The 53,845-nt window shown below is 49.2% G+C and carries 71 protein-coding genes, 1 tRNA gene, 3 pseudogenes and 1 riboswitch (2 of these 76 only partly in view); of the genes and pseudogenes, 24 read left to right on the forward strand and 51 right to left on the reverse strand.

Features of this window, described 5'->3' with window-relative positions; all coding sequences use genetic code 11:
* Nucleotides 1-203, reverse strand: partial view of a DUF5071 domain-containing protein gene (locus tag MKQ70_RS42365; protein ID WP_372490124.1) — the 5' portion only. It extends 67 nt beyond the left edge of the window; the window shows 203 of its 270 coding nt (coding positions 1-203); its start codon is at nucleotides 201-203; its stop codon lies beyond the left edge, outside the window.
* 34 nt (nucleotides 204-237) lie between these two features.
* Nucleotides 238-669, reverse strand: coding sequence for a CPCC family cysteine-rich protein (locus MKQ70_RS18625; RefSeq protein WP_248073321.1), 432 nt, complete (start codon nucleotides 667-669; stop codon nucleotides 238-240).
* A 94-nt stretch (nucleotides 670-763) separates the two neighbouring features.
* Between MKQ70_RS18625 and MKQ70_RS18630 the strand changes: the two genes are divergently transcribed.
* Entirely contained in the window at nucleotides 764-1,237 is a 474-nt protein-coding gene (locus MKQ70_RS18630; protein WP_248073322.1) for a hypothetical protein, read from the forward strand.
* On the forward strand, nucleotides 1,225-1,683 hold the full coding sequence (locus tag MKQ70_RS18635; RefSeq protein ID WP_248073323.1) for a phosphodiester glycosidase family protein: 459 nt from the start codon (nucleotides 1,225-1,227) through the stop codon (nucleotides 1,681-1,683). Before MKQ70_RS18630 ends, MKQ70_RS18635 begins: the two co-directional genes overlap by 13 nt.
* Here MKQ70_RS18635 and MKQ70_RS18640 read toward each other — a convergent pair whose 3' ends face one another.
* The 6 genes from MKQ70_RS18640 to MKQ70_RS18665 all read right to left on the reverse strand — a co-directional run bounded on the left by MKQ70_RS18640 (nucleotide 1,684) and on the right by MKQ70_RS18665 (nucleotide 4,860).
* The gene (locus tag MKQ70_RS18640; RefSeq protein WP_248073324.1) at nucleotides 1,684-2,064 is read right to left on the reverse strand and encodes an SdpI family protein; all 381 of its coding nucleotides are present in this window, start codon (nucleotides 2,062-2,064) and stop codon (nucleotides 1,684-1,686) included. It abuts the gene before it with no gap.
* 81 nt (nucleotides 2,065-2,145) lie between these two features.
* Nucleotides 2,146-2,301 carry a hypothetical protein gene (locus tag MKQ70_RS18645; protein ID WP_248073325.1) on the reverse strand — a complete coding sequence of 52 codons (156 nt, stop codon included), beginning with the start codon at nucleotides 2,299-2,301 and terminating at the stop codon, nucleotides 2,146-2,148.
* Nucleotides 2,302-2,306: 5 nt separating this feature from the next.
* Nucleotides 2,307-2,579: a hypothetical protein gene (locus MKQ70_RS18650; protein WP_248073327.1), complete on the reverse strand. Its 273-nt coding sequence runs from the start codon at nucleotides 2,577-2,579 to the stop codon at nucleotides 2,307-2,309.
* A 109-nt stretch (nucleotides 2,580-2,688) separates the two neighbouring features.
* On the reverse strand, nucleotides 2,689-3,354 hold the full coding sequence (locus tag MKQ70_RS18655) for an AsmA family protein (RefSeq protein ID WP_248073329.1): 666 nt from the start codon (nucleotides 3,352-3,354) through the stop codon (nucleotides 2,689-2,691).
* A gap of 17 nt (nucleotides 3,355-3,371) precedes the next feature.
* The gene (locus tag MKQ70_RS18660) at nucleotides 3,372-4,589 is read right to left on the reverse strand and encodes a hypothetical protein (protein ID WP_248073330.1); all 1,218 of its coding nucleotides are present in this window, start codon (nucleotides 4,587-4,589) and stop codon (nucleotides 3,372-3,374) included.
* Nucleotides 4,540-4,860 (reverse strand): AsmA family protein, encoded by a 321-nt coding sequence (locus MKQ70_RS18665; RefSeq protein WP_248073332.1) that lies wholly within the window; start codon nucleotides 4,858-4,860, stop codon nucleotides 4,540-4,542. The genes MKQ70_RS18660 and MKQ70_RS18665 overlap by 50 nt, the downstream gene beginning before the upstream one ends.
* A 121-nt stretch (nucleotides 4,861-4,981) precedes the next feature.
* Here MKQ70_RS18665 and MKQ70_RS38830 point away from each other — a divergent pair, with 121 nt between their 5' ends.
* From MKQ70_RS38830 to MKQ70_RS18675, 3 genes are read left to right on the forward strand one after another with little or no spacing between them, the layout of a single operon-like run.
* The gene (locus MKQ70_RS38830; RefSeq protein ID WP_282456595.1) at nucleotides 4,982-5,200 is read left to right on the forward strand and encodes a TrmH family RNA methyltransferase; all 219 of its coding nucleotides are present in this window, start codon (nucleotides 4,982-4,984) and stop codon (nucleotides 5,198-5,200) included.
* 2 nt (nucleotides 5,201-5,202) lie between these two features.
* Nucleotides 5,203-5,595, forward strand: coding sequence for a TrmH family RNA methyltransferase (locus tag MKQ70_RS18670; protein WP_282456596.1), 393 nt, complete (start codon nucleotides 5,203-5,205; stop codon nucleotides 5,593-5,595).
* 25 nt (nucleotides 5,596-5,620) lie between these two features.
* Nucleotides 5,621-6,100, forward strand: a complete 480-nt coding sequence (locus tag MKQ70_RS18675; protein WP_248073334.1) for a TlpA family protein disulfide reductase — start codon at nucleotides 5,621-5,623, stop codon at nucleotides 6,098-6,100.
* Here the strand turns inward: MKQ70_RS18675 and MKQ70_RS18680 are convergent.
* Genes MKQ70_RS18680 through MKQ70_RS43280 form a run of 3 tightly spaced genes read right to left on the reverse strand, consistent with a single transcriptional unit; the run spans nucleotide 6,095 to nucleotide 8,785 of the window.
* Nucleotides 6,095-6,670: a Maf family protein gene (locus MKQ70_RS18680; RefSeq protein ID WP_248073336.1), complete on the reverse strand. Its 576-nt coding sequence runs from the start codon at nucleotides 6,668-6,670 to the stop codon at nucleotides 6,095-6,097. The two genes, MKQ70_RS18675 and MKQ70_RS18680, sit on opposite strands and share 6 nt — an antisense overlap.
* The gene (locus tag MKQ70_RS18685; RefSeq protein WP_248073339.1) at nucleotides 6,671-7,612 is read right to left on the reverse strand and encodes a geranylgeranylglycerol-phosphate geranylgeranyltransferase; all 942 of its coding nucleotides are present in this window, start codon (nucleotides 7,610-7,612) and stop codon (nucleotides 6,671-6,673) included. It lies immediately after the preceding gene.
* A gap of 39 nt (nucleotides 7,613-7,651) precedes the next feature.
* Entirely contained in the window at nucleotides 7,652-8,785 is a 1,134-nt protein-coding gene (locus tag MKQ70_RS43280) for a DUF2520 domain-containing protein (RefSeq protein WP_248073342.1), read from the reverse strand.
* A 378-nt stretch (nucleotides 8,786-9,163) separates the two neighbouring features.
* Here MKQ70_RS43280 and MKQ70_RS38835 point away from each other — a divergent pair, with 378 nt between their 5' ends.
* The 4 genes from MKQ70_RS38835 (at nucleotide 9,164) to MKQ70_RS18705 (ending at nucleotide 12,485) form a co-directional block, all read left to right on the forward strand.
* Nucleotides 9,164-9,895: a type IA DNA topoisomerase gene (locus MKQ70_RS38835; protein ID WP_282456597.1), complete on the forward strand. Its 732-nt coding sequence runs from the start codon at nucleotides 9,164-9,166 to the stop codon at nucleotides 9,893-9,895.
* Nucleotides 9,892-10,332: a DNA topoisomerase gene (locus MKQ70_RS38840; protein WP_308199070.1), complete on the forward strand. Its 441-nt coding sequence runs from the start codon at nucleotides 9,892-9,894 to the stop codon at nucleotides 10,330-10,332. The genes MKQ70_RS38835 and MKQ70_RS38840 overlap by 4 nt, the downstream gene beginning before the upstream one ends.
* Before the next feature lie 17 nt (nucleotides 10,333-10,349).
* On the forward strand, nucleotides 10,350-11,519 hold the full coding sequence (locus MKQ70_RS38845; protein ID WP_282456598.1) for a topoisomerase C-terminal repeat-containing protein: 1,170 nt from the start codon (nucleotides 10,350-10,352) through the stop codon (nucleotides 11,517-11,519).
* Between the two features lie 96 nt (nucleotides 11,520-11,615).
* Nucleotides 11,616-12,485: a transglutaminase-like domain-containing protein gene (locus MKQ70_RS18705; RefSeq protein ID WP_248073344.1), complete on the forward strand. Its 870-nt coding sequence runs from the start codon at nucleotides 11,616-11,618 to the stop codon at nucleotides 12,483-12,485.
* An 82-nt stretch (nucleotides 12,486-12,567) separates the two neighbouring features.
* Here the strand turns inward: MKQ70_RS18705 and MKQ70_RS18710 are convergent, their stop codons facing one another.
* From MKQ70_RS18710 to prmA, 3 genes are all read right to left on the reverse strand, one after another.
* Nucleotides 12,568-13,371, reverse strand: coding sequence for a M48 family metallopeptidase (locus MKQ70_RS18710; protein WP_248073346.1), 804 nt, complete (start codon nucleotides 13,369-13,371; stop codon nucleotides 12,568-12,570).
* A 132-nt stretch (nucleotides 13,372-13,503) separates the two neighbouring features.
* Nucleotides 13,504-14,163, reverse strand: a complete 660-nt coding sequence (gene plsY, locus MKQ70_RS18715; protein WP_248073348.1) for a glycerol-3-phosphate 1-O-acyltransferase PlsY — start codon at nucleotides 14,161-14,163, stop codon at nucleotides 13,504-13,506.
* A 118-nt stretch (nucleotides 14,164-14,281) separates the two neighbouring features.
* Nucleotides 14,282-15,106, reverse strand: a complete 825-nt coding sequence (gene prmA / locus MKQ70_RS18720) for a 50S ribosomal protein L11 methyltransferase (RefSeq protein WP_248073350.1) — start codon at nucleotides 15,104-15,106, stop codon at nucleotides 14,282-14,284.
* Between the two features lie 181 nt (nucleotides 15,107-15,287).
* Here prmA and MKQ70_RS18725 point away from each other — a divergent pair, with 181 nt between their 5' ends.
* Nucleotides 15,288-15,857, forward strand: a complete 570-nt coding sequence (locus MKQ70_RS18725) for a hypothetical protein (protein ID WP_248073351.1) — start codon at nucleotides 15,288-15,290, stop codon at nucleotides 15,855-15,857.
* 26 nt (nucleotides 15,858-15,883) lie between these two features.
* Complete coding sequence (locus MKQ70_RS18730; RefSeq protein ID WP_248073353.1) at nucleotides 15,884-16,387, forward strand: YfbM family protein; 504 nt, start codon at nucleotides 15,884-15,886, stop codon at nucleotides 16,385-16,387.
* Nucleotides 16,388-16,567: 180 nt separating this feature from the next.
* Here the strand turns inward: MKQ70_RS18730 and MKQ70_RS18735 are convergent, their stop codons facing one another.
* From MKQ70_RS18735 to MKQ70_RS38855, 5 genes are all read right to left on the reverse strand, one after another.
* Nucleotides 16,568-17,062 (reverse strand): S1 RNA-binding domain-containing protein, encoded by a 495-nt coding sequence (locus MKQ70_RS18735; RefSeq protein WP_248073356.1) that lies wholly within the window; start codon nucleotides 17,060-17,062, stop codon nucleotides 16,568-16,570.
* 59 nt (nucleotides 17,063-17,121) lie between these two features.
* Complete coding sequence (locus tag MKQ70_RS18740; protein WP_248073358.1) at nucleotides 17,122-18,930, reverse strand: polyribonucleotide nucleotidyltransferase; 1,809 nt, start codon at nucleotides 18,928-18,930, stop codon at nucleotides 17,122-17,124.
* A gap of 86 nt (nucleotides 18,931-19,016) precedes the next feature.
* Complete coding sequence (locus MKQ70_RS43285) at nucleotides 19,017-19,151, reverse strand: 30S ribosomal protein S15 (protein ID WP_443657945.1); 135 nt, start codon at nucleotides 19,149-19,151, stop codon at nucleotides 19,017-19,019.
* Nucleotides 19,152-19,437: 286 nt separating this feature from the next.
* Entirely contained in the window at nucleotides 19,438-19,833 is a 396-nt protein-coding gene (locus MKQ70_RS38850) for a cell division ATP-binding protein FtsE (RefSeq protein ID WP_308199072.1), read from the reverse strand.
* 11 nt (nucleotides 19,834-19,844) lie between these two features.
* Entirely contained in the window at nucleotides 19,845-20,132 is a 288-nt protein-coding gene (locus tag MKQ70_RS38855) for an ATP-binding cassette domain-containing protein (protein ID WP_282456599.1), read from the reverse strand.
* Between the two features lie 158 nt (nucleotides 20,133-20,290).
* Here MKQ70_RS38855 and MKQ70_RS18760 point away from each other — a divergent pair, with 158 nt between their 5' ends.
* From MKQ70_RS18760 to MKQ70_RS42390, 5 genes are read left to right on the forward strand one after another with little or no spacing between them, the layout of a single operon-like run.
* On the forward strand, nucleotides 20,291-20,653 hold the full coding sequence (locus MKQ70_RS18760; RefSeq protein ID WP_248073364.1) for a BlaI/MecI/CopY family transcriptional regulator: 363 nt from the start codon (nucleotides 20,291-20,293) through the stop codon (nucleotides 20,651-20,653).
* Nucleotides 20,654-20,659: 6 nt separating this feature from the next.
* Nucleotides 20,660-21,043 (forward strand): hypothetical protein, encoded by a 384-nt coding sequence (locus MKQ70_RS18765; RefSeq protein WP_248073366.1) that lies wholly within the window; start codon nucleotides 20,660-20,662, stop codon nucleotides 21,041-21,043.
* Nucleotides 21,016-21,381 (forward strand): M56 family metallopeptidase, encoded by a 366-nt coding sequence (locus MKQ70_RS18770; protein ID WP_248073367.1) that lies wholly within the window; start codon nucleotides 21,016-21,018, stop codon nucleotides 21,379-21,381. The genes MKQ70_RS18765 and MKQ70_RS18770 overlap by 28 nt, the downstream gene beginning before the upstream one ends.
* Entirely contained in the window at nucleotides 21,351-22,604 is a 1,254-nt protein-coding gene (locus tag MKQ70_RS18775) for a TonB family protein (RefSeq protein WP_248073368.1), read from the forward strand. Before MKQ70_RS18770 ends, MKQ70_RS18775 begins: the two co-directional genes overlap by 31 nt.
* Nucleotides 22,553-22,696 (forward strand): energy transducer TonB, encoded by a 144-nt coding sequence (locus MKQ70_RS42390; protein ID WP_372490126.1) that lies wholly within the window; start codon nucleotides 22,553-22,555, stop codon nucleotides 22,694-22,696. The genes MKQ70_RS18775 and MKQ70_RS42390 overlap by 52 nt, the downstream gene beginning before the upstream one ends.
* Before the next feature lie 325 nt (nucleotides 22,697-23,021).
* Here MKQ70_RS42390 and MKQ70_RS18780 read toward each other — a convergent pair whose 3' ends face one another.
* Nucleotides 23,022-23,204, reverse strand: coding sequence for an AIR synthase-related protein (locus MKQ70_RS18780; RefSeq protein WP_308199074.1), 183 nt, complete (start codon nucleotides 23,202-23,204; stop codon nucleotides 23,022-23,024).
* A 255-nt stretch (nucleotides 23,205-23,459) separates the two neighbouring features.
* Nucleotides 23,460-24,197 (reverse strand): AIR synthase related protein, encoded by a 738-nt coding sequence (locus MKQ70_RS18785; RefSeq protein ID WP_248073369.1) that lies wholly within the window; start codon nucleotides 24,195-24,197, stop codon nucleotides 23,460-23,462.
* A 121-nt stretch (nucleotides 24,198-24,318) separates the two neighbouring features.
* Here MKQ70_RS18785 and MKQ70_RS18790 point away from each other — a divergent pair, with 121 nt between their 5' ends.
* Nucleotides 24,319-24,801 (forward strand): adenylyltransferase/cytidyltransferase family protein, encoded by a 483-nt coding sequence (locus MKQ70_RS18790; RefSeq protein WP_248073370.1) that lies wholly within the window; start codon nucleotides 24,319-24,321, stop codon nucleotides 24,799-24,801.
* A complete protein-coding gene (locus MKQ70_RS18795) occupies nucleotides 24,738-25,253 on the forward strand; it encodes a riboflavin kinase (RefSeq protein ID WP_248073371.1) in 516 nt (171 codons plus the stop codon). The genes MKQ70_RS18790 and MKQ70_RS18795 overlap by 64 nt, the downstream gene beginning before the upstream one ends.
* Here the strand turns inward: MKQ70_RS18795 and holA are convergent.
* The gene (holA, locus tag MKQ70_RS18800; RefSeq protein WP_248073372.1) at nucleotides 25,237-26,211 is read right to left on the reverse strand and encodes a DNA polymerase III subunit delta; all 975 of its coding nucleotides are present in this window, start codon (nucleotides 26,209-26,211) and stop codon (nucleotides 25,237-25,239) included. The two genes, MKQ70_RS18795 and holA, sit on opposite strands and share 17 nt — an antisense overlap.
* Before the next feature lie 29 nt (nucleotides 26,212-26,240).
* The gene (locus tag MKQ70_RS18805; RefSeq protein WP_248081473.1) at nucleotides 26,241-26,879 is read right to left on the reverse strand and encodes a ribonuclease H-like domain-containing protein; all 639 of its coding nucleotides are present in this window, start codon (nucleotides 26,877-26,879) and stop codon (nucleotides 26,241-26,243) included.
* 185 nt (nucleotides 26,880-27,064) lie between these two features.
* Between MKQ70_RS18805 and MKQ70_RS18810 the strand changes: the two genes are divergently transcribed.
* A complete protein-coding gene (locus tag MKQ70_RS18810; protein ID WP_248073375.1) occupies nucleotides 27,065-28,033 on the forward strand; it encodes a DUF8428 domain-containing protein in 969 nt (322 codons plus the stop codon).
* 356 nt (nucleotides 28,034-28,389) lie between these two features.
* A complete protein-coding gene (locus MKQ70_RS18815; RefSeq protein ID WP_248073377.1) occupies nucleotides 28,390-28,782 on the forward strand; it encodes a response regulator in 393 nt (130 codons plus the stop codon).
* Between the two features lie 66 nt (nucleotides 28,783-28,848).
* On the opposite strand, the gene MKQ70_RS43290 is transcribed toward MKQ70_RS18815, so the two are convergent.
* The 15 genes and pseudogenes from MKQ70_RS43290 to MKQ70_RS18890 form a co-directional block, all read right to left on the reverse strand.
* Nucleotides 28,849-28,980 (reverse strand): hypothetical protein, encoded by a 132-nt coding sequence (locus MKQ70_RS43290; RefSeq protein ID WP_282456600.1) that lies wholly within the window; start codon nucleotides 28,978-28,980, stop codon nucleotides 28,849-28,851.
* Entirely contained in the window at nucleotides 28,926-30,488 is a 1,563-nt protein-coding gene (locus tag MKQ70_RS18820) for an ATP-binding cassette domain-containing protein (protein ID WP_248073380.1), read from the reverse strand. Before MKQ70_RS18820 ends, MKQ70_RS43290 begins: the two co-directional genes overlap by 55 nt.
* Before the next feature lie 118 nt (nucleotides 30,489-30,606).
* Entirely contained in the window at nucleotides 30,607-31,428 is an 822-nt protein-coding gene (locus tag MKQ70_RS18825; protein WP_248073383.1) for a mechanosensitive ion channel family protein, read from the reverse strand.
* Between the two features lie 156 nt (nucleotides 31,429-31,584).
* A complete protein-coding gene (locus tag MKQ70_RS18830; protein ID WP_248073386.1) occupies nucleotides 31,585-32,385 on the reverse strand; it encodes a prolyl oligopeptidase family serine peptidase in 801 nt (266 codons plus the stop codon).
* Nucleotides 32,321-33,792 (reverse strand): annotated as a pseudogene (locus MKQ70_RS18835) (S9 family peptidase). The gene MKQ70_RS18830 and the pseudogene MKQ70_RS18835 overlap by 65 nt, the downstream one beginning before the upstream one ends.
* A gap of 49 nt (nucleotides 33,793-33,841) precedes the next feature.
* A complete protein-coding gene (locus MKQ70_RS18845; RefSeq protein WP_248073393.1) occupies nucleotides 33,842-34,591 on the reverse strand; it encodes a succinate dehydrogenase/fumarate reductase iron-sulfur subunit in 750 nt (249 codons plus the stop codon).
* Nucleotides 34,592-34,658: 67 nt separating this feature from the next.
* A pseudogene (locus tag MKQ70_RS42395) lies at nucleotides 34,659-35,044 on the reverse strand (hypothetical protein).
* Between the two features lie 264 nt (nucleotides 35,045-35,308).
* Nucleotides 35,309-35,641 (reverse strand): annotated as a pseudogene (locus MKQ70_RS42400) (FAD-binding protein); the annotation flags it as partial.
* Nucleotides 35,593-36,441: an FAD-binding protein gene (locus tag MKQ70_RS18860; RefSeq protein WP_308199076.1), complete on the reverse strand. Its 849-nt coding sequence runs from the start codon at nucleotides 36,439-36,441 to the stop codon at nucleotides 35,593-35,595. The pseudogene MKQ70_RS42400 and the gene MKQ70_RS18860, both read right to left, overlap by 49 nt.
* A complete protein-coding gene (locus MKQ70_RS18865) occupies nucleotides 36,434-36,631 on the reverse strand; it encodes a hypothetical protein (RefSeq protein ID WP_248073398.1) in 198 nt (65 codons plus the stop codon). Before MKQ70_RS18865 ends, MKQ70_RS18860 begins: the two co-directional genes overlap by 8 nt.
* An 18-nt stretch (nucleotides 36,632-36,649) precedes the next feature.
* Complete coding sequence (locus MKQ70_RS18870; RefSeq protein WP_248073399.1) at nucleotides 36,650-37,336, reverse strand: succinate dehydrogenase cytochrome b subunit; 687 nt, start codon at nucleotides 37,334-37,336, stop codon at nucleotides 36,650-36,652.
* A gap of 180 nt (nucleotides 37,337-37,516) precedes the next feature.
* On the reverse strand, nucleotides 37,517-38,080 hold the full coding sequence (locus MKQ70_RS18875; RefSeq protein ID WP_248073400.1) for a hypothetical protein: 564 nt from the start codon (nucleotides 38,078-38,080) through the stop codon (nucleotides 37,517-37,519).
* 162 nt (nucleotides 38,081-38,242) lie between these two features.
* Nucleotides 38,243-39,055 carry an N-acetylmuramic acid 6-phosphate etherase gene (murQ, locus tag MKQ70_RS18880; protein WP_248073402.1) on the reverse strand — a complete coding sequence of 271 codons (813 nt, stop codon included), beginning with the start codon at nucleotides 39,053-39,055 and terminating at the stop codon, nucleotides 38,243-38,245.
* A gap of 81 nt (nucleotides 39,056-39,136) precedes the next feature.
* Nucleotides 39,137-39,670, reverse strand: coding sequence for a hypothetical protein (locus MKQ70_RS18885; protein ID WP_248073404.1), 534 nt, complete (start codon nucleotides 39,668-39,670; stop codon nucleotides 39,137-39,139).
* A complete protein-coding gene (locus MKQ70_RS18890) occupies nucleotides 39,649-39,990 on the reverse strand; it encodes a hypothetical protein (protein ID WP_248073406.1) in 342 nt (113 codons plus the stop codon). The genes MKQ70_RS18885 and MKQ70_RS18890 overlap by 22 nt, the downstream gene beginning before the upstream one ends.
* A 157-nt stretch (nucleotides 39,991-40,147) precedes the next feature.
* On the opposite strand from MKQ70_RS18890, the gene MKQ70_RS18895 reads away from it, so the two are divergent.
* Nucleotides 40,148-41,425 carry a S41 family peptidase gene (locus MKQ70_RS18895; protein ID WP_248073408.1) on the forward strand — a complete coding sequence of 426 codons (1,278 nt, stop codon included), beginning with the start codon at nucleotides 40,148-40,150 and terminating at the stop codon, nucleotides 41,423-41,425.
* 5 nt (nucleotides 41,426-41,430) lie between these two features.
* Complete coding sequence (locus MKQ70_RS18900) at nucleotides 41,431-41,730, forward strand: DUF8443 domain-containing protein (RefSeq protein WP_248073411.1); 300 nt, start codon at nucleotides 41,431-41,433, stop codon at nucleotides 41,728-41,730.
* A 77-nt stretch (nucleotides 41,731-41,807) separates the two neighbouring features.
* On the opposite strand, the gene MKQ70_RS18905 is transcribed toward MKQ70_RS18900, so the two are convergent.
* The 7 genes from MKQ70_RS18905 to MKQ70_RS18935 all read right to left on the reverse strand — a co-directional run bounded on the left by MKQ70_RS18905 (nucleotide 41,808) and on the right by MKQ70_RS18935 (nucleotide 46,061).
* Complete coding sequence (locus MKQ70_RS18905) at nucleotides 41,808-42,068, reverse strand: hypothetical protein (RefSeq protein WP_248073414.1); 261 nt, start codon at nucleotides 42,066-42,068, stop codon at nucleotides 41,808-41,810.
* A gap of 799 nt (nucleotides 42,069-42,867) precedes the next feature.
* Nucleotides 42,868-43,395 carry a GTP-binding protein gene (locus MKQ70_RS18910; RefSeq protein WP_248073417.1) on the reverse strand — a complete coding sequence of 176 codons (528 nt, stop codon included), beginning with the start codon at nucleotides 43,393-43,395 and terminating at the stop codon, nucleotides 42,868-42,870.
* Nucleotides 43,319-44,185, reverse strand: coding sequence for a ribosome biogenesis GTPase Der (gene der / locus MKQ70_RS18915; protein ID WP_248073420.1), 867 nt, complete (start codon nucleotides 44,183-44,185; stop codon nucleotides 43,319-43,321). Before der ends, MKQ70_RS18910 begins: the two co-directional genes overlap by 77 nt.
* A gap of 31 nt (nucleotides 44,186-44,216) precedes the next feature.
* Complete coding sequence (locus tag MKQ70_RS18920; protein WP_248073423.1) at nucleotides 44,217-44,465, reverse strand: KH domain-containing protein; 249 nt, start codon at nucleotides 44,463-44,465, stop codon at nucleotides 44,217-44,219.
* Nucleotides 44,462-45,091 carry a GTPase Era gene (gene era / locus MKQ70_RS18925; protein WP_248073426.1) on the reverse strand — a complete coding sequence of 210 codons (630 nt, stop codon included), beginning with the start codon at nucleotides 45,089-45,091 and terminating at the stop codon, nucleotides 44,462-44,464. Before era ends, MKQ70_RS18920 begins: the two co-directional genes overlap by 4 nt.
* A 122-nt stretch (nucleotides 45,092-45,213) precedes the next feature.
* Nucleotides 45,214-45,285: transfer RNA gene (locus tag MKQ70_RS18930), tRNA-Met, on the reverse strand.
* Between the two features lie 380 nt (nucleotides 45,286-45,665).
* Nucleotides 45,666-46,061: a single-stranded DNA-binding protein gene (locus MKQ70_RS18935; protein WP_248073428.1), complete on the reverse strand. Its 396-nt coding sequence runs from the start codon at nucleotides 46,059-46,061 to the stop codon at nucleotides 45,666-45,668.
* Between the two features lie 181 nt (nucleotides 46,062-46,242).
* Nucleotides 46,243-46,335: riboswitch (TPP riboswitch) on the forward strand.
* Between the two features lie 120 nt (nucleotides 46,336-46,455).
* On the opposite strand from MKQ70_RS18935, the gene MKQ70_RS18940 reads away from it, so the two are divergent.
* Both MKQ70_RS18940 and MKQ70_RS18945 read left to right on the forward strand, forming a co-directional pair.
* A complete protein-coding gene (locus tag MKQ70_RS18940; protein ID WP_248073429.1) occupies nucleotides 46,456-47,529 on the forward strand; it encodes a TonB-dependent receptor in 1,074 nt (357 codons plus the stop codon).
* A complete protein-coding gene (locus tag MKQ70_RS18945; RefSeq protein ID WP_248081481.1) occupies nucleotides 47,424-48,833 on the forward strand; it encodes a TonB-dependent receptor in 1,410 nt (469 codons plus the stop codon). The genes MKQ70_RS18940 and MKQ70_RS18945 overlap by 106 nt, the downstream gene beginning before the upstream one ends.
* Nucleotides 48,834-48,873: 40 nt before the next feature.
* On the opposite strand, the gene MKQ70_RS18950 is transcribed toward MKQ70_RS18945, so the two are convergent.
* The 6 genes from MKQ70_RS18950 to MKQ70_RS18975 form a co-directional block, all read right to left on the reverse strand.
* Nucleotides 48,874-49,782 (reverse strand): M60 family metallopeptidase, encoded by a 909-nt coding sequence (locus MKQ70_RS18950; protein WP_248073430.1) that lies wholly within the window; start codon nucleotides 49,780-49,782, stop codon nucleotides 48,874-48,876.
* Entirely contained in the window at nucleotides 49,779-50,360 is a 582-nt protein-coding gene (locus tag MKQ70_RS18955; protein ID WP_248073431.1) for a M60 family peptidase N-terminal accessory domain-containing protein, read from the reverse strand. The genes MKQ70_RS18950 and MKQ70_RS18955 overlap by 4 nt, the downstream gene beginning before the upstream one ends.
* Before the next feature lie 118 nt (nucleotides 50,361-50,478).
* The gene (argH, locus tag MKQ70_RS18960; protein WP_248073433.1) at nucleotides 50,479-51,738 is read right to left on the reverse strand and encodes an argininosuccinate lyase; all 1,260 of its coding nucleotides are present in this window, start codon (nucleotides 51,736-51,738) and stop codon (nucleotides 50,479-50,481) included.
* 93 nt (nucleotides 51,739-51,831) lie between these two features.
* Nucleotides 51,832-52,899, reverse strand: a complete 1,068-nt coding sequence (locus tag MKQ70_RS18965; protein WP_248073436.1) for a M20 family metallo-hydrolase — start codon at nucleotides 52,897-52,899, stop codon at nucleotides 51,832-51,834.
* Between the two features lie 2 nt (nucleotides 52,900-52,901).
* Nucleotides 52,902-53,693, reverse strand: a complete 792-nt coding sequence (gene argB, locus MKQ70_RS18970; RefSeq protein ID WP_248073438.1) for an acetylglutamate kinase — start codon at nucleotides 53,691-53,693, stop codon at nucleotides 52,902-52,904.
* Between the two features lie 5 nt (nucleotides 53,694-53,698).
* Nucleotides 53,699-53,845, reverse strand: the 3' end of a protein-coding gene (locus MKQ70_RS18975; RefSeq protein WP_248073441.1) for a Rossmann-fold NAD(P)-binding domain-containing protein. 234 nt of this gene lie beyond the right edge of the window; 147 of the gene's 381 nt are visible here — the last part of the coding sequence; its start codon lies off the right edge, out of view; its stop codon occupies nucleotides 53,699-53,701.

Here is a 53,845-nt window from a genome sequence, read left to right on the forward strand (position 1 = left end):
GTGAGTTCATTAGCGTATTCGCCCAACTTGTTGGCTACGTCGCTGAAGATAGGCCAGTTAGTATCCTGCAACCATTCCAGCAACTCAGCGGCACAGGGCCGAATCTCTTCCCAGCTGGCCTGTTGCAGTAAACGGCCAGCCTCATCGTCACATTTGTCACGCGGAACAAAACGAGGTAAGTGTTCATTTATCTTTTTGAATATTGCTCCGGCTCCTCCGTCACATTCACCTTATACTTCAAATCAAACACCCCCACTCTTTAAAATTCCTCATCCCCTCCTCCAACGTCATCGCATTTTCCTCGGAAAAGCGCTCCGGTAAACAATCGCCATCATCTTCCCAAAAACATACGGGGCAGATTTCGAGTTGTAAACGGTGTGCTATCGTACGATAACCGCAGCAACAGCAGGGCTCGTACAACGATGGTTCACCATCGATCTCAATCTCCTGTTGCTGGAGCGCAGACAGTTTCTTTTCTATGTAGTCGTTGCGCACGGGCAACAGTTGCGCACGCAGGTAGTTTATGGCGTCTCTTTCTTCGGACAGGGTTGCTTCGTCCGCCAGTCCGATTGTTCTGGCAATGGCTTTTCTTTCCACGGCGGACAGTTGCGTAAGCCGGTGCGCGGCCAGCAACTCCTCCGCTTCTTCCCTCGTAATACGCTTTTTCATCTATGTTTGGTGTGTATATATTTCGTGGTGAAAATTAGTTATTAAATTTTACAAGCGGAAAAAATTGCTGCCGTCACCGCGCTAATTTAGCGCCATGAACAAAGCGTCCATCCTCGTCATCGCGCTATTTAATATCGCTATCACCGCCAGTGCACAACTCCGCTGGAAGCCATCCGACCGGCATAATGCCGGCCTCCCGTCCACCATACGTGTTTACGAGACCACCGATTCGCTGGACGGCAAAGCCTTCCGCGCTTTTTATCTCGAAGCCGATCTGTACGATCCCAAACTCGATGTGTATACCCGCGTGGGTAACGGCAAACGTTATACGCCCTCACAGTATGCCGAACAGGAGGGCGCGCTGGCAGTCGTAAACACCACGTTCTTCTCCTTTGCCGATAACAGCAACCTGAACATCGTCATGCACAAAGGAAAGGTATTGGCGAACAACCCAAAAGGTCATTATCTGAAGCGCTCCGCTACCGACAGCGTAATGGTATACCCCACCCGCGGGGCTTTTGGAATCGATAAACGTGGAAACGCAGATGTAGCTGGGTGTATAACGTAGGCAAAAAGCAACGCGCCTATGCATACGATTTGCCCAATACTGAGAACAAAGAACCCGGCAAACGAGGCGCCCACCGCTGGAGAATGCAGGAGGCCGTGGGTGGCGGACCGGTATTGTTGAAAGACGGAAAGCCCTTCATCACCAGTAAAGAGGAAGACCGCGCCGGCGGACTGGAAGCTATGCATCCTCGTACCGCTATCGGCTACACGAAAAGTGGAAAGCTCATCATCCTGGTGGTGGAAGGTAGAAACAAAGGTATCGCAGAAGGCGCCAACTTCCCGCAGATGGCGAAGATCTTCGCCGACCTTGGTTGCGTGGAAGCCCTGAACCTCGACGGCGGCGGTTCTTCCTGCCTGTGGGTGAATAATATGAACACCATTAAAACATCCGACAAAGAAGGGCAACGCCCCGTTCCGGCGGTGCTCGTCATCAAACAAAAACAATAATTACTTCCTCTCCCGCCGATGGCCTTCCTCATCAAAGGTTTCGTGCAGGTACCATTCCGTATAACCCGCCATCAGCAAAGCGCTGATAATTACCGGGCCAATCGTAAGGTATAAAAACAGGTCGGTTTGTTTTTTAAAGATGTAACCCATCATTAAACCGATAAGCAGGAGCGCTATGCCCGCACGCCGGGAAAACCAGGCGGCATATTGATTGGCGCTGTCCCACATTTCCTTGTTCTGGGTAGATAAAAACGTACGATACCCGTACCACGCTTTGGTGCTTTTGGGCGGAAACCGGCGAATGAGCAAACCCATTAACAGGAATAACAAACCGGCCAGGAGACTGGCATTGAACCAGGGGCTGTACACAAGTTTTTCCATCGTGGATAGCGTTTAAACAGAAATGTGTCCCTTGCAGCGCATGGCACAAGGGACATTCCGGCTATCTTAATTTACGTAGAATTATTGGTTTTTGGTGGTATCCGTTGTAGTACCCTTCTTTTTCACCAGGTTGTTTAACGCACCTTTCAGGGAATTACCGGCTGCTTTACCGGCGTTCTGTAAGTTGGAAGTAGAATCCTTTTTACCCAGCAGCTGGTTCTTTACTTCGTCCTTCAACGCAGTTACTGCCTGGTTTTTACGGAGTTAAGACTGTCTTTTACGACTGCTTTCGCAGAATCCACTTTAGCCTGCACCAGCGCCGTCGCCTGGTTTTTCAGGTTGGCCGCCACACCGGAAACAGATTCCCGCAGGTCGGTTTTCAGGGATGGTTTCATGATACTGCCTCCCATTGCCACCTGCAGGTGTACACTGTCGCTCAGCTTCACCGGGATGCCTTTATTGTTCGCCTGCGACACCATGTTATCGATCAGCGAAGTACCTTTTGAACCGATCACGCTGCGGGCAAGGCAATCTGCAAGGTATAATCGAGGCTCTGGTCAAATCCGTGCGAACCGCCCACCAGCATATTCATATTGCCCAGTTTTACGCGGAAAGGATTAACCGTTACACGGCCGTTCTGGAACGCGATGTAGTTTTTATATCTTTCACTGAAATGTCCTGCAAGGCAGCTATATTCAACTGGTTGGCCAGTTGATCGAGCGGCGCAAACTTCTTCAGTACACCCCGGATCAGCAACAGGTTGCCTTCACCGTTCAGGGTGTTCAGAACGGGCGACATATCCTGTCCCAGTTTACCATTCACCGAGAGTTGCGAACTGATTTTACCGCCGAGGAACTGCGCGATCGGCATCAGTTTTTGTACGGTGTTAAACGCCGGGAAGGTTTGCTGAATATCCAGCTCCTTTACGTTATATGTGAGGGCAATATCCGGATTCTTTTTACTGGTTTTGGTAGAATAACTGCCGCTGATGTCCATGCTGCCCTGCAGTGCGTTACCCTTGATATGATCAAGCTGCACGGTCTGATCGGCGATGTTAAGCGTACCGCTCAGGTTCGTCAGGTCCAGTTTATCGTAATGCACTTTATCAGCTTTGGCAGCGATCTTAAAATCAAGGTTGCCCGGTACAATAAAAGGCTCAGAAGCGGCATGCACTGTATCCGCCGCAGCCGGTTTCGCAGCAGTTGTTTCGCCGGTAGCCATCCATTTATCAAGGTTGATGTAGTCCGCTGACAAATTGAGGTGCCCGTTCAGCGGATCGTTTTTCAGCACATAGGCCAGCGCATTGTTTACTTCGCCGGTTGCATTGAAGTTGGTTCCCGGTACTGACCCGCAAACTGTTTTACGTTCAGGTTTTTAGGGGTGAACTGCGCCTGCAGCTCGTTTACTTTTACACCATCCGGGTAGTCTTTGCTGCTGTACAACATATTTTTGAGGATGATGGCGCCCTGTGCATCAAACTTATCGTACTGCGATTTTTCAATGGCGGAAAGGAAACCTTTCGCGGCAATGTCTGCATCCAGCAAACCTGCCAGTTTGGTACCCGGTTCGAGTTTATAGAACTGGTTCACCGTGGCCAGGTCCAGTTTCGCTTTGGCAGCGGCATCAACATATAAATCAGATACGGGTGTTTTTACGAGCAAACGCAGATCCACCGGCGCGCTGTCCATTTCGAGATGCGCCTGCGGCATGTTGATCACGGTATGATCGGGCACACCGTCCGGGTTGGTCACGTCTACCACCAGCTGAATATTTTTGATCGGCTTAGGCAGATCGGGGTATTGTACAAAACCATTTTTAACAGACAGGTTGATGCCGAACCCGGGCATCATCGTAGGTGTGTACTCCCCTTTCACATAACCGGAGAAAGATGTGCTGCCACTGGTTTTGATCTTCTCCAGGTCTGCCGTAAAAATGCTGGGCACCAGCGAAAGAATATCTTTAAAATCAGTAGAGGGCGCCTTAAACCGGATATCCATGCCGTAGGTAGAATCTGTCAGCAGCCGGAAAAATCCTTCCGTCGCCAGTTTCAGATTATTGATGGCTATTTTATCTGTCTTAAAAGTATAAGTACTGGTTTTGTTATCGATATTAATATCCGCATCCATCGACGCTTTTACGTTGTGGAGGTAAGGAATGAGGCCAGACAGAAAGCTGATGCCGCCGATGCTGGTCTGGGTTTTCAGTGTAAATACATCCTGTGTGAAATCACCTTTACCGGAGTGATCGAGGTCGTCGATCTGCAGGGTCATGCTGCCCGGGCGGTCGGTATAAGTAATGAACGCATCTTCGATGGCATACTGCTGGAGGCTCAGCGCGAATTCGCCTGCGCTGGTATCCACTTTTTCGGGAGTGGCGGCGGTCGTGGTGTCAGGTTTCATGATGTCCCAGTTCACGGCGCCATCGGCATTCACAATAGCATGTATGCGCGGGTTTTTCACCAGCACGCTGTATACTTTAATATTGCCGCCTTTGATCGCGCTCATCAGGTCCATCGCAGCTTCCACTGTTTACAGCCACCAGCGTATCGCCCTCGAACGGGGCAACACCTGTTACGGAAAATTCCTTTAACGCCACGGCCAGGCGGGGAAAACGGCGGATCAGACTAATGTCCACGTCTTTGAAATCCACCTTTGCATTCAGTTGCTTATTCAGCTCCTCCTTCACCTTTGCCATAATTTTCCCTTTAAAGAAGTAGGGGATGGCGATGAGCAGGGCGATTAAAACGACGAATGTTATCCCTGTCCACTTAAATATCTTTTTAAGTTTCAGCTTCATAGGTATGCCTGATTTTTCAAATAATGCATGAAGATATAACTTTTCCCTGTAACGTGAAATCGGCCTGCGTATTGCAGAAAGCCGGATTTCGTACTTTTGCAGCGGAACAGTTAAACTATACATGACACCAGAACGCAACGAACGATTACTAACGGCTTTAAAACAACGACAAACCGACCTGACGGTGGTACTGGAAAATGTGGAAGACCCGCATAATATTTCAGCGGTGATGCGTACCGCCGATTCGGTGGGCATCCGGGATATTTATGTGCTCACCACCCGGATTCCCCGCCACAAGAATTACGGGCACCGCAGTTCGTCCAGCGCAAAAAATGGTTGACCATGCATGAATTTGACAATACGGAGGAGTGTGTAGCAGCCCTGCGCAAAAAGTACGACCGCATCCTCACCACCCACCTGAGTTCCGACGCCATCAGTTTATATGACATTGATTTTAAAGGTTCCATCGCCCTGGTGTTTGGCAGCGAACGTTTTGGGGTAAGCGAGGAAATGCGCAAGCTGGCAGACGGGAACTTTATTATTCCGCAGCTGGGCGTCATCCGCTCGCTCAACATTTCGGTGGCCTGCGCCGTTAGCATATATGAAGCCATGCGCCAGAAGCAGCTGGCCGGTCATTATAGGGAAAGCCGCATGCCCAGGGAGCAATATGACACTTTGTGGCAGGAATGGGGTTTCAAAGCAGAAGATATGAAGGAAGAAGAAATGGACAAGTGAACTGTCACCATTAAAAGCGCACGAAATGAGAAAAATCTGTCTGATAGCCGCATTGTTATTGAGCACGGACCTGGCATTTGGCCAGAAGTCCATTCCCAGTCTAAAGATAGCCGACCTGGAAAAACTGGTGCAGTCGGGCGACAGCGCCTACGTAGTGAACCTGTGGGCCACCTGGTGCGCGCCGTGTGTGCAGGAGTTGCCGCACTTTGAAAAACAGGCGCGGGTGCTGAAAGACAAGCCCGTGAAGTTTATATTCGTCAGCACGGATATGAGCGACGCCTATCCCCGCGACATCGCCACTTTCGCCAAACGCCGCAAGATCCGCTCGTCGGTAGTATGGCTGAATGAGCCCAACGCCAATAGCTTCGCCACCCGCATAGATCCGCGGTGGAAAGGCAGCATCCCCTGCACGATTTTCATCAACCCGAAAAAGAATTACAGGAAGTTTGTAGAAGGTCAAATGAGTGCGGAAGCACTGAAAAGAGAAGTGGATGCCCTGTTATAAAGGCAACCGCTCCAATTCCTCCACCACGTTGCTGATCGGGAGTCCCATTACATTATAGAAACAACCGTTGATTTTATCGATGCCCACTGCGCCTATCCATTCCTGGATTGCATATGCGCCCGCTTTATCGTACGGTTTGTAGGTATCTACATAAAACTCTATCTGCGAGCGCAGCAGCGGCTTAAAATGTACTTCGGTAATCTTGTAAAACTCTTTACTGCCGTGCGGATGTTTAATCACCACGCCGGTAATCACCTCATGCGTTTGCCCTTCGAGAGAAGTCAGGATGCTGATGGCGTCGTCGCGGTCCTTCGGTTTGCCGATCACATCACGATTGAGCACCACTACGGTATCCGCGGCAATGATAATATCATCTTCCTTACACAGGTCCTTCACCGCTTCGGCCTTTTTACGGGCAATGTGCACGGGAATGGAGGAAATGGGCAATGTGGGAGGGTACGTTTCCGCGGTTTCCACCACTTTTACTTCGAACGGTATACCGGCCTGCTCCAGTAACTGCTTGCGTCGCGGCGACTGGGAAGCCAGGATGACAGGCTTTCCTGAATACATTTACAATAACAATTTAAAGAAGATCATCGATAAGATGCCCGTCAGCATCAATACTTTCACCAGTGAGCTTACCCGGTGGTAATGCTCCGGCAGATGCGCCTTTTGCAGCAGCCGCAGGATATAAAATCCCGGCGCCTGCACAAATAACAACAGGTAAGCAATCGCCCAGAACCAGCCGGCAAAGCCGACTCTTATTTCTACTAAGATGATCAGGCCCTGCAGTGCAATGAGCAGCGCGTAACAGAGACGTTTGGCCGGCTCCACGCCCCAAACGATGGGAATGGTGCGGCAACCGTCCTTCGCATCCCCGATCATGTCCTCGAGGTCCTTCACGATTTCGCGCACCATCGAAATAAGGAACGCGAACAGCGCGTACACGCCAATAATCTGTATCAGCTTGCGGCCCGCAGGCGACATGATCGCCTCAAAGCTCTCATAAATCTGCCTTTCGTAAAAACCAACTACTACTACAGACAAGGCAGTGAGGAAGGAAATCACGATATTGCCGATCAGCACCTGGCGTTTAAACGAGGTAGAGTAAAACCAGAGCAACAGCGACGATAATACCTGCACAAAACCCAGGTAAATCTGCCCGATGTTCCAGGCCAGGATAAACCCCATCGACACGCCCGCCATGTTTAACAGCGTATGCCAGGCCATGGCCCAGCGGCGGTTGATAATCTTATCCACCACCATTTTATCTGGTTTATTAACAATATCTATATTGATATCGAAATAGTCGTTGATGATGTACCCCGCGGCGGCCACGATGACGGTGCTGAGTACCAGTACAATAAAATACGGCAATGGCAGGGAGGGTTCGCTGCCATTGTAACGTAGCACCGGCGTCACTACGCAGTACTGCAGCAAAAACTGCGTCAGCGCAATGTAAATGAGGTTCGGATACCTGATGAGTCGAAAGAATGCTGCCGTGAGCTTCATTATTATTTTTTACGGGTTGCAGCAAATGTAAGGGAAAATCTATTTGGACGCGATGGAGTCGTCGATGATCCAGTGACCGTTTAGTTTCAGTACTTTTTCGATCACATCGCGTACGCAGCCCTGGCCACCGCCCAAAGGCGAAATGTAGCGTGAAATGCTTTTTATTTCCGGGCAGGCGTCGGCGGGACAGGCAGCGAGACCCACGACTTTCATGGGTTTGTAGTCGGGAATGTCGTCGCCCATGAACATCATCTCGTCCCAGCGCAGGTCGTGCAGCAGGGCATATTCTTCCAGTTGTTCCTTTTTATCGTATACACCGGTGTAAATGTCTTTTATGCCGAGCCCTTGCAGCCTGCTCACCACGCTCTCCGATTTGCCACCGGAAATAATCACCACGCGGTAGCCCATTTTTACGGCCAGTTGCAATGCATATCCGTCCTTGATATTCATTTTGCGCGAAAGCTCGCCGCCGGGCAGCAATTGCACCGTGCCGTCGGTAAGTACCCCGTCAACGTCAAACACAAATGTTCTGACGGGTTTAAAAAGTTCCAGTACGTTCATTTCCTTGTCTGTGCTAAAGCGGCAAAGATAGTTTATAAATACTCTCGGACAGCACCGGATATATCTTTGCCATAGCGGGATAATTGGCCAGCTGCGCGAGGTGTAAAGCCATGGTTGCCTTGTCGTTCCGCAGCGCCGGGCCGGTTTGCGCCTGCTCGGGGGCATGCGCTCGAGGCGGGCGAAAGTTTCCTGTATAATGGGCTGCAACAGTTGAAAATCAAGTTGTTCCTTTTCGCAATACGACTTCGCGAGCGCAATCAGGTGATTGGTAAAGTTGTTGGCGAATACCGCGGAAAGGTGCATACGGAGGCGCTGCTCCGAGTTCATGACGGTCAGGTTTCCCGAAATACCCTGGGCCAGCGACTGCAGGCGGCGCAGCACATCGTCGGCCGAGGCTTCTATTAATAATGGTATCACCGGGTAACTTTTGTTCTCCTTGCGGATGGATTGCAGGGGGTAAATAACCCCGGTGGCGGTAGATATCTTGCTGATAGCCGATAAAGGCACTGCGCCCGCGGTGTGTGCCACGATGCGGCGGCCAAGACGGAGCTGGTCGTTCAATTCCGGGATCACGGCGTCGCTCACCGCCAGCAGGTACACATCGGCCTCCATGTAAATCTCCGTCAGGTCGTTGGTGTAATTGGCGCCGAGCTGCCCCGCCAGCTCGGCGGCATGTTCTTTTACGGCTGATTACCTGCTTAATGGAATGACCGTGCAACTTTAAAAGCGTACCAAAACAGTGGGCCACATTCCCCGAACCGATAATAACTATATCCATCTCGTGTGTATTTTAAAATATTATATGCGGCCGCCCGGCTGCGGGGGCGGGCCATGGAGCGGGCTTAACCACACATACGCGTCCAATTTACAACGGATTGCGATTCCTCCCCTATTTTTTATATCAACCTACTTTTTTATATACTTGCAAAATCCGGAGTTGTATCTTTTAACGAGATTTTCCGTATTTATATATTATAAAGCTGGCGTTTCATGGCAAAAAATCTGGTAATAGTAGAGTCCCCGGCCAAGGCTAAGACTATCGAAAAGATACTGGGAAAAGATTTTGAAGTTACTTCCTGCTTCGGTCACATCCGTGACCCGGAGAAGGATGATATGGGAATTGATATCAAAAATAACTTCAAACCGAAGTACATCATCCCCGAGGAGAAGGAAAAAGTGGTAAAGGACCTCAAAAAGATGGCCAAAGAAGCCGACGAGGTTTGGTTAGCAACGGATGAGGACCGTGAGGGGGAGGCTATCTCCCGGCACCTGGCCGAGGTGCTCGGACTGGACCCTATCACGACCAAACGTATTGTGTTCCATGAAATTACCAAGCCGGCCATCGAAAAAGCGGTGAACCAGCCCCGCCTTCTCGATATGAACCTCGTCAACGCGCAGCAGGCCCGCCGTATTCTGGACAGGATCGTGGGTTTTGAGCTCTCTCCCGTTTTATGGAGAAAAATGAGCATGCGCAACTCTCTTTCTGCCGGTCGCGTACAATCCGTTGCGGTTCGCCTGATCGTGGAGCGCGAGCGCGAAATCAACCAGTTCTCCGCCACCAGCGCTTTCAAACTCGAAGCTTTCTTTACTGCGAAAGATATTTCCGGGAAGTCCGTAACGTTTAAAGCCGACGGCCCCTCCCGCTTTAAAACTGCGGAGGATGCAGAGACCTTTCTACAGAGCTGCGTTGGCGCCGCCTACTCGGTAAAAGACATCCGGTGAAGCCTGGCAAAAAGTCGCCTGCCGCACCGTTTACCACTTCTACCCTGCAACAGGAAGCCAGCCGCAAGCTGGGCTACAGCGTGTCTAAAACGATGTTGCTCGCCCAGAAGCTATACGAAAGCGGTAAAATATCATATATGAGAACGGACTCGGTAAACCTGTCCGACACCGCCATGGCCGATATCAGCAAAGAAATTACCGGCCAGTACGGCGAAAAGTACCTGCAGACCCGCAAATACAAAAACAAAAACGAGAGCGCGCAGGAAGCGCACGAAGCAATTCGTCCCACCTACATGGAAAACCATACCGTGGACGATAGCGACACCCGCCGCCTGTACGAGTTGATCTGGAAGCGTACCATTGCCAGCCAGATGAGCGACGCCGAACTGGAAAAACCATCGCCAAAATCGACATCAGCACCAATCATGAGGAGCTGACTGCCAGCGGTGAGGTATTGAAGTTCGACGGCTTCCTCAAAGTGTACCGCGAAGACCGCGATGACGAAGACCTGCATGAGGAGGAAGAACAGGAAGGCGTACTGCCTCCCCTGGCCGTTAAACAACCGCTCGACCTCCGCGAAATGAAGGCCACCGAAAGGTTTACCCGCCCTTCTCCACGCTACACGGAGGCCAGCCTCGTAAAGAAACTCGAGGAACTCGGCATCGGCCGCCCGTCTACCTACGCGCCCACTATCACTACGATACAGAAGCGCGCCTACGTGGAAAAACGGGACAAAGAAGGAGTTAAACGAGAGTTTCGTATCTTAATATTGAAATCGGACAAGATCGAGAAAACGGCCGATACCGAAAACACCGGCGCCGAAAAGGCAAAACTGTTCCCCACCGATCTTGGCATGATAGTTACAGACTTTCTGAACCAGTACTTCGATTCTGTGATGGACTATGGCTTCACTGCAAAAATTGAAGGGGAGTTTGACGAAATCGCCAACGGTAACAAAGTCTGGAACAAAATGCTCAACGAGTTTTACAATCCTTTCCATAAGGATGTAGAAAACACGCTCGAAAAAGCAGAAAGAGTAAAAGGCGAACGGCAGCTGGGCACCGACGCCGCCACCGGTAAACCTATCGTAGCGCGTATGGGCCGCTTTGGTCCCATGATCCAGATCGGCAGCGTGGAAGATGAAGAGAAGCCACGCTTTGCAAAGCTCAAAAACACCCAGAGTATCGAAACCATTACGATGGACGAGGCAATGGAACTGTTTAAGCTGCCGCGCAACCCGGGCTTATTCGAAGGTGAAGAAGTAGTGGTGAACATTGGCCGCTTTGGCCCGTACGCCTCCCACGCCAAACAGTTCTATTCCCTTAAAAAAGAAATGGACCCATATACGGTGGAACTCGAAGAAGTAGCACCGCTGATCGTGGAAAAACGCACGGCTAAGTCTGAACGTACCATTAAAGTATTCGAAAAAGAAAAGATACAGATTCTGAAAGGTCCCTACGGCCCGTATATTAAACAGGGCCTCCGGAACTTCAAGATCCCTAAAGAAAGAATAGATGCCGCCGCGGATATTACCGTGGAAGAAGCCAAAGCCATTATTGAAGACGTGAAGGCGAATCCACCTAAGAAAAAAGCCGCAGCAGGCCGCAAGAAGAAATCGGAATAGTTGATAGTTGAAGTTGTTCATGGCTGTTATAAACGCAACAGGACCGGCCCTTCACCTGCCAACAGTTTATAGTAAACCATCATCAACGACGAACGCATGCGTGAAACCAAAGAAATAAACGCCCTGTTCCACCTCCCGGACGATCCCGATCAGGAGGTGTACGATACAGTGGCCAACAAGATACTGCTGTTCGGAAAGGAAATCATACCCAACCTGGAACACCTTTGGGAAACTACGCTCGACGAAGGTATACAGGAAAGGATCGAAATGCTCATCCACCGCGTTCACTATATGGACCTCCAGGATGCGCTGACCGACTGGGCCGGCAACGATAAGCCGGATCTCATGAAAGGCGCCATCCTCACCGCCCGCTATCAATTCCCGGACCTGAGCCCTGCGCCCATCATCTCGGAAATAGAACGCATCAAACGAAACATCTGGCTCGAACTGAATAACTACCTTACCCCGCTGGAACAGATCAATGTGCTGAACAGCATGATCTATAATTACTTCGGACTTAAAGGCGAGGAAATTTCCTACCAGCGAAAGAACCAGTTCTTCATGAACCAGGTGATCGAAAGTAAAAAGGGAAACCCGATCACCAACGGCATCATCTACCAGGCCCTTTGCGCCATGCTGGACCTGCCTGTGTACGCGGTAAACATTCCACGGCAGTTCATTCTCGCGTACTACGACACCTTCTACGACTTTTCCAGCCCGGAAAATGATGATTTCCGCATCCTGTTCTTCATCGATCCCATACAGGGGCAGATTTATACACAGCAGGACGTGGAAACGTACTTCCGCCGGGTAGCCGTGCATCCGCTGCCGTCCTATTACCGGCCGCAGTCGAACAAACGGATCATCCAGTTCCTGCTGGAGGAGCTGGGTAAGTGTTTTCTGCACGAAAAAGACGATTACAAGCACAGCGAACTCACGAACCTATCTTTGATCGTAGCGCCTTAAAAACAACCTTAAAATCATAAAAAGGGGAACATGTTATGAACATGTTCCCCTTTTTCGGCAGATTTAAATGCCCGGACAAAAATTAGCTCTGTGGCTTATAATATTTCATTGCCTGAGGCAGCAGGCGCTTAATTTCGGAAATACGTCTTTCGTCGCTCGGGTGCGTACTCAGGATCTCGGGTGGTTTGCTGCCACCAGAAGCTGCCGCCATACGCTCCCAGAAACCCACGGCTTCGTTGGGGTTGTAACCAGCCAGCGCCATAAACACCAGGCCCAAACCATCTGCTTCCAGCTCGTTCTGGCGGGAGTAAGCGTTCAGTCCCAGGGGACCGCCAATGTTGAAAGCCTGTAAGAAGATATTCTGCGCCTGTGCGTTTTTGCTCAACGCTACAGAACCTGCCACCTGAATACCTTGCGCCACCATACTCTGGCTCATACGCTCGTTACCATGGCGCGCAATGGCGTGCGCAATTTCGTGGCCCATTACACAAGCCAGCGCGGTTTCATTTTTAGTTACCGGTAACAGGCCGGTGTACACAACAACTTTACCTCCGGGCATACACCAGGCATTCACCTGGTTGTCCTGCACCAGGTTAAATTCCCACTGGTAGCCCGCTAATTCGTTACCATGCCCTTGTTGGGTAAGATAAGTCGTTACTGCGGCAGCAATACGCTTACCAACACGCTGCACCATCTCCGCATCTTTGCTGGCAGAGGCAGCCACGGTTTTGTTCGTTGAAAGGAATGATTTGTACTCGGTAAGCGCCATGCTCTGCATAGTAGCTTCCGGGATGAGGTTCAACTGCTTTCTGCCGGTAATCGGCACACGGGCACATGCTGCTAAAAGACTTGCTCCAGCTATGAATACAAGCGATGCTTTTTTCATTGATGTTAGTTTATAGATCATAAGGTGCGCAAAAATAAATTAATCCAACACAGGTATGTTGGATTAACTCAATTTCTTTTAAAAGAGACGCACAATTTATGCCAAACCCTTTTACCCGTATGTAGTAATGCTTTATTCTTCGTCGCGGCGGCGGCGGAGACCTCTGCGGTTTTTAAAGAGGGGAACTTTGCTCTCGGTACCTGTAAGCAGGCGGGCAATATTTTTCTGGTGTGTTAATACCACCATCAGCGCTACGGCAATAGCGAATATGCGGTAGTACAGTTCTTCTTCCTTAAAGATGAAGAGGATCAATACGGGGAACGCAATGCTCGCAATGATAGAGCTCAGTGATACATATCTTGTTAAAAAGAGGATCAACAGAAATACACCTACGCAGCTCAGCGCCACCCAGGGTTGAATGGCCAGCACCATGCCAAACAGGGTAGCGATGCCTTTACCGCCACGGAAACCGGCCCATATCGGGAACACGTGTCCTAATACCGCAGCGAGGCCCAGGCCAATTTGCAGGTTCACGAGTTGTGTAAGATTATCAGGTTGCTGGTAGTATGGAATTAAGAGGGAAAGTTTAATGGCGAGGATACCTTTCAACATGTCCACCACCATTACGAAGGTACCGGCTTTAGGACCCAGTACGCGGAATGTGTTGGTAGCGCCGGCATTACCGCTCCCGTGCTCACGGATGTCGATACCGAAAACCCCTTTACTAACCCACACGGCAGTAGCGATGGAGCCTATCAGGTAGGCGCATATTAAAAGCAATAATTCTGTCATCAACAATAAGTTAGAGTGCTAAGATAGTAAATTAGTTGTTAAAAAGAAGCGAAAAGTTAAGATTTTTTTAATATAATCAATAATCAATCAGATCATTAGATATACTATTTAATCTACATTAGTTATTCTTCGCCTTAAATTGCATCGCTAACCAGTTCTCTTTCTGCGCTTTACGCTCAAAGCTGAAACCGTTAGCCACTGCTGCGTCTGTTATAACAGGTTCGTCTTCAGTTAATATGCCGCTCAATATTAAAAGCCCGTCTGTTTGTAATAACCTGCGCATATCTTTCATGAAGCGCAGTAAGATGTTGCGGTTAATGTTCGCCAGTACAATATCGTACGGCCCCGTTACCCCCTCCGGGCTGTCTGCCTGCCACACCTTCACCCTGGTACTGCCATTGGTTGCTACGTTCTCTATAGCGTTATTCACTGCCCACTCGTCGTTGTCTATCCCGTCTGCCCGCTCCGCCCCCAAACGCTCTGCCAGTATGGCCGGGATGCCGGTACCGGTGCCGAAGTCAAATACGGTTTTACCTGTAAACGAAATATCCCGCATCAGCCGGATCATGGAAAACGTGGTGGCGTGGTGCCCGGTGCCAAACGACATCTTCGGCGTAATCACGATCTCATGTTGCACTTGTTGCCCCATGGGCGCGTGAAAATCGGCGCGGATGCCGCAGAAGTCGTCGACCAGTACCGGTTCGAAATTACTTTCCCATACGGCGTTCCAGTTCGTATTGGCAATAGTCTCTTTGGTGTAGTTCAGTGTGTGTTGGGCCAGAACGGCCTGTAATGCCTGCTCATCAAATTTATCCACCGGAATATAAGCCACTAATTGCTCGTGCGTTTCCTCGAACCCTTCGTATGATGCATCTGCCAATTGTGCTATCAGTATGTCTTTCAGCTCCTCCGGCAATGATATGGTTATTGCGATATGCGACATGATAGGTGCAAAGATAACAAATTATGCATGCAAGTCAAGTATGCGAACTTCCATTATATGTTGATAGACTTATAATGAGTTCTTTATCAATAGTAAATTAACCTTAAAAATACTCGCCCCGAAAACACAAACATATAAATACATATTATTATATTTGAGTTCCTAAATTAACCGATATCCTATGAAAAAGCTCATGAGCCTCTGCCTGGGTGTGCTCTGCTTTTCCGCGGCGCACGCACAGCGGGAAATAAAGGTAGAACCGCAGGAAACCGCCGATACACTCACCTACACCACCCGCACCTTTGTGCTTACCATCCAGAAGTCTGACGTGGACGATTATCTGAAAACGCTGGACACCGTTCTAAAAGAAAAGAAATATGACCACGGTGTTTACCGCAACATCCAGTTTTCGCCATTAAAGCCGCAGGACGTACGCACACATTATAATCTCGTCAACAAGTTCTGGAACACTTCACGCAGCAATATGCTCGCATACGACGTGGCCCGCTTTACGTTGTTCTGGGCAGAAGATGAGGGCATATTAATGCCTTACCTCGACGAAATAATTCCCGACCTGCTGCAATATGGTCGTATTAAGGTGACCGAAAAAGGCAAGCTGCCCGCACAGAAGTACCAGATATTTTATGAAGATATTGACGGCAAAACGTTCCGCATTTATAAGTCGACTACCGGTAAAGTGATCTGGAAAGAAAGTGAATTTTTTATGGAGCAGTTTTCCGCCAAACGCTAAGACAATTTTTTACTAAACATTCTCCAATGGGCATGATCATTAACCTGCTGCAGGTGGGCGCCGGCGAGCTTGACGCTATCCTCAAAAATCCGGGTCTGCTGGAACTGCGGCTTAGCGAAAAGGAAGCCGATTACAACGGCCATGTGGACCTCGATAAAGCCTGGGACGGGCTGCTTTACCTGCTTACGGGTTATGGCATCATGGATATTGAAAAGGCGGAACAGCAACTGGCGCAGGCACTGTTCAGCGGGCAGATCATCGACGAAAAACAAGATCTGGGACTGGGCCCTGCCCACTATCTCACGCCAACGCAGGTACGGGATGTATATTCACGCCTGGAGCGAATCACGGCCGATGAACTGCGGAAGCGTTTTGACCCGGGACAAATGAGCACACTTAAAATTTATCCGCGCATGTGGGAAGATGGTGAAGAGGCATTTGATTACCTGAGCAACAATTTCGAAGTAATGAAAGCATTTTATAAAAGCGCCGCGGAGAAACGCAATGGCATGATCACCTATTTAAACTAGTTGCCATGACGATGGCAATGCCGGCGACGGCTGGCTAATCTACGTACTATTTGCCATAGTATAATTTAGATTAAGAGAGGGGCTGGCTTTTGCCGGTCCTTCTTTTTTATTCCGGGGCAGGCCAATGAAAAAGGGCAGGCTGTTAAGGCCTGCCCTTTCGGTATTGTTGGTAAGTTATGACTATTCCTGGTCGTCGAATTTCATCGGCTGACCTTCCTGTCCACCCTGACCTTCCTGACCATTGCGGGGGCCACGGTCGCCACCGCGATCGCCACGATCATTGAAGCCACGGTCGCCACCGCGATCACCAAAGCCGCGACGGTCACCACCCCTGCCGCGGTCACCACCACGGTCGCCACGATCACGACGGTCGCCACGATCGCCGCGGTCACCACGGTCTTCGCGCTCTTCGCGTTCTACATAGCCTTCAGGTTTTGGCATCAGTACTTTGCGGCTCAGTTTGAACTTGCCGGTTTTAGGATCGGTGCCGGTGAGTTTCACCTTCACTTTTTCGCCTTCAGACAGTACACCTTCCATTGTTTCCAGGCGTTTCCAGGAAACTTCGGAAATGTGCAGCAGGCCTTGTTTACCAGGCAGGAACTCTACGAACGCGCCATAAGGCATGATTGACTTAACGGTAGATTCGTATACTTCGCCTACTTCCGGAACAGACACGATGCCTTTGATCCAGGCGAGTGCTTTGTCCAGGTTTTCTTTCTGTGTAGAGAAGATGCTTACTTCGCCTTTTTCACCAACTTCTTCGATGTTGATCGTAGTACTGGTTTCGCGCTGGATCTCCGGATCACTTTACCACCGGGTCCGATTACGGCGCCGATGAATTCGCGATCGATGATCAGTTTTTCCATACGCGGAGCCTGTGGTTTAGGCTCAGGACGGTAAGCTGGTTGTGCTTCGTACATGGCGTCCAGGATATGCAGACGACCAGCGCGGGCTTGTTCCAGCGCTTTACGCATTACATCCATGCTCAGGCCATCTACTTTAATATCCATCTGGATACCGCAGATACCATCGCGGGTACCGGTTACTTTAAAGTCCATGTCACCGAGGTGGTCTTCATCACCCAGGATGTCTGTCAGTACCGCCCAGGCACCGTCGGAAGAACGGGAGATAAGGCCCATTGCCACACCGGAGATGTGTTTAGGTAAAGGCACACCCGCATCCATCAGCGCCAGTGAACCGGCACAAACGGTAGCCATGGAAGAAGAACCATTCGACTCAAGGATATCGGAAACTACCCTTACGGTGTAAGCGTAATCCGCACCCGGCATCATGATTCTCAGGGAACGCATGGCCAGGTTACCGTGACCCACCTCGCGACGGCCGGGGCCGCGCATTGGTTTTACTTCACCGGTAGAGAACGGAGGGAAGTTATAGTGCAGAATGAATTTAACATAGTTAGACACTGCAGCGCTTTCGATCAGCAGTTCGTCTTCCGGCGTACCCAGGGTAACAGTAGTCAGTGACTGTGTTTCACCACGGGTAAACAGGGCCGAACCGTGCGGAGAAGGCAGGTAATCAGTTTCCATGGCCAAAGGACGTACCTGGTCGAGGCTACGGCCATCGAGACGGGTTTTCTGGTCCAGGATCATGTTACGGATCACTTCTTTTTCCACATCGTGCAGGTATTTACCTACCAGCGGCTTGTCTTCGTCCGGCAGTTCTTCACCGAGGAATTCGGTGAGTTCTTTACCGATAGCGGAGAAAGCATCGCTGCGATCGTGTTTGCTGAGGGCGGATTTTGCTACGTTCAGGATTTTCTCTGAAGCAAATGCTACGATTTTAGCTTTCAGTTCCTCGTTAGCGTATGGTTTGGTGTATTCGCGTTTGGTGCCGGCATTCACCAGGTCACGCAGTTCTTCCTGCGCTTTCACCTGTACGCGGATAGCAGCGTGAGCAGCTTCAATAGCGGCGATCATATCGTCTTCGCTACATTCCTTGCTTTCGCCTTCCACCATCATGATGTTCTTTTCAGTGGCGCCCACGATAAAGTCCATGTCTGCACGGGCGAGGTCGGTACGGTTGGGGTTGATCACGTACTTACCATCGATGCGGGCAACGCGTACTTCGGAAATAATTTCCTGGATGGGCACATCAGATACTGCGAGCGCGGCAGATGCAGCAAGGCAGGCCAGTGCATCAGGAACCACTTCATTGTCAGAAGAAATCAGGGTTACCAGTACCTGCACTTCGCAGAGATAATCGTCGGGGAACAAAGGGCGCAATGCGCGATCGATCAAACGAGATATCAGTACTTCATAATCGGAGAGGCGGCCTTCGCGTTTGAAGAATGAGCCAGGAATACGGCCCGCGGAGGCGAATTTCTCATTATAATCCACCGTTAATGGGAAGAAGGATTGGCCGGGTTTGGGCTCCTTGGAAGCCACCACAGTAGCCAGCAGAACAGCATTCCCCAGGCGAACCGTTACCGCACCATCGGCCTGACGGGCCAGTTTGCCCGTTTCAATGGTCACAATACGACCATCACCTATATCAAATTTAACCGAAGTAGGTGTGAGATTCATAAATGATGAGAGTTAAAAGGTACACATACAAAAAAACTATTCCCAACTATTAATAAGTTGGGAATAGTACTATAATAAGATCCAGATTACTTTCTGATACCTAACTTCTCGATCAGGGCACGATAGCCGCCGAGGTTGGTTTTAGACAGGTAAGAGAGCAAACGCTTTCTCTGACCTACCATTTTCATCAGGCCGCGGTGTGTGGAGAAATCTTTTTTTATTTTGCTTCAGGTGAGCAGAAATGCTAGTGATACGCTCTGTCAGCAGCGCGATCTGTGCTTCTACAGAACCGGTATTTTTTCGCTACCACCGAACTCTTTAAAAATGTTAGCTTTCTTTTCTACAGTTAAGTAAGACATCTTGTAATAAATAATAATTTAATTAGTCGCTATTTTTCCGGTGCAAAGGTAAGAAGATATAATTCAAGTTCCAAATTTATGAAACCCACTCATTATTAACAACTTACAAGAAACAGCGAACCAGCGTTTTAGTTATATGAGTATTTGTTTATGCAAAGTTAACAGCAGCGTTATCCACCACCTGCCCGTTTTCTGTACGCAGCACCCTGGAAGGGAATTTCTGCAATACGATATAGTCATGCGTAGCCATTACCAGCGCCGTACCATCTTCGCGGCAGATGCGGAACAACAGCTGCATAATACCGTCCGATGTTTCGGGGTCCAGGTTACCGGTAGGCTCATCCGCCAGTATCAGTTTGGGAGAGTTAAGCAAGGCACGCGCAATATCCACACGCTGCTGCTCACCGCCCGACAACTCATAAGGCATTTTAAAACCCTTGGTCTTAAGCCCTACTTTATCCAACACATCATTGATCTTCTCCTCCATCTGCTTCTGGTCCTGCCAACCCGTTGCCTTGAGCGCAAACTTCAGGTTATCGTGCACGTTACGGTCCGTCAGCAGCTGGAAGTCCGGAACACCACGCCCAGGTTGCGGCGCAGGTAAGGAACCTTCTTCCAGTCCATCTTCTTCAGATCAAATCCCACTACCTGCCCCATGCCCTCGCGGAGCGCCAGATCGCCATACAGGGTTTTTAACAGGCTGCTTTTGCCCGTACCGGTTTTACCGATCAGGTACACAAACTCGCCCCTGTTGATGGTGATGTTCACGTCGGAAAGGATCAGGGAGTTACCCTGATATATATTCGCATTGGTCAGTTGTACTATGGGTTGATCGGCCATCATCTCGTTTGAATATTGGGTTTAGTTCAACAAAAATAACTATTTAAAAAATAAGTATTTGTCTGCCAAGGTATTTTTTACAACTAAAAATTAAGTTTGAAAACTAAAGGCATAGTTCTATATTTGTTATAGATAACCACCTTTCAAAAATAGTGAGCAACATGAAAACATTGACTAAAGCCGAAGAACAGATTATGCACGCGTTATGGAAACTCGGCCCCTCGTTCGTGAAAGACATCATCGACGAGCTGCCGGAACCCAAGCCGCACTATAATACCGTGTCTACCCTGGTAAAGATACTGGTAGATAAAGGTTTTGCCAATTTTAAAGCATACGGCAAGTCGCACCAGTACTTCGCCCTGATATCGAAGGACGAGTACAGCAGCCGGACCATGAAAACGTTTGTGAAGGGATACTTCGAAGGATCATTCACCAACATGGTTTCTTTTTTCGTGAAAGAGAAAGATTTAAGCATCAACGAACTGGAAAGCCTGTTGAAAAAGATCAAGGACACTAAAAACTGATGAGCCATGACACCCTTTATGGTATACTTGATAAAGGTGATCGCCTGTTCCGGCATCCTGTACGGTTATTATTATGTAGCCCTGCGGAATAATAAATTCCACCAGTGGAACCGCTATTACCTGCTATTATCCACGTTGCTCTCGCTGGCCCTGCCGCTGTTGCGTATCCGGCTGCCGTTTATGGAAGAAGAATCCGCGTCTACCGTATATGCCTATACTTCACAACTGGTTATTCTCCGCGAAACGGTATTGCCCACGGCTAAAAAGATGGACCTGTTCGACTGGAGCAGCCTGCTGTACCTGCTGATCCTCGCCTTTTTGCTGATCCGCATTGCCGGAGCTGCTGGAAGATCATGTCTATCGTGCGCAACAATCCCGTGCAGTATGTAAAGCCTTACTGGTTCGTGGTGTCCGAAAAGGTGATGTCGCCCTTCTCCTTCTTCCGCTACATTTTCTGGAACAGGGAAACGCGGCTGGAAAGTCCGGAGGGACAGCAAATCCTGCAACACGAACTCGCGCATCTCACCGAAAAACACAGCATAGACAAGTTATTGCTGGAAGTGATTACGGCCTTTTGCTGGATTAACCCGTTTTTCCACTTGATGAAACGCGAACTGGCGCTGATACATGAATTTATTGCGGACAAAAAGCCTCGGCCAATGGCCAGGTGGCCGCATACGCCCGGACCATACTGCAGATGGCGATGGGTAACGCACAGTTCACGCTGACCAATAATTTTTTCCACCCACCGATCAAAAGAAGAATTATTATGCTTACGCAATCCAAACAACCCAAGTTCAGCTATCTGCGGAGAGTGATGATCCTGCCATTGGGCGCGGTGATTTTTGCGTCCCTTTCGTTTGTGGTAGACAAAAATGATATTGCGGACCTGAAAGCCGCCCTCACCCCCGCACCTAAACCGGTTGCAGTAGCCCAGGTGCAGGAAACGCCCGTACAACCCGCCTTTTCTTCTACCGCTATGAAGAAAGTGGAAGCAGCAAAACCAACGTTCGTTGCAGTAAACGGCGACAAGCTGGAAGGTGTAGTCAGCAGCAAAAGCGGCAAACCGGTGAAGAACGCCACCATTCTTGTTAAAGGCACGCAAAGCGGTACGATCAGCGAATCGAATGGCAGCTTTTCTCTGGACGGCCTGCCCGACAACGCTACGATCGTGGTATCTTCTATCGGGTTCGTTACCCGCGAAATTCCGCTGAAGAAAGGGACTTCGAATATATTGATACAACTGGAACGGGAGACTAAAGAAGTGGGCGAAGTAGTGGTAGTAGGTTACGGCGCCGAAGGCGACTATGCACCTGAAGACGAGCCACAGGAGCCCGCAAAGAAAAAAGAGGTATTTACCTTTGTAGAGCAGCCACCCAAGTACCCGGGCGGTACGCAGGAACTGAACCGCTACATGGCGCGTAACATCCGCTACCCCCACGCTGCCGTAAAGGGCAACATCACCGGTACGGTGTTCGTAACGTTCGTGGTAGACGAGCAGGGCAATATCACCGAAGTAAATACGGTGGGTAAACCCCGCGGCGGCGGACTGGAAGAAGAAGCGATGCGCGTGGTAAAAGGTATGCCGAAGTGGGAACCGGGCAGACAAAACGGCCAGACGGTATCCGTGCAGTTTAACCTGCCGGTGAAGTTCCAGCTCCAGAAAGAAACGAAGCCCAAACAGCAAACGACTACTACAGCGGCGCCTAAACAGGACGCAAATGAAGTATACACATTTGTACAACAACCACCTAAATATCCCGGCGGCGAATCTGAACTGCACAAATACCTGTCAAAAAACATACGTTACCCGCATGATGCTGTTGAAAAAGGCTCATCGGGCACCGTATTCGTGAGTTTCGTGGTGCAAAAGACGGCAGTCTTACCGATATTAATACAATTGGCCCAAAGAAGGGTTATGGCACGGAAGAAGAAGCCATCAGGGTCGTAAGGAGCATGGACAAGTGGAATCCGGGCCAGCAGGGCGGCAAGGATGTGGCGGTAGCATTTAACCTGCCGATCAGGTTTACTTTACAGGATTAGCATATATTCGTACCTTGTATACACAGGCCCCCTGGACTATCCGGGGGCCTTTTATATGGATCCTATAAGGATCCTTGCTGAAAAGGGCGTTTTTCAACTAGCCGAAACCATAGTAAAACCAGGCATCTCCGAAGAATGAGGCCAGTCAAACACAAGCCAGTATAGACCCTTGCCCTTTGCCTGCCCTTTAACTGCCCTTTCCCTGCCCTTTCCCTGGTGGAAAAACGCTGACAGAAAACAGCATGGCGGCTGAAAAGAAAATCAACCATTGGTAAAATGAAAAAAGCCCCGGCAACACGGGGCTCCACTTTATGCAGGGAATTATTTATTCGTAGATGAACTCGCCGAACTCGCTTTTCACCGTTACTTTTTTAGCAGGACTTTCCGTCACCCGGCCAACGATCTGCGCGTCGATATTGAAGCTTTTGGAGATCGCGATAATATCTGCCGCGACGCTTTCCGGTACATACAGCTCCATGCGGTGGCCCATGTTAAACACACGGTACATTTCCCTCCAGCTGGTGCCGGATTGCTCTGGATAAGGCGGAACAGCGGCGGGATCGGGAACAGGTTGTCTTTGATCACATGCAGGTTATCGATGAAGTGTAATACTTTGGTTTGCGCACCACCGCTGCAATGCACCATGCCGTGCACCTGCGGACGGTGAGCTTCCAGTATTTTCTTGATCACCGGCGCATACGTGCGCGTGGGCGACAGCACCAGTTTACCGGCGTGGATATTGCCGAAACCTGGCACGTCTATGTTATCCGTGAGGTTTTGCTGCCGCTGAACACCACTTCGGAAGGGATGCCCGGATCGAAGCTCTCGGGGAACTTCGTCGCGATGGTTTTGTTAAATACATCGTGGCGGGCAGAGGTAAGGCCGTTGGAGCCCAGCCGCCGTTATATTCTTTTTCGTAGCTGGCAATGCCGCTGGAGGAAAGTCCTACTACTACGTCACCAGCCTGAATGGTATGATTGGAAATGATGTCGGCGCGTTTCATGCGGCAGGTCACCGTAGAATCCACGATGATGGTGCGTACGAGGTCGCCCACATCCGCGGTTTCGCCGCCGGTGGAGTAAATACCGATGCCATAGGAACGAAGCTCTTCGAGGATTTCTTCGGTACCGTTAATGATGGCGGCGATCACTTCACCGGGCACGAGGTTTTTATTACGGCCAATGGTAGACGATACCAGGATGTTATCAGTAGCGCCCACGCAAAGGAGGTCGTCGGTGTTCATGATGATGGCGTCCTGCGCAATACCCTTCCATACGCTGATATCACCGGTTTCTTTCCAGTAAATGTAGGCGAGGGAAGATTTAGTGCCTGCGCCATCGGCATGCATGATATTGCACCACTCCGGATCACCGCCGAGAATATCGGGCACGATCTTACAGAATGCTTTCGGGAATAATCCCTTATCGATATTCTTGATGGCGTTGTGCACATCTTCCTTTCCGGCTGACACACCGCGTTTGGCGTAAAGGTTCTGGTCCACTTGTAGATAATTACATTTGACTGCCGCGGCCCCTTTGCCATGACAGGAACTGCAAAAGTAAAAGATTTTAACCTTAAATCGTTTAGATTTGCACGGCATTTGACGTTACGATTAACTATTTATGCAGGTTCACAGAGACTTAGAGCAACTTCCGGAATTCCGTAATGCCGTGATCACCATCGGCACCTTCGACGGCGTACACCTGGGCCACCGCCACATCCTCCGGCAGCTGGAGCAGGCGGCCACGGCCTGTAACGGCGAAAAAGTAATTGTTACGTTCGACCCGCACCCCCGCGAAGTACTCGCACCCGAAAAGGCGCCCGTACACCTGCTGACCACACTCGACGAAAAAGTAAAGCTCCCGGCGTTACAGGGTATAGACCACCTGGTGGTAGTGCCGTTTACAAAGGAATTTTCTCAATTATCAGCTACTGAATACCTCGAAGCGTTCCTCATCAAACGATTTAATCCGCATACAATTATTATTGGATATGATCACCGCTTCGGGCATAACCGCGAGGGGGACTGGCTTTGCTGGAAGTGGAGCAACACAAGTTCGGCTTCGAACTGCTGGAAATTCCGCAGCAGGTGGTGCATGATTTAACGGTAAGCAGCACCAAGATCCGCAATAGCTTATTAGCCGGAGAAGTGTTGCTGGCCAACGAGTTGCTGGGTTATCCCTACTTCTTGAACGGCACCGTGGTGCATGGCGATAAGATGGGGCGGCAGCTGGGCTTTCCTACTGCTAACATTGCATTACATGATACACGGAAACTGGTACCGGCGCAGGGTGTATACGCCGTGCGGGTGGCGCTGGCATCCGGACAATGGAACGGGGCGCTGAACATCGGCTACCGGCCTACGTTTAACGGCAAAGAGCTGCGAATAGAGGTATTTATCACGGATTTTAACGAAGAGATTTACGGGCAGCCGATTACCGTGCAGTTTATCGAATACCTGCGGGCCGATATGAAGTTTGACAACATCGACGACCTGGTAAAACAGATGCACCATGATACGGCCAGGGCACGGGAAATACTTAAGCCCGCGCCATGATGCGGAACAACAGCTCCTTCAGCAACTCCGCATCCTCTACCCCACTGTCACCAATACCAATACTGCGCAGGTTGTACTGCTGCAGTAACAAGATGGCCCTTTCGGTATCGGCCGCGCCATATTTGGTGGCCGCCGCTATATAATCTTTTACAAAGAAAGGATGTACGCCCAGCGCGGAAGCTATTTCCTTCTCCCCTCCTTTAATACCGAATACCAGGTTGATTTTTGCGAAGTAGTTATACAATGCCGGGATGGTCATTTGTATAGGCGATGCCTTGGGATTGGCACCGAAGTACTTTACGATGCGCATAACCTTGGCCATATCTTTCACGCCTACAGCGTTCTGCAGCTCAAACACATTATACTCCTTGCTGATGCCTACATACTTTTCGATATCCGATTCGTCAATTTTCTTTTGGGCAGGCAGGTTTACCAGCAGTTTATCTATTTCATTGGCAATGCGGGAAAGATCGTTGCCAATATGATCTACCAGCAGGATGCATGCCTTTTGGGTGATAGACAGCCCCTTGCCGTGTACGAAGGCTTCTACCCAGGCAGGCAGCTGGTTATCGTACATTTTTTTGGTAGATAACATGACGCCTTTCTCCTTGATCAGTTTGGCCATTTTAGAGCGCCCGTCGATTTTTCCCTGCTTATGCGCCACCACGAAAATGGTGGACTCCAGCGGCTGATCGATATAGGGCTCCAGTTTCAGGAGGTCGCGCATGGCCTGCGCCTCTTTGAGGATCACCACCTGTTTTTCGGCGAACATGGGATAACGGCGGCAGTTGTTGATGACAGTCGCCCAGTCGGTATCCTTACCGTATAATACAGTAAGGTTGAAACCGCGTTCGCCTTCGTCGAGCAAATGATGCTCGGCATAGTTCACCACCTGGTCTATAAAAACTCCTCTTCTCCTTCCAGCCAGTAGAGCGGACGGAATTTCTTCTGTTTCCAATCTTTTATAATATCCTGGTATTCCATGCTTTAATATTTTACGAAGTCTACTTCTTCTTCTTTTAAGATAGGCAGACCTTTAAATTTGAGTATGAGCTGGGCTACGGTGAGCACATCCTTCTGGCAGTAAGCAGCGATGCGGGGCAGGTTTTGTTCCTGCCAGTATACCTGCGCCACCATGCTGCCGTCGATATCATCTTTCGGCGTAGGTATGCCCATAACGGCGGCCAGTAGCTTCAGGGACGTATAATTCCTGAAGTCGCCGAAGCGCCAGATCTGCATCGTATCTATCACCGGCTGCTCCCATGGTTTGAAGTTATTGACCTGTAAGGGAATAGGCAGGTTAAGCCCTTTGATCATGGCGCGGCGGCAAATATAGGGAATATCAAATTCCTTTATATTATGCCCACATAACAGAATTCTTTGATATTTTGCATAAAGTTTATTTATCAATTCTAAGAATTCTGTTAGTACAACTGTTTCATCATCATTAAAAAACGACTTGATACGAAGGTGATAAGATCCATTTTCGATATAGAAAAGGCCGACGGAAATACAAACGATTTTACCGAATTCGGCATAGATTCCTGCCCTGTCAGCAAAGGTTTCAGGCCCATTAACCGAATCTGGCAAAGTTTTTGTAATCTTCTCACTCCAGAGCGCTTTCATCTCTTCCGGGAGGTGATCATAATCGGCCTCCAAAGGCACGGTTTCTATATCAAGCAGTAACAATTGATCGAGGGCGACGTTTTGAAGCACGATAGGAAGCGTTTAAAAATGACCAGTTAAATCTGAGTCACAAAAATCAAGAAAATTTTACCCATATAACAATCAAAAATAAAAACGACAACACTATGGCGGAAAACACCTTTAATACCGGTACGCCTAATCCGACCGGACCTGAAAAACCTAAGAGCAACAGTAAAAACGGCATCATTTATGGCGTATTGATCGCCGCGTTGGTAGGCACATGGGGATACATGTGGTATGCTAACAATAAAAGCCGTGAAGTGCTGGCGCAGAAAGACGTAGCATACGACTCCGTTTCTACTGCCCGCAACGAACTGCAACAGGAATTTGAGGCCACCAATGCGCGCCTCGACGACCTGGTAACAGAAAACAGCCGCATGGACAGCCTGGTGAAAACCAAGGATAAAGAACTGTCTGACATGAAAGCGCGCATCTCCTCCATCCTCTCTAACAAAAACGCTACCCAGGCCGAACTGGCGGAAGCCCGCAGGCTCATCGAACAGCTGAAATCCAGCGTTGAAAACTACAAAGCGACCATTGAAAGACTGGAAGGTGAGAAGATCGTGATCACCGGCGAAAGAGATTATGCACGTAAAGAAAGAGACTCCGTAGGCATCATTAAAGATAGCCTGAACCGTAAGGTGGACCTGGGTTCTGTACTGCATGCCTCCAACATCAAACTCCTGCCTATCAACCTGAAAAAGAACGGCAAGGAAGTAGAAACTTCCAAAGCCAAACGTGCAGATATGATGCGCGTTTCTTTCGACCTGGATGATAACCGCATTGCGCCCAGCGGCACCAAAGAAATTTACGTTGCCATCACTGCCCCCGACGGTTCTCCGCTGGCAGTGGAAGCACTGGGCTCCGGTCGTTTCACGCTGGAAGATGGTACCGAAAAACTGTACACGGTGAAGAAAAGCGTGTCGTACACCACCGGTGAAAAACAGCTGGTATCCATGGACTGGAAACAAAACTCCGACTTCAAAATAGGTGACTACGCGGTAGAAATTTACCACGACGGTTACAAAATCGGTTCCGGTAAAGTGACGCTGAAAAAAGGCGGCATTTTCTAGATAAGAAATTTAATCCGGCAAGCAAAAACAGGCTATTGCATCTTGCGATAGCCTGTTTTATTTCCGCCCGTGTAGTTTTTATCCACAGCCCACATTCCTGAAGGCAGCGACCAATCCCTTATCCCATCTACATTTACCTGCACAACCTTATCATGATGCCCTGTTAATAAAAAGTTATTCGAATAAATTTACATATGAAATAAATAAAAAATGTTAATCTTTGTTCCGGATTCAGGAATTAACCTATGCTACTTTCACTAACCCGGTCATTGGAAAGCGTTTACCGGCCATTAAAATAAGCACGACCTGATACAACAATTTGTTTGCTAAGTGTTCCTGTAAAGTATTTTAACCGTATGAATAATGCGCCTAAGCGTGTGTATGTGATTGATGACGATGAGGTGTTTCACTTTATCGTAAAAAAGATGTTCGGATTGCAAGGCTGGGACGTGGCCATTACTTCTTTTTTATGCGCGGAAGAAGCGATAGAGGAGTTGAATGGTGCGCCGGCAGAGTTACCCAGGCTTATCTTGCTGGATATGAACATGCAACGCATGAATGGATGGGATTTTATTGAGGCTTACCGTGAGCTGCAGCCCGAGCTGCGCGAACAGGTACCGATTATCATGTGCTCGTCCTCTTTGAACATAGCGGATATGGAAAAGGTGCGCAAAACACCGGAACTGAATGCTTACATCACCAAACCGCTGGATCATTCCAAACTAAAGCTGATAGAATCGTACTTATAACGACAAATGAAAAAGGAGCCTTTTACAGCTCCTTTTTCATTTGTTATGCTTGCCTTGTTATTGTCGTTATGCCATTACACCGGTGCCGTACATTTCTTCGCGCAGTGCTTTCACGCGATCGTCGGCCAGGTACTCGTCGAACGTCATGAGCCTGTCGATAATACCTTTCGGTGTAATTTCGATGATGCGGTTGGCCACCGACTGCATGAACGTATGGTCATGCGTGGTGAACAACACAATACCTTTAAAGTTAACCATGCTTTCGTTGAAAGACTGGATGCTTTCCAGGTCCGGTGGTTGGTCGGCTCATCGAGGATTACCACGTTCGGGTCCTGCAGCATCATGCGGGAAGTCATGCAACGCACTTTTTCACCACCGCTCAATACCGTCGTTTTTTTCGCGATATCGTCGCCGCTGAACAGCATTTTACCAAGGAACCCACGCAGGAAAGGCTCGTCCGCATCCGTTACATGCGGAGGAACGTACTGGCGCAGCCAATCCATCAGGTTGTAGTCGCTTTTGAAGAATTCGGAGTTGTCGTTCGGCAGGTACGCTTTGGTAACCGTGGTACCCCATTCGAACTTACCGCCATCTGCCTGGTCTTCGCCATTGATAATTTCGAAGAAGGTAGACAGGATCACATGGTTTTTAGACAGGAAAGCGATCTTATCGCCTTTGTTCACAGAGAACGTAACGTCTTTAAACAATGGGCGGCCATCTACAGATTTCTCCAGCTTCTCTACGTTCAGGATCTGGTTACCTACTTCGCGCAGCTGCTTGAAGATGATACCCGGATATTTACGGTTGGAAGGTTCGATTTCTTCGATTACCAGTTTATCCAAAGCCTTTTTACGGGAAGTAGCCTGTTTACTTTTAGAGGCGTTGGCGCTGAACCGGGCGATGAAGTCCATGAGGTCTTTGCGCTTATCTTCCATCTTCTTGTTTTTGTCAGAAAGCTGACGGGCAATCAACTGGCTGGATTCGTACCAGAAAGTATAGTTACCGGAGAAGATTTTGATTTTAGCGCGGTCCACATCGGCCACGTGCGTACAAACGGCATCCAGGAAGTGACGGTCGTGGGAAACCACGATCACGATATTCTGGTAGTCGGCCAGGAAGTTCTCCAGCCAGCCGATGGTTTCCACGTCCAGGTCATTCGTAGGCTCATCGAGCAGCAGGATGTCCGGGTTACCGAACAGTGCCTGTGCAAGGAGTACACGTACTTTTAACGAACCGGGAACATCTTTCATCAGCACATTGTGCATTTCCTCTTTCACACCCAGGTCGCCCAGCATTACACCGGCATCGCTTTCGGCGGTATAACCGCCCATTTCGCCATACTCGGCCTCCAGTTCACCTGCACGCATACCGTCTTCTTCGGTGAAGTCGGCTTTGGCATATATTTCATCGCGCTCTTTTGCGATTTCCCAGAGTTTTTTATTACCCATGAGCACCGTGTTGAGCAGGGTGATCTCATCAAATTCAAAGTGGTTCTGCTTCAGCACGGACATGCGCTCACCGGGGGTAATTTCCACCGTGCCCTTATTAGGCTCAATTTCACCTGAAAGGATCTTCAGGAAGGTAGATTTACCGGCCCCGTTGGCGCCGATCACGCCGTAACAGTTACCCTTGGTAAAGTTCAGGTTTACTTCGTCGAACAGAACTCTTTTTCCGTATGACAATGATACATTTCTTACGCTGATCATGCTGAAACTGCAAATTTTGAAGCCGCAAAGTTACGGATAGATTAGAAGCTTTCCAATTAGTTGGCGCATCAAATACATTCCTTAAAATAGTAATACCTAATACCAAGACTGATGGTCATTACCAGGCCTGCTGGGGCGCCAGTTTAGTACTAACCGGCGCTTTCATGCCATTGGCCAGCAGCGCCTGTTGTATTTTCTGGTGAATATCGTAATAAACGGGCCAGTAATCTTCCATATCCACGAACGGCCGTACAAATATGTTCATGAAGTCCCCGTCGAAATCGATAATCGATACCTCCGGCGGAGGATCGTTTTTGATGCGTTTATCCTGTTCCAGGGTAGTTTTGATGATGTCCCGCACCCGGGTAAAGTTGTCGTTCGCCGACATTTTAACAACTACATCGATGCGGAGGTGGCCGCTACGGCTGGAGTTGATAATGGTGCCATTAGACACGGCCCCGTTGGGCAGGATCGCCACTTTACCGTCGCCAGTGGTCAGAATGGTGCTGAATATCTGGATTTCCTTCACAATGCCCGTAATGCCCTGTATAGTGACCAGGTCGCCCACTTTAAACGGCTTGAACAGTAATATCAGTACGCCCCCGGCCAGGTTCGCCAGGCTGCCCTGTAAGGCCAGACCAATAGCCAGGCCGGCGGCAGCGATTACCGCGGCGAACGTAGTGGTTTGAAAGCCGAGCATACCGGCCACGGATATGATCAATAAAATCTTTAAACCGATGCTGACCACACTTTTGAGGAAGGTTTGCAGGGAATTATGCGTATCCCTGCGCGTCATCATGCGGGTCATGATACGATCGAGCCAGCGGATGATCAAAAAGCCTAGTACCAATACTATAATTGCCCCTATCAATGTGGGAGCGAATCTGCCTGCCCATGCCAAGAGGTTATTCCAGAAAGTTTCTACGTTGACGAAATTCATATGCCTGATTTGGTTAGCCGCGTAGAAGGGAACAAAGGGCGTGCCGGTGGGAATTACCTGTGAAGGGCGGGCTGAACGGTGGTGATTTCTCCGCAGGCGGGGAACATGAAAGCCACTGTGCGGGACAGTGGCTTCCATTTATTTTTTGTGATGTAACTACTTTTTAATGCCTTCTAAAAACAACAAAAATCCATACTGCAACGCCACGTCCTTCAATGCCTTAAACCTCCCCGAAGCGCCACCATGGCCGGCTTCCATATTAGTATGCATCAACAGCACGTTCTGATCGGTTTTCATTTCGCGCAACTTCGCCACCCACTTCGCCGGCTCAAAATACTGCACCTGCGAATCATGCAAACCAGTCGTCACCAGCATATTCGGATACGCCTTTTTCTCTACGTTATCGTAGGGGGAATAGGACTTCATATATTCGTAGCTGTCCTTATTTTTCGGATTACCCCATTCGTCAAATTCACCTGTCGTAAGCGGGATGCTTTCGTCCAGCATCGTGGTCACTACATCCACGAAAGGCACCGCTGCAATTACACCGCGCCATAAATCCGGGCGCATATTTACCACCGCGCCCATCAGCAACCCGCCGGCACTGCCGCCCATGGCATAGAGATGCTCTTTGCTGGTATATTTGTTTTTCAGCAGGTATTCCGCACAGTCGATAAAATCATAAAATGTGTTCTTCTTTTTGAACATCTTTCCATCTTCATACCATTGCCGGCCCATTTCTTCACCACCGCGAATATGCGCAATCGCAAAGGCGAAACCACGGTTCAACAGGCTGATACGGTTACTGCTGAAGCCAGGGTCCATCGAAGCACCGTAAGAGCCGTATCCATACAGCAACAACGGCGCCTGCCCATTCTTCTCAAATCCTTTTTTATACACGATGGATACAGGCACTTTTACGCTGTCGCGCACCGTGGCATATATCCGTTCGGTCACGTAATCCTCTGGCCTGTAGCCGCCCAGCACTTCCCCGGCGCTTCTTCAATTCCTTCGTTTTCGTGTCCATGTTGTAATCGTAGGTAGAATTGGGCGTGGTCATAGATGCATAGCTGTAACGCAATACATTCGTGTTAAACTCCGGGTTTACAGAAGGATAAGCCACATACGCCGCTTCCCCGAAATCGAGGTAGTATTCCTGGTTGTTTTTGCTGTTGATCACACGCACCTGTGTTAAGCCATATTTACGCTCGCTCAGCACCATGAAATCTTTGAACAGTTCTATGCCTTCGAGCAACACATCATCGCGGTTCGGTTGCACTTCTTTCCAGTTATCGCGGGTGGTTTTGTCGAGCGGGCATTCCATCAACCTGAAGTTTTTTGCCTGCCAGTTCGTGCGTACGTAAAATTTATCGTCCTTGTGATCAATGTCGTACAACATGTCTTTTTCGCGGGGATGAAAGACTTTAAATTCCCCGTCCGGCTGGCTGGCATCCAGGATACGATACTCGTCCGACAAAGTGCTGCTGCTCGAAATCACGATATACTTGCGCGATTTCGTTTTATACACACCCGCATCAAAGGTTTCATCTTTTTCAAAATATACCTGTCTGATGTTTTTAGGGTCCTCGCCCAACCTATACTTGAAGATCTTTTCCGCACGCAGCGTAGTGGGATTTTTACGCGTAAAGAAGATCGTTTTATTGTCCGCAGCCCACACGCCATCGCCATCAGTATCTGGGATCGCATCCTTGTAAATCTCCCCTGTTTCCAGGTTTTTGATATATAAGGTATAACGGCGGCGGCTCACCGTATCTACGGCAAATAACACCAGTTTATTGTCGGGACTCACCTCGAAATGCGCCAGCTGGTAAAACTCGTGGCCTGCCGCCAGTTCGTTCACGTTCAACATCACTTCTTCGGCTGACTTTTCTCCCTCCTTTTTACGGCAGTAAATCGGGTATTCCCGGCCCTTTTCGAAGCGGGTGTAATAGTAATAGCCATTCTCGAAATAAGGCACGCTTTCATCTTCTTCCTTGATCCTGGCCTTCATTTCATCGAACAGCTTTTCGCGTAATCCGGCGGTGGATGCAAGCACCGTATCCGGTACTTGTTTTCTGCCTCGAGATAAGCGATCACCTTTGGATTTTCTCTTTCGTTCAGCCAGTAATAATCATCTATGCGCTTGTCGCCGTGAATAGTCATCTCTTTCGGGATCTTCTCGGCCTGCGGCGCTTTAATATTAATCCATGCTTCGTTCGTATTCATATTTTCCGCTTTTTTACCTTGTTTAGGCTGACATGCAGCAATTGCGAGGGCAAATAGCCCCACGTGGTAATGTCTCATAGAGCAAATTTTGGGATAGTTAAATATAGCGATTACCCAGCATATGGCGCTACCGGACATAAAAAAAGCCCCGGGGAGGTCCCGGAGCCTTTCTCTTTTATCAGGATGATTAATCTTCTTTGCTGAAACCTGCACCGATAAATTCGCGGTTGAGGCGGGCTATATTGGTAAGCGAGATACCTTTGGGACACTCCGCTTCACAGGCACCGGTGTTGGTACAGCTACCAAAACCTTCTTTATCCATCTGCGCAACCATGTTCAGCGCACGCTCTTTACGCTCCGGATGACCCTGTGGCAGTAATGCCAGCTGAGATACTTTCGCAGAAACGAACAGCATCGCCGAAGAGTTTTTACAAGCTGCTACGCAGGCACCGCAACCGATACAGGCTGCTGCTGCAAACGCCGCATCCGCATCTGTTTTGTTGATGGGAATAGCATTCGCATCTACCGCGTTACCCGTGTTTACGGAAATGTACCCTCCTGCTTCAATGATGCGGTCGAACGAGCGACGATCTACCGCCAGATCTTTGATCACCGGGAAAGCACCCGCTCTCCAGGGTTCTACGGTAATGGTGTCGCCATCGTTATAGGCGCGCATATGCAGCTGGCAGGTAGTTGTTTCGTCCCACGGACCATGTGCACGGCCGTTGATATACATAGAGCACATACCACAGATACCTTCGCGGCAATCGTGGTCAAATGCGATGGGTTCTTTCCCTTCATTGATCAAACGCTCGTTCAATACGTCGAACATCTCCGGGAATGACATGTCTTTAGACACATCAGACACCGGGAAGGACTCAAAGTGCCCCTTGTCATTCGCATTTTTCTGACGCCAAACTTTAAGAGTAAGATTCATGACTATAATCGTTATATGTGATGGCTGGTGTTATCCGGCCTAATTTTATTTCCTTATCAGAGCTTGATTATTTGTAGTTACGCTGGGTCGGATGTACAATTTCAAACTCCAGTTTTTCTTTGTGCAGCTCGAAGTTGCTTTCGCCTTTGTACTCCCATGCCGCTACGTAAGAGAAGTTTTCATCGTCGCGTTTTGCCTCGCCGTCCGGTGTTTGTGACTCCTCGCGGAAGTGGCCACCACAGGATTCTTTACGGTTGAGGGCATCGCGGCACATCAGCTCACCCAGTTCCGGAAGTCGGCTACACGGCCAGCTTTCTCCAGCTCCAGGTTGAATTCGTCTACCGTACCGGGAACACGCACATCTTTCCAGAATTCTGCACGCAGTGCCTGAATTTCTTTGATGGCTTCTGTCAGTCCCTGTTCGTTACGCGCCATACCGCATTTATCCCACATGATTTTACCGAGTGCCTTGTGGAAGTGGTCTACCGAGTGTTTACCGTTGATGTTGATAAACTGCTGCAGTGTTGCTTTCACATTATTCTCCGCTTCTTCGAACGCAGGGTGGCTGGTTGGAATAGCTTTGGTCTGGATATCGTCTGCCAGGTAGTTACCGATCGTGTAAGGAATTACGAAGTAACCATCGGCCAGGCCCTGCATGAGTGCAGATGCACCCAGGCGGTTTGCACCGTGATCGGAGAAGTTGGCTTCGCCGAGGCAGTACAGACCGGGAACGGTGGTCATCAGTTCATAATCCACCCAAAGGCCGCCCATGGTATAGTGTACGGCAGGATAGATACGCATTGGTGTTTCGTAAGGGTTTTCGCCGGTGATCTTCGCATACATGTCGAAGAGGTTACCGTACTTTTCCTTTACTACTTCTTTACCCAGGCGGATAATTTCTTCTTTGGAAACGTTTTCCAGGCCGCGTTTACCCACTTCGATCTTACCGTAACGCTCAATTGCTTCGGCATAATCGAGGTAAACCGCCAGTTTGGAAGCACCTACACCGTAACCGGCATCGCAACGCTCTTTCGCAGCACGGGAGGCCACGTCGCGCGGTACGAGGTTACCGAAGGCAGGGTACCTTCTTTCCAGGTAGTAATCCCTTTCGTCTTCAGGAATATCGGAAGCTTTACGCTCGTCGTTTTGTTTTTAGGCACCCAGATGCGGCCGTCGTTACGGAGCGACTCAGACATCAGGGTCAGTTTTGACTGGTGATCGCCGGAAACCGGGATACAGGTCGGGTGGATCTGCGTGAAGCAGGGGTTACCGAAATAAGCGCCACGTTTGTGTGCTTTCCAGGCAGCCGTTACGTTAGAACCCATGGCGTTGGTAGACAGGAAGAACACGTTACCATAACCACCGGTGCAAAGCAGTACGGCATGGCCGAAGTGACGTTCCAGTTTACCGGAAACCAGGTCGCGGGCAATGATGCCGCGGGCCTTACCGTCTACTTTTACTACGTCCAGCATTTCGTGGCGGCTGTAGGCTTTAATGTTGCCCAGTGCTACCTGGCGCTGGAAGGCGGAGTAAGCGCCCAGCAGCAGTTGCTGACCGGTTTGACCGGCAGCGTAGAAGGTACGTTGTACCTGGGTACCACCGAAAGAACGGTTACTCAGCAATCCGCCATATTCGCGGGCAAAGGGAACACCCTGGGCCACACACTGGTCAATAATGCTGGCGCTCACTTCGGCCAGGCGGTATACGTTACCCTCACGGGCGCGGTAATCACCACCTTTTACAGTATCATAAAACAGGCGAAACACAGAGTCGCCATCGTTCTGGTAGTTTTTAGCGGCATTGATACCACCCTGTGCAGCAATACTGTGCGCACGGCGGGGACTATCCACGGAAGTAAAAGGCTTTCACCTTGTAACCCAGTTCTGCCAGAGAAGCTGCAGCAGAGGCGCCGGCAAGACCGGTACCTACTACAATGATTTCAATTTTACGCTTGTTAGCCGGGTTAACCAGCTTAACGGTGCTTTTATATTTGCTCCATTTGGTTTCGAGCGCACCAGCAGGAATGTTTGCGTTCAACATATCTTCTTCTTTTCTTTCTTATTTGAAGTAAATAACTACCGGGATCAGGGCAAAGCCGACAGGAATAACGATGCCGAAGAGCCATACGCCCACGAAGTTGATAATACCGTTGTACTTTTTGTGATTAAGGCCGAAAGTCTGGCAGGCGCTTTTAAAGCCGTGGATCAGGTGGAAAGACAGGCCAATCATACCCAGCACGTATATGATTACGTTCACGGGCATTTTAAAAGCCTCCTGCACTACCAGGTAAAGGTCGCGGTACTCGTGGGCACTGCCCTCGTAAGTAACTACCGGAACGTTTGTACCATAGTGCATGGCCCACCAGAATTGTGCAAGGTGCACTACCGGGAAGATAAAGAGAATGCTTCCCATGAACGCCATCTGACGGCTGAACCAGGAAGAAGTTTTGTTGCCCGGCTTTACCGCGTATTTCACGGGACGGGCGGCGATGTTTTTGAATGTGAGCTGTATAGCCAATACAGCATGCAACAGGATTACCACCTTCAGGCCCCAGGCTATAAACTGGATCAGCCCGTTGTGGCTCATAAACGTGGCGTAGGCGTTAAAGCTCTCTCCTCTGTCGTTGTACAGCAGTGATATGTTACCAGCCAGGTGAACAATCACGAAACTGCACAGGAAAAAACCCGTTGCACCTACTAATAACTTCTTACCAATAGAAGTATTAAAGAATTGTGACCATTTCATAAGATAAGTTCTAAGCTCCCTTTAGATTAATTTTGAATATTTGAAATGTTCGGGCAAATTTAAAGCAGGAAAAATTAAAAGCAAATGATATTTATCACCAAATGACTGTATAATAACGGGGATAACTCGCGATTGTTCACTAGCGTTGGGGTTGATTATCAACATAAAAGGAAAAAGGCCCTACTCGAGCCTCTTCATCATCCAGTTATCTACCGAGGTAAACAAATGCTGCGGCTGGAAAGTCCGCCACTTCGCATTATCTAATAAATGAATATAATTAGTGAGCCGCGAACGCTCAAATTCTTCGCGGGTTTGCTGCGGCATATTTATCGCTACCACCCAACCACCTTCGTCTTTAATATCATCCCACCATTCCTCGTAATAACAATCATCAGAGGAAAAGAAGTTGAGTACATTTTCTGTAATGAGGATAAACTTATAGATGCCGCGGGCGATCAGTACATCAACGATCTCGCGCTTCAATGTTTCAATATTGTTTTCGATGGCATCGTTCCATTCGCCGATCATTTCGATAATAGCGTAATTGTACTGGTAATCAGCAAACAAAATCTTCATATACAGATTCGGTGCGCCGAAATCGTCCCACTGCGGATGGATATAGTAGTTATATACGGTATTTGAAAATTCAAATTCGCTATACTCACGTCCGTAAAACGGCGACTGCTCATCTTCTTCCGCAGTGTATAAATGTCGCCAGTTATAAAAGGGTTCTATCTCGTGCATATTATAAATAAAATACCGGTTATTACAGGCAAATTAATTAAAATGCCATGATTAAAAGATTTGAAAAAGTGGAGTTTTTCTTTAAAATAATCTGCTGAAAACCAGCGTGGCATTGCAACAGCGGATGCTGCGCAATGCCACGACGAATATTTTAACAGTCATTTAGCGAACGGCTTCCACTGCCTTTTTCACACTGCCATGTTCTAACAACAGGGCTTTGGCGGCTTCGTAATCTTCCATTTCCAGGCGCTCCATCAGCATTTTAATGCCACGGTCTACCAGCTTCTCGTTACTCAACTGCATGTTCACCATTTTGTTATCCTCTACCCTGCCCAATTGCACCATGACAGCAGTAGAAATCATGTTGAGCACCAGCTTCTGCGCGGTGCCACTTTTCATACGGGTACTGCCGGTTACGAATTCGGGGCCCACCACCACTTCGATGGGAAAATCGGCTTCGGCAGATACCGGGGAACCGGGGTTGCAGGAAATGCTGCCGGTAACGATGCCACGTTTGCGGCATTCGCGCAGGGCGTTGATCACATATGGCGTGGTGCCGCTGGCGGCAATGCCTATCACTACATCTTTATCGGTAATGCTATATTGTGTAAGGTCTGCCCAGCCCTGCTCGCGGCTATCTTCGGCAAACTCGACCGCCTTGCGGATGGCAGAATCGCCGCCCGCAATAAGTCCGATCACCAGTCCGTGCGGAACACCGAAGGTGGGCGGACATTCAGACGCGTCTACAATACCAAGACGGCCGCTGGTACCGGCGCCCAGGTAAAACAAACGGCCTCCCGAAAGCATTTTATCGGAAACTGCTGCCACCAGGTGCTCGATCTGCGGTAACGCAGCTTCTACAGCATCAGGCACAGTTTTATCTTCTTTATTGATGTTTTTCAATAACTCCGAAACACTCATTTTTTCGAGGTGCCGGTAAACAGACGGCTGTTCAGTAACTTTTTTAAATTCCATGTTGGACAATGCGTGACCCGGGTTAGCTTTCCCCGGCCCTTTTTTATTATATGGATTGATATCAAATAGTTTGCCGGTCAGCTAAATTTCCTGGTGATAATGCACCAAACCGGCCATAGGACCTTTCATTATTTTTCCCAACTGCAACTCGTACAGCTGGCACAACTCTTCGATTACATCTTTATAGTACCAGGCTATGCTGCCCGTAAAGTGCAAAGGTACGGTCCAGCTTTCACGATACTTATATATATGATTGAAAAAAAACTCGTTCAACCCATCCTCCAATATATTCTCGATCATGAAATGTCCGCGGTTCTCTGCGAGGAAGATGGCAAACGACGCCAGGTAGCGGTTCGGAAGTGGCTTCCTGTATACGTTGTCGAGGATATCATCTTTGGTCACATTAAATTTTTGTTCAAAGCGAAACCGCAGTTCATCGTCGAATGTCTTATATAAATAATATTGAAGTACTTTCTTTCCAAGAAAGGTGCCGCTGCCCTCATCACCCAAAACGTAGCCCAGTCCGGGGTTATTGCTGATAATGTCGGTCCCGTCGTAATAACAGGAGTTGGAACCGGTACCCGGGATGCTGGCTATACCGGGGCGCGACCGCATAATCCGCGCGCGGCGCCCATCAGGTCGTGCTGCACTTCGCAGGCAGCCTGCGAAAATACCGCCTGCAAGGCTTTCAGTACCTTGTCTGCATTAACCGGGCTCGCGCATCCGGTGCCATAGAAATGCACCGCATGAACAGCCGTACCGGCCGGTAACTGCGGCAATAATTCATCCCGGAAAATGGCCGTAATCTGTTCAAGGTCACGGAAATAGGGGCTGACGCCCTGGGTATGATATGTCGCAGGTTCTTCTCCGTTTAACAGGCACCATTCGGTTTTAGTCGATCCACTGTCTGCTATCAGCTTCATGTTTGCAGGCATACCTTTTGGTTATATTTAGGAAATTAAATAAGATGAATGGATGATGTTTTGCTCGTGAATATGCTATTTTTGTCACAAGTTAAGGAAAACGCCTTCACTAAAGCAAATTATAACACCACTATCAGGAACCAAACTTAGCCGGTTAATTAGAGATTATATGCCGAACAACAGGAAGTTGAACGTATTCTTACCCTTGTTATTTGCGATTGTATTAGCACTGGGAATGTTTTTAGGTCATAAGATGCCGGTCGCCCGGAACAGCGAGTCCAGCATATTTTTCAGGCCAAACAACCGTGCCGCGCTGCAGGAGGTACTGGACCTGTTGAAATTCAACTATGTAGATACACTTGATGTAAACGATATCCAGCAGGAAGCCATCGAAGGCATGCTGAGCCACCTCGACCCACACTCCATATATATACCACCTGCACAGGTACAATCGGTGAACGAAGACCTGCAGGGTAATTTTGAAGGGATTGGCGTAGAGTTCAACATTACCAATGATACCGTGAACGTGGCCGGTGTAATTCCCGGCGGACCATCTGCCGAAGCAGGTGTAATCACCGGTGATAAAATCATCAGGGTCAATGACTCCCTCATCGCAGGTAAAAAGATTACGAACGATAATATCCGCAAACTGCTGCGTGGACCGAACGGCAGTAAAGTGAAAGCGACTATGTTGCGCGACGGGCAGCTGAAAGATATCACCATTAAAAGAGGACTGATTCCCCTGCTGAGCGTAGACGCATCGTACATGGTGGCGCCCGGCACTGGTTATATTAAGCTGAACAAGTTTTCGGAAACCAGTTACGACGAGTTTGTAGCCGCTATCCGCAAACTGACCCAGCAAGGCATGACCAGCCTGATTCTCGATCTGCGTCAGAACAGTGGCGGCCTGCTCGATGCAGCTACCCGTATTGCCGACGAACTGCTGGAAGACCGCCAGATCATCGTGTATACGCAGGGTAAAGCATATCCCCGCCAGGATTACAAAACCCAGAAACCCGGCTCATTCGAGAAAGGACCGCTGGCCATCCTGGTAGATGAAGGCTCCGCCTCCGCCTCCGAAATCCTGGCCGGTGCAGTACAGGACTATGACCGCGGCGTGATCGTAGGCAGGCGCACCTTTGGTAAAGGACTGGTGCAGGAACCGTTTGAACTGAGCAACGGAGGCACTTTACGCCTGACCATTGCACGGTACTACCTGCCTTCCGACCGCAGCATCCAGAAGTCTTACAAAGACGGTCGCGATGCTTACGACGAAGATCTCACCGAACGTTACAACCATGGCGAGTTCCTGAACGGCGACAGCATCCGCGTATACGACACCGTTAAGTACTACACCAAAAATAAACACCGTGTTGTATATGGCGGCGGCGGCATCACCCCGGATATATTCATTCCGTTCGATACCTCCGGTATTCCGCAGCGCTGACCGAATTGTACACCCGCACCACGTTCTCCGACTTCGTATATAACTACTACATCGGCCACCGGGCAGAATTTGATCGGTATAAAACGCCGGAAGAATTTGCCAACGGCTTTAGCATCACACCGCAACTGTACAAAACCTTCCTGGACTATGCAGCAAAGGATAATATCAAAGTGCTGTCGATTACAGCGCACGACGAACCGGAAATCAAAACCAGGTTAAAAGCGATGTTTGCCAGACAGTTGTGGAGAGCGGAAGGGTTTTACCAGGTGAGCAACAGCAGTGACCAGGTGATCAAAAAGCGGTAGATGAATTGAAGAAGAGCAAGTAAGTACATCCACATAAAAAAAAGGAGAAACGGTGATCGTTTCTCCTTTTTCTTTTACTAAGATAAAGATTCTTTGACCGGGGCGTGGGCCGCGTCCGGCTTAAGATCGTAGAAGATAATACAGCCTTCAATAGCCAATATGTACGAGCCATAAATCCAGAAGTTGAAAGAATCCGGCGACATGTTACCAGAGCTCAAAGAAATCAGGAAAAAGGGCACATAGGCGTACACAACACCCAACACCAAAAGAATAGCCTTGATGGTGAAAGGATTGCTGTAGCGGGCGTTCAGCCAGCGGGTAGAAAAATAAAGCAGCACCCAGCCCGGAATGGAGAACAGTGTACCCAGATAAATGCCAGTGCCACGAACAGCAGCGACAGTTCGCTGGTCACGTTAACACCTCTGACAAGCATTAAAGCCATGTAAATCAGGGAGTGAGTCCAAAGGCGGTGAGCCATACGTTCATAGCGTACTCGAAAGAATTAGTACGGTTCATAGGGATTCGGTTTTAATGACCGCCGTGCGGCCGTTAGGTGTATAGTTAGGAAATATGCCTCGGTTTTATATTCGCCACAATAATATGCAGAAAATACCAAATACGATATTATCCTTTGTCTGTGGCGGATTACAGGGGGTTTAAGGAGGTCGGGATCAAGGGGTTAAGGGGCGTGTTATTTTCGTGTTATATGGGTTTGAGACGGAAGAAGAGCATGGTGATGATACAAAAGCTACATACAGATTAAGTTCATTTATCTGCATAAAAAAACCCCTCCGCAGGGCGAAGGGGAATTACTTCTTGCAAGAAATGTATCGTTAGTACGATTTTCTTGATTAGTGGTGAGCAGTTGTGTCAACACCGGTAGTGTCGCCAACAACAGCGTTAGTGTCAACAGGAGCAGCAACAGGCTCAGAAGGAGCAGCTACAGCAGGAGAATCTACGTGAGTAGTGTCGCCAGAAGGAGTAGAAGCGTTGTTGCAAGCTGCGAACAGACCAGCTGCGATTGCGAGTACGAATAATTTTTTCATGTTGATTTTTAGGTTTAAATCGACGCAAAGCTATCGCTTTTTTGATATTACAAAGCATCAAAAAATATAATAAGTACTTTTTTGCCCTATTTTACTTCTTTCTAAAGAAGATTTTCACCGGAACTCCCTGGAAATCAAAGTGGCTGCGCAGTTGGTTTTCCAGGTAATTTTTGTAGGGTTGCTTAATATCATCCGGCAGGTTGGCAAAAAATGCGAAAGCGGGTGTATATGTGGGCAATTGCGTTACATATTTTATTTTGATAGGCGTACCGCGTACCACAGGTGGTTTATACGTTTCTATCGCTTTGAGCATCACGTCGTTCAGCTTGGAAGTAGGTATCTTTTTGGTGCGGTTCTCAGCTACCTGCAACGCTACTTCAATTGCTTTGAAAATACGTTGCTTGTCCGGAACGGAAGTGAAGATAATGGGCACGTCCACGAACGGCGCCATCCTGTTCTTCAGCTCTTTCTCGTAATCACGGGCACTGTTGGTAGCCTTTTCATCGATAAGGTCCCATTTATTTACCAGCACCACGATGCCTTTACCTTTGCGGGCAGCCAGGCTGAAGATGCTCAGGTCCTGCGCGGTAATGCCTTTTTCGGCGTCGAGCAGCAGCATACATACATCGGCCTCGTCCATCGCGCGGATAGCGCGGATCACGGAGTAAAACTCCAGTCTTCGTGTACCTTGATTTACGACGGATACCTGCGGTATCGATCAATATAAAATCTTTCTGGAAGAGTTTGTAGCGGGTGTGAATAGTATCGCGTGTAGTACCTGCAAGATCGGAAACGATGTTACGCTCCTCTCCCACCAAAGCATTCAGCAGCGAGGATTTACCAACGTTAGGCTGACCAATGATCGCGATTTTCGGAATGCCTTCTTCTTCTTTTGACACCTCATCCATTTCGTCGGTGTAGTGCGTTACTACATCGTCGAGCAGTTCGCCGGTACCGCTGCCGGTGATGGACGAAAGGAAAAAAGTATGTTCGAAACCGAGGCTATAGAACTCAGTAGCATCCAGCAGGCGTTCGCCGTTATCTACTTTGTTCACGACTACATATACCGGCTTTGATGTACGGCGCAGCTGTTCGGCCATGCTCGCATCGAGGTCGGTGATACCAGTGGTTACATCGCACATGAAGAGGATGACATTGGCCTCATTCATGGCCACGATCACCTGTTTGCGGATTTCGCGTTCAAATATGTCGTCGCTGCCGGTCACAAAACCGCCCGTATCAATTACGTTAAATGTTTTGCCATTCCAGTCGGCAACGCCGTATTGCCTGTCGCGCGTAACGCCGCTGAAATCATCAACGATCGCTTTGCGTTGTTCCAGCAAACGGTTGAACAGCGTAGATTTACCCACGTTCGGACGACCCACAATAGCTACAGTAAAACCAGCCATGGTATTTCTCTTTTTAATTTTTTTCAGTTAATCAGCTAAATCCGTACTCTTTCAAATACGTGTCATTGTCGCGCCATTTATTGCGCACTTTCACGAACAGTTCGAGGAACACTTTACGTCCGATGAACTCTTCAATGTCTTTACGTGCCTGCGTTCCCAGTTCACGGATAGATTTTCCCTTTTCACCAAGAATGATCGCTTTCTGCGTTTCGCGGGTAACGATGATTTCCGCGGTGATTTTAGTAAGGGTATCTTTTTCCTGGAACTGCGTAACGATCACGGCTGTGTGATAAGGGATCTCCTCATCGTACAGGTGAAATATTTTTCGCGCACCATCTCCGCAACAAAGAAGCGGGTGGAGCGGTCGGTCAATGTATCTTCCGGGTAAAACGGCTCGCTTTCGGGCAGGAATGAAACGATCGTTTCTTTCAGTTCCTTGAGACCTTTTTTCTGCATGGCAGAAATAGTAATCACAGCTTTCGCACGGCCCCAATTTTTGCATCTTTCGAGCAGTGCTTCGATCTCCTCTTTTGAAAGCACATCCATTTTATTGATGAGCAGGATAATGTTGGGCGCCTTAAGTTTAAGCGCATCGAACATCTCCAGACTTTCTTCCACGTTGTCGCGGGGATCGAGCATCAGCAACGCCACGTCACTATCTTCCAGGGCCGATTTAACGGCGCCCATCATTCTTTCGTGCAGTTTGTATTTTGGATCGATGATGCCAGGTGTGTCGGAAAACACGATCTGGTAGCCGGGTTCGGTAACTACAGCAGTGATCCGGTGGCGCGTGGTTTGCACCTTGGGCGACACTATAGCCAGCTTCTCCCCTAGCAGCGCGTTGAGCAGCGTGCTTTTCCCAGCATTGGGCTTACCGAATATGTTTACAAATCCTGCGCGGTGCATGGTGTTGGTGTTTAAATTTATTGGGTAGATGAAACGGATGAGGGGGCTAACAGTGATGCAAATATCCGGCTATCGACCCAAAACAAAAAAGCCGAAACAAGTTCGGCTTTTTTGTTTTCTTGTAGCGAGGAGAGGATTCGAACCCCTGACCTTCGGGTTATGAGCCCGACGAGCTACCTCTGCTCTACCTCGCAATGTGGATGCAAATGTAGGCTAATTTTCATTGCTGCCAAATCTTTATTTCAGAAAAAACTTGCAGCATTTGTTTGCATTCTCCCGAAAACCTTAATTACAAAGGGTTTCAGATGATGAAAAAACTTTACAATAATTAACGAGCCTACACAACAGTAGATTTTATATTACTGCCGGCGCGGTACTATACGGGAAAGATCGTGCCAGAGGTGAGGTTGAGGGGGCTCATCTTATAAAAATCTATGCGATATACAGACGCTATTACCAGCCGTAACGGCAGACAATCCATCTACACACAAAACCACAAACACTATTGCCGGCCCGCAGTAACGATCCGGCAATAGTGTTCAGGCTGCCATGTTGCAGCCGTCATTCCACCATTTTAAAACGGCAAATCATCTGCCGTTTGCGGCCCATACGCCACGGATTCTTCCGGCGCTGCCACACCTTCCGCATTGTCTTTGCGCGCTGATCCCAGCAGCTTGCACTTGCTCACCAGTACCCGCAAAGAAGCGCCGGGCTTGCCTTCACGATCGGTATACGATTCTACCCGTGGGGCGCCTTCGACAAATACCTGCTGCCCCTGCGTTAAATACGGGCCGATGTTCGGCTGCCCCCACAAGGCACAATCCGCCCAAACCGTACGTTCGCGCTGCATACCCTGCGCATCTTTAAAGCGCTCATTGTAAGCTACCGTGAAGTTCAACACCTGCTTACCATTTACTTCTTTGGAAACGGCATTCTGCCCCAAATGCCCAATCATCTGGAATTTGATCATAGTTTGATCTGATTTTAGGTTAACGAATAAAAAATCGGGCTTTTGTTTTTGCGGTGGGGATAATGAAGTTACGTATTTCTCAAAAGCAGCAAAATATTTTTTGCTCTTTTTATTTGCAGCACACTACCTTTGTAATGGAAACCGGCTTAAACAACCAGCCGGCAAGGCAGCGGATCGCTGCCGTTTCACCTCGGGGTGCCTTACTATCAGGCTGAGATCAGACCCGTTGAACCTGACCAGGTAATGCTGTTTAGGAAAGGTAGGAGAACGTTTTTCCTTACCTGTTATTTTTTGATAGTTGCCATGTACACAGGTACATGCTTTATGTAATGCTGCCTGCTCACGCAGAGAAGTATTACATGTGATTTATTGATGCTAAAAAACAGGCACACAGATGAAAAATTTCATGCTCCTGGCACTGCTGTTCATCACAGCCGCGGCACAGGCACAGGTAACCGTCACCGGTACTGTTACCAACAAATCTACCGGCCGCCCCATCGAAGGCGCGTCCGTAACCATTCTCTCCAACGGATCCCTGACCAGTAGCAATGGCTCTTTCCGTATCACCTTGCGCGAACCGGGCAACTATACTATCCAGGCCAGCTACCTCGGCTTCAGCACCTATAAGGCTTCCATCAGCCTCAGCGCGGGACAAAACTCCGCCGACATCGCCCTGGAAGAAACGGGCCTGTTCGTGACTCCCGTTGAGATCAGCAGTCTCCGCGCCAGGTCTACCGCACCTTTCACGAAATCTTCGCTCAACGCGGAGGATATCAAAAAGCAAAACCTGGGACAGGATTTACCGATCCTGCTGAACCAGTTACCCGGCGTAGTAACCAACTCCGACGCCGGCGCTGGCATCGGTTACACCAACTTCCGCGTACGCGGATCGGATGTAACCCGCGTTAATATCACCGTGAACGGCATTCCGATCAATGACGCTGAATCACAGGGCACCTTTTTCGTGAATATGCCCGACTTCGCATCTTCTGTAAACAGCATCCAGATGCAGCGCGGTGTGGGCACCTCCACGAATGGCGCAGGCGCGTTCGGCGCTACGCTGAACCTCAGCACCAACACATTCAACGAAAAAGCATATGCTGAAGTAGATAACAGCTTCGGTTCCTTTAACAGCTGGAAACACACCGTGAAAGCCGGCACCGGGCTGCTGAACGAGCACTTCACCGTAGACGCCCGTCTTTCCAAAATCACCTCTGATGGTTATATCGACAGGGCATCGTCCGACCTGCAATCTTTTTATACTTCGGCCGCTTACATTGCGAAGAAAACCGCGATCCGCCTGAATGTTTTCGGGGTAAGGAAAAAACCTACCAGGCATGGAACGGTATTGACTCTGCTACCCTGGCCAACAACCGTACCTACAACTCCAGCGGTACCGAAAAGCCCGGCACTCCGTACGATAACGAAACCGATAATTATCAGCAAACACACTACCAGTTGTTTCTGAATCAGTCCATTAACAGCAACCTGAATTTTAACGTTGCAGCACATCTTACACGCGGTAAAGGCTACTATGAGATTTACGTGGCAGATGATCCCTACGCGAATTTTGGCCTGCCCAATCCGGACGTAAACACTACTGAAACCGACATGGTTCGCCAGCTGTGGCTCGACAACTACTTTTATGGCGGCGTATTCTCCATCAATCACACCATGAAAAAATTCAACTGGAGCCTTGGCGGCGGCTGGAATAAATACGACGGCAAACACTATGGTAAAATCATCTGGGCAGAAAACGGCGGCATCGACAAAGACTATAAATGGTATGATCTCGACGCCACCAAAACCGATGTAAACGTTTACTGGAAAGGAGAATACTCCCCTATTGAGAAGCTGAGCATCTTTGCAGATATGCAGTATCGCCATGTAGGTTACGACCTCAATGGCTTCCGTAAAAATCCGACGGTAAGGCAGGATAATAAATACGATTTCTTTAACCCGAAAGTGGGTGTTACTTACCATGTCGACAATCGGCAGTATGCTTACGCTTCATTCGCTATCGGTAATAAGGAGCCCAACCGCGATGATTTTGAGGCAGGCGTAGGACAAACACCCAAACACGAAACGCTCCGCAACCTGGAAGCCGGCTATGTGTATACCGGTCAGCGTGCCGCAGTGCAGGCGAATGTGTATTACATGAACTACAAAAACCAGCTGGTACTGACCGGTAAGGTAAATGATGTAGGCGCCTACACGCGCACCAACATCCCGGAAAGCTATCGTTTAGGGCTGGAACTGCAGGGCAGCGTGAAACTTGGCAACTACGTGGATGTAGCCGCCAACATTGCACTGAGCCGCAACAGGATCAAAAACTTCTCTGAGTATATTGATGATTATGATAACGGCGGACAGAAGATCGAGTCACATGGCGAAACGGACATCTCCTTCTCCCCTGGCGTAACTGCGGGCTACACCTTTACTGTAAAACCTGTTAAAGGTCTTAATATTGACCTGTTAGGCAAATATGTAAGCCGCCAGTACCTCGACAATACATCGAACAAAAACCGCAGCCTGGACGGCTATTACACGCAAGATGTACGCCTCAACTACACGGTTCCGCAAAACCTGCTGAAAGAACTGGGATTACAGTTGATGCTGAACAACGTGTTTAACAAAATGTATGTTCCCAACGGTTATACGTTCAGCTATATTGCAGGCGGACAACTCACTACCGAAAATTATTACCTGCCCATGGCCGGCTTTAATATCATGGGGGTGTACACATCAGTTTCTAACCATACAGTCTTATAAAAACTACACGGCCGTCCCAACAAGGACGGCCTCTTTTATTTTAATTAGCCGGTGGAAAATTATACGGCATCCATGTTTTCAGATCACCTACCTGTCCGGCAGCATAGCCGCTTGCCGGGATCCCCCACTTCATAAAAAACGGTACGAGGTTACGTTTGGCCGCCTTTGAGAAGTTGATCACGAACATATCACGTTTCTCCGGCTGTGTCATGTCTCTCAATTCCGGCGAGGCCAATGCTGCTTCGTGATAGCTACGGAAAAACGCTTTAAATGTTTCCCAGCCAAACGCTTCCTGCAGCTGGCGGAACATAATTAACCCCAGGAAAGGTTCCTGTACCCAGTCTTCGTAACGCGCACCGTTGTCATAGTATCGCTTTGTCAGCCGCATAGTCGCTTCATTAGAAACGCCTTCATGCGCACCATCGCGGCCGCCCATCAGGCGGTCGAACATGTACAGCGAAAAGAAATTACAACTTACTTCGGTAGTGCCATCGAATACAAGATCGTAGTTCTGCATATTGTGCCCCAGCTCATGAAAGAAACCCCAGTTGGCGCCCCCTTTACTTGGCGTGAGCAACTTTCTCGGATCGGCAATTACATCGGCGCTGATCATGCGTTGCGAAGGAGAGTGATGGATCATGATCGGGTAACCGCTGTGCATCGCGCCGGCACACATATGTTCGTCGAGCACCAGCCGCTGTGCGCGGTAAAATGGTTGCGGCAGTTGCGCCAGTTCCATTTCGCCCTGGATGATGGTTTCCCACAATTTCATGACGGCGATGGGATCTTTGATTTGCTGCATCACGCTATCCGGAATGGTGATGATAAGATTGGGAGAAGCCAGTTCTCCCCAGGGCGCTTTATTATCGCGGAGCATGGCCTGCCAATGTTCGGTCGTGGTTTCGCCGAGTTTGAACCAGGGCGCGGCAATTGCACCGCTGATCTTCACCGGGCTGGTAAACGCTTTTGCATCCCGTGCAGCAAGTATATACACCAGCCCCCGAACGGAGAAGCGATTTTCAATTCCTTCCCTTTGATGTGCTGCATCTTCGTGATCGCCGGCATGCGTCGCCAGTCCTCGTTTTCAGCACCCCATTGGTATAATTCGTCGGTGTGCGCACCGATGCAAACGGCCAATGCACGGTTTTGCAAAGAGTCAGGCAACGTAATGATAACTTCCGCACCCGGCGCGGCATACAGACCGGTGCTATACATCGTCGGTAACCCCGGATTAGAGAATAGCAATCGATCAGCAATAGGCTGCAACTGACTGCTAATCGGTTCATGCTTTATCCAAACAGTGGTAGTAACGGGCTTCGCGCCGGCTTTTACATCTCCAGGGAAAATACGCGCGGAAGGATGCGCCTTGATTTGTTTGTTTTGCTGGCTGCCCTGTTGCGCCTTACTCCAAGCAATAACCTGTTTCCGGATCGTGGTGTCCTTTGCCAGCAAAGGTTTTTCCGGCGTAACGACAAGGGTTTCCGGGGACTGCGCCCGAAGCGAAATAACCGCTAATAATAACGGCAAGGTCAACATAAATTTAGATGGCATAGTAAAGTATTGATAAAGTAATATAGCACATAAATACGCAAACAAAAAAGACCGCCCATGTACGGAGCGGTCTTTTTAACATTTTAGTATAAACCTAAGCCAGCAAGGCCTCCACGGCTTTATTCACTTTATCGAAATTAAAATCTGCCAGTACTTTATCCATCATGCCTTTGATCTGCGCAGTACACAAGTTACCGATGCTGCCTTCGTGTGTATGATTCACTTTAGTACCGGTGGTAAAAGATCCGTTTTCGATATCGAGTCCCACTTTTTTATAGGCCTCACGGAACGGCAAACCTTCCAGTACCAGGTTATTCACGACTTCCACACTAAAAAGATATTTATACTTTTCATCCTGCAGGATGTTTTCTTTTACCTTGATGTTTTCGATCATGAGCTTTGCCATACGGATGCAGGACGTAAGCGTACCGAATGCCGGGAACAGGCTTTCTTTTAACAGCTGTAAATCACGGTGGTAGCCGGATGGCAGGTTTACCGTCATCATAGCCACTTCGTTCGGCAGCGCCTGTAGTTTGTTGCAATGCGAGCGGATCAGCTCCCAAACGTCCGGGTTCTTTTTATGCGGCATAATGCTCGACCCCGTCGTCAGCTCGTCCGGGAAGCCAATAAAACCGAAGTTCTGGTTCATGAACATACAGGCATCCATCGCCATTTTCGACAATGTAGCTGCGATACCGGATAAGGCGAATGCCACGATCTTTTCGGTTTTACCGCGGCCCATCTGTGCGTACACCACATTGTAATTGAGGTCCTCGAAACCCAGCAACTGCGTGGTCATGGTACGGTTCAGCGGGAACGAAGAACCATACCCTGCTGCGGAACCAAGCGGGTTTTTATTCACCGTTTTATAAGCGCCCTGCAACACCGTCAGGTCATCGACCAGGCTTTCTGCATAAGCACCGAACCAGAGGCCGAAAGAAGAAGGCATCGCGATTTGCAGATGCGTATAACCCGGCAGCAGGTGGTCTTTATACGCCTCACTCTGTTGCTGTAATAAATCGAAGAGCGACTTCACTTCTGCCACCAGCACTTCCAGTTCATGGCGCAGGAACAACTTCAGGTCTACCAAAACCTGGTCGTTCCGCGAGCGGCCGCTGTGTATCTTTTTACCAACTTCACCCAGCCTGCGGGTAAGCAGCAATTCTACCTGGGAGTGAATATCTTCTACCCCTTCTTCCAGTTTAAAATCGCCGCTGGTTATTTCTTTGTAGATGTTTTTCAGTTCCTGCTGCAATACCGTCAGCTCGTCTCTCTCCAGCAAATTGATGGATTGCAGCATGGCGATATGCGCCAGTGAACCCAGCACGTCGAAGGGGGCCAGGTAGGTGTCCATTTCTGGTCTTTTCCTACCGTGAACTGCTCCACCGCAGCCAGGGCGGCTTTATCTTTTGCCATAATTTCATATCGCTCGTATTACGATGAACGCTTACGCATTCACCTTCGTCAGTAATGTAATGTAAGTATCAATACCCTGGCGGATTTCGTCAAGGTATATAAATTCGTCCGCCGTGTGCGAACGGGCGCTGTCACCCGGACCAATCTTGATAGAAGTCCCCGGGATCAATGCCTGGTCGGATGTGGTGGGCGAACCGTACGGCTTTTTACCCATGCTTAAACCTGCCTGTACAAACGGATGCTCCATCGGGATAAACGATGGGCGCATACGCATGGAGCGCGGCTTTACATCGCATTGTACGTTTTGCCGGATCGTTTCCAGTATCTCTTCAAGCGTATATTTATCGGTGGCGCGTACGTCTACGACAAATGAACAATCGGCCGGCACTACGTTATGTGCTTTATTAGACGTCTGAATCACGGTTACGCTCATTTTCACGGGTCCCAGCGTTTCAGACACTTCCGGGAAGCGGTAATCACGGAACCAGGCAATATCCTTCATCGCTTTATACAGCGCGTTCTCTCCCTCTTCGCGTGCAGCGTGACCAGCTTTACCATGCGCCGTGCAATCCAGCACCATCAACCCTTTCTCGGCCACGGCCATATCGGTGAGCGTGGGCTCTCCTACGATCGCAAAATCTACCGGCGGCAGATCTTTCAGGATGCTTTCAATGCCGTTCACGCCACTGATCTCCTCTTCCGCCGTAGCGGCCAGTACAATATTGTAGCGTAAATCTGTTGCCTCATAAAAATGACAGAAAGCTGCAATCAGGCTCACGAGGCAGCCGCCGGCATCGTTACTGCCGAGGCCAAACAATTTACCGTCCACGATATCCGGCGAAAACGGATCGCGGGTATACTGTGGATTGGGTTTAACTGTATCGTGATGAGAATTGAGCAGGATCGTGGGTTTGGCGGGATCGAAGTGTTTATTGCGCGCCCAAACGTTATTGAGGTGTTGTTGATACGTAACGCCCCTGTCTTGCAAAAATTGACCGATAGCAGCTGCTGTCCCCTGTTCCTCACGACTGATCGAAGGAATGGAAATCAGCTGTTGTAAAAGTCGTACTGCGTCGTCATAGCGTTGTTGGTCCCACATAATCAGCGTATTAATGTACCGGCTACGGCCCCGGAGGTATTTGGCAGCACATCGTTGGCATGTCCGATCAGCACTTCATTCACCCCGCTTTCGATGGCTGAGAAAGCATTTTCCAGCTTTGGCAAAATACCGTCGGATAATACTCCGTCCGCCAGCAATTGTTTGTATATGTCACGGTCAATCAGGTTGATGACCGCGTTATCGTCGTTTGCATCGCGCAATACGCCACGTTTCTCGAAGCAATAGATCAGCCGCACCGTGTAGTGCGCCGATAAAGCGATGGCCAGCGAAGAAGCGATCGTATCCGCATTGGTATTTAAGATCTGCGCGTGACTGTCGTGCGTCAGCGGCGCGAACACCGGCGTTAAGCCGGCTTCCAACATAGCTTTCAGCGGAGCAACGTTCAACAACGAAGCATCCACATCTCCCACAAAGCCATAATCGATCGTTTTAACCGGGCGCTTTACCGCGGGAATAATATTGGCATCCGCGCCGGTTAAACCGATGGCGTTGCATTGCAGCGATTGTAATTTAGCCACGACCTGTTTGTTCACCAAACCGCCGTACACCATGGTCACCACGTCTATCGTATCTGCATCGGTAATCCTGCGGCCATCTACGTATTTGCTTTCGATGCCCAGTTTATCACCGATACGGGTTGCAATTTTCCCTCCACCGTGAATCAGCACCTTGTGCCCTTTCACCTGCGCAAAATCGGCGAGGAACCTGTCCAGCAGCGCGGGATTATCAATTACGTTGCCACCAACTTTAATTACATACAATGCTTCCGCCATGAATCTTATTTTCCGTTTTTCAGGATTTCACTTAATACCGCCTGTGCTGCCCAAACACGGTTACCCGCTTCAGGAATCACAATCGAGTTGGGACCATCCAGCACTTCATCCGCGATTACGACATTACGGCGTACGGGCAGGCAGTGCATGAT

This window comes from Chitinophaga sedimenti (genome assembly GCF_023156195.1).
GTDB lineage: Bacteria > Bacteroidota > Bacteroidia > Chitinophagales > Chitinophagaceae > Chitinophaga > Chitinophaga sedimenti.

Excerpts from the sequence above, each read along its gene's own strand:
- MKQ70_RS18625 (WP_248073321.1), bottom strand. The coding sequence starts at position 669 with ATGAAAAAGCGTATTACGAGGGAAGAAGCGGAGGAGTTGCTGGCCGCG.
- MKQ70_RS18630 (WP_248073322.1), top strand. The coding sequence starts at position 764 with ATGAACAAAGCGTCCATCCTCGTCATCGCGCTATTTAATATCGCTATC.
- MKQ70_RS18640 (WP_248073324.1), bottom strand. The coding sequence starts at position 2,064 with ATGGAAAAACTTGTGTACAGCCCCTGGTTCAATGCCAGTCTCCTGGCC.
- MKQ70_RS18665 (WP_248073332.1), bottom strand. The coding sequence starts at position 4,860 with ATGAAGCTGAAACTTAAAAAGATATTTAAGTGGACAGGGATAACATTC.
- MKQ70_RS38830 (WP_282456595.1), top strand. The coding sequence starts at position 4,982 with ATGACACCAGAACGCAACGAACGATTACTAACGGCTTTAAAACAACGA.
- MKQ70_RS18670 (WP_282456596.1), top strand. The coding sequence starts at position 5,203 with ATGCATGAATTTGACAATACGGAGGAGTGTGTAGCAGCCCTGCGCAAA.
- MKQ70_RS18675 (WP_248073334.1), top strand. The coding sequence starts at position 5,621 with ATGAGAAAAATCTGTCTGATAGCCGCATTGTTATTGAGCACGGACCTG.
- MKQ70_RS18680 (WP_248073336.1), bottom strand. The coding sequence starts at position 6,670 with ATGTATTCAGGAAAGCCTGTCATCCTGGCTTCCCAGTCGCCGCGACGC.
- MKQ70_RS18685 (WP_248073339.1), bottom strand. The coding sequence starts at position 7,612 with ATGAAGCTCACGGCAGCATTCTTTCGACTCATCAGGTATCCGAACCTC.
- MKQ70_RS43280 (WP_248073342.1), bottom strand. The coding sequence starts at position 8,785 with ATGGAGGCCGATGTGTACCTGCTGGCGGTGAGCGACGCCGTGATCCCG.
- MKQ70_RS38835 (WP_282456597.1), top strand. The coding sequence starts at position 9,164 with ATGGCAAAAAATCTGGTAATAGTAGAGTCCCCGGCCAAGGCTAAGACT.
- MKQ70_RS18705 (WP_248073344.1), top strand. The coding sequence starts at position 11,616 with ATGCGTGAAACCAAAGAAATAAACGCCCTGTTCCACCTCCCGGACGAT.
- MKQ70_RS18710 (WP_248073346.1), bottom strand. The coding sequence starts at position 13,371 with ATGAAAAAAGCATCGCTTGTATTCATAGCTGGAGCAAGTCTTTTAGCA.
- plsY (WP_248073348.1), bottom strand. The coding sequence starts at position 14,163 with ATGACAGAATTATTGCTTTTAATATGCGCCTACCTGATAGGCTCCATC.
- prmA (WP_248073350.1), bottom strand. The coding sequence starts at position 15,106 with ATGTCGCATATCGCAATAACCATATCATTGCCGGAGGAGCTGAAAGAC.
- MKQ70_RS18725 (WP_248073351.1), top strand. The coding sequence starts at position 15,288 with ATGAAAAAGCTCATGAGCCTCTGCCTGGGTGTGCTCTGCTTTTCCGCG.
- MKQ70_RS18730 (WP_248073353.1), top strand. The coding sequence starts at position 15,884 with ATGGGCATGATCATTAACCTGCTGCAGGTGGGCGCCGGCGAGCTTGAC.
- MKQ70_RS18740 (WP_248073358.1), bottom strand. The coding sequence starts at position 18,930 with ATGAATCTCACACCTACTTCGGTTAAATTTGATATAGGTGATGGTCGT.
- MKQ70_RS38855 (WP_282456599.1), bottom strand. The coding sequence starts at position 20,132 with ATGATGGCCGATCAACCCATAGTACAACTGACCAATGCGAATATATAT.
- MKQ70_RS18760 (WP_248073364.1), top strand. The coding sequence starts at position 20,291 with ATGAAAACATTGACTAAAGCCGAAGAACAGATTATGCACGCGTTATGG.
- MKQ70_RS18765 (WP_248073366.1), top strand. The coding sequence starts at position 20,660 with ATGACACCCTTTATGGTATACTTGATAAAGGTGATCGCCTGTTCCGGC.
- MKQ70_RS18775 (WP_248073368.1), top strand. The coding sequence starts at position 21,351 with ATGGCGATGGGTAACGCACAGTTCACGCTGACCAATAATTTTTTCCAC.
- MKQ70_RS18780 (WP_308199074.1), bottom strand. The coding sequence starts at position 23,204 with ATGTACCGTGTGTTTAACATGGGCCACCGCATGGAGCTGTATGTACCG.
- MKQ70_RS18790 (WP_248073370.1), top strand. The coding sequence starts at position 24,319 with ATGCAGGTTCACAGAGACTTAGAGCAACTTCCGGAATTCCGTAATGCC.
- MKQ70_RS18805 (WP_248081473.1), bottom strand. The coding sequence starts at position 26,879 with ATGAAAGCGCTCTGGAGTGAGAAGATTACAAAAACTTTGCCAGATTCG.
- MKQ70_RS18810 (WP_248073375.1), top strand. The coding sequence starts at position 27,065 with ATGGCGGAAAACACCTTTAATACCGGTACGCCTAATCCGACCGGACCT.
- MKQ70_RS18815 (WP_248073377.1), top strand. The coding sequence starts at position 28,390 with ATGAATAATGCGCCTAAGCGTGTGTATGTGATTGATGACGATGAGGTG.
- MKQ70_RS18820 (WP_248073380.1), bottom strand. The coding sequence starts at position 30,488 with ATGATCAGCGTAAGAAATGTATCATTGTCATACGGAAAAAGAGTTCTG.
- MKQ70_RS18825 (WP_248073383.1), bottom strand. The coding sequence starts at position 31,428 with ATGAATTTCGTCAACGTAGAAACTTTCTGGAATAACCTCTTGGCATGG.
- MKQ70_RS18845 (WP_248073393.1), bottom strand. The coding sequence starts at position 34,591 with ATGAATCTTACTCTTAAAGTTTGGCGTCAGAAAAATGCGAATGACAAG.
- MKQ70_RS18865 (WP_248073398.1), bottom strand. The coding sequence starts at position 36,631 with ATGTTGAACGCAAACATTCCTGCTGGTGCGCTCGAAACCAAATGGAGC.
- MKQ70_RS18870 (WP_248073399.1), bottom strand. The coding sequence starts at position 37,336 with ATGAAATGGTCACAATTCTTTAATACTTCTATTGGTAAGAAGTTATTA.
- MKQ70_RS18875 (WP_248073400.1), bottom strand. The coding sequence starts at position 38,080 with ATGCACGAGATAGAACCCTTTTATAACTGGCGACATTTATACACTGCG.
- murQ (WP_248073402.1), bottom strand. The coding sequence starts at position 39,055 with ATGGAATTTAAAAAAGTTACTGAACAGCCGTCTGTTTACCGGCACCTC.
- MKQ70_RS18885 (WP_248073404.1), bottom strand. The coding sequence starts at position 39,670 with ATGCGGTCGCGCCCCGGTATAGCCAGCATCCCGGGTACCGGTTCCAAC.
- MKQ70_RS18890 (WP_248073406.1), bottom strand. The coding sequence starts at position 39,990 with ATGCCTGCAAACATGAAGCTGATAGCAGACAGTGGATCGACTAAAACC.
- MKQ70_RS18895 (WP_248073408.1), top strand. The coding sequence starts at position 40,148 with ATGCCGAACAACAGGAAGTTGAACGTATTCTTACCCTTGTTATTTGCG.
- MKQ70_RS18910 (WP_248073417.1), bottom strand. The coding sequence starts at position 43,395 with ATGCTGCTGCTCGACGCCGAAAAAGGCATTACCGCGCAGGACCTGAGC.
- der (WP_248073420.1), bottom strand. The coding sequence starts at position 44,185 with ATGGCTGGTTTTACTGTAGCTATTGTGGGTCGTCCGAACGTGGGTAAA.
- era (WP_248073426.1), bottom strand. The coding sequence starts at position 45,091 with ATGCACCGCGCAGGATTTGTAAACATATTCGGTAAGCCCAATGCTGGG.
- MKQ70_RS18935 (WP_248073428.1), bottom strand. The coding sequence starts at position 46,061 with ATGATCAAATTCCAGATGATTGGGCATTTGGGGCAGAATGCCGTTTCC.
- MKQ70_RS18940 (WP_248073429.1), top strand. The coding sequence starts at position 46,456 with ATGAAAAATTTCATGCTCCTGGCACTGCTGTTCATCACAGCCGCGGCA.
- argH (WP_248073433.1), bottom strand. The coding sequence starts at position 51,738 with ATGGACACCTACCTGGCCCCCTTCGACGTGCTGGGTTCACTGGCGCAT.
- MKQ70_RS18965 (WP_248073436.1), bottom strand. The coding sequence starts at position 52,899 with ATGTGGGACCAACAACGCTATGACGACGCAGTACGACTTTTACAACAG.
- argB (WP_248073438.1), bottom strand. The coding sequence starts at position 53,693 with ATGGCGGAAGCATTGTATGTAATTAAAGTTGGTGGCAACGTAATTGAT.